Annotated in this window: 54 protein-coding genes and 1 pseudogene (2 of these 55 running past the window's edge); 8 read left to right on the top strand and 47 right to left on the bottom strand. The window is 40.8% G+C overall.

Annotated elements, in window-relative coordinates; all coding sequences use genetic code 11:
- From CXM95_RS02775 to CXM95_RS02735, 9 genes and pseudogenes are all read right to left on the bottom strand, one after another.
- Positions 1-1,476, bottom strand: the 5' portion of a protein-coding gene (locus CXM95_RS02775) for an ATP-binding cassette domain-containing protein (protein ID WP_101698834.1). It extends 762 nt beyond the left edge of the window; only the first 1,476 of its 2,238 coding nucleotides appear in the window; its start codon is at positions 1,474-1,476; its stop codon lies off the left edge, out of view.
- A 344-nt stretch (positions 1,477-1,820) separates the two neighbouring features.
- Positions 1,821-2,402 (bottom strand): GNAT family N-acetyltransferase, encoded by a 582-nt coding sequence (locus tag CXM95_RS02770; protein WP_101698833.1) that lies wholly within the window; start codon positions 2,400-2,402, stop codon positions 1,821-1,823.
- A 166-nt stretch (positions 2,403-2,568) separates the two neighbouring features.
- Positions 2,569-3,045 carry an SAM-dependent methyltransferase gene (locus tag CXM95_RS02765; protein WP_101698832.1) on the bottom strand — a complete coding sequence of 159 codons (477 nt, stop codon included), beginning with the start codon at positions 3,043-3,045 and terminating at the stop codon, positions 2,569-2,571.
- 86 nt (positions 3,046-3,131) lie between these two features.
- A complete protein-coding gene (locus CXM95_RS02760; protein ID WP_101698831.1) occupies positions 3,132-3,950 on the bottom strand; it encodes a MerR family transcriptional regulator in 819 nt (272 codons plus the stop codon).
- A 177-nt stretch (positions 3,951-4,127) separates the two neighbouring features.
- A pseudogene (locus CXM95_RS02755) lies at positions 4,128-5,026 on the bottom strand (DUF7916 family protein).
- Position 5,027: 1 nt separating this feature from the next.
- Entirely contained in the window at positions 5,028-6,308 is a 1,281-nt protein-coding gene (celB, locus tag CXM95_RS02750) for a PTS cellobiose transporter subunit IIC (RefSeq protein ID WP_077453683.1), read from the bottom strand.
- Positions 6,309-7,015: 707 nt separating this feature from the next.
- Entirely contained in the window at positions 7,016-7,759 is a 744-nt protein-coding gene (locus CXM95_RS02745; protein WP_008377866.1) for a hypothetical protein, read from the bottom strand.
- A gap of 482 nt (positions 7,760-8,241) precedes the next feature.
- Complete coding sequence (locus CXM95_RS02740; RefSeq protein WP_034857870.1) at positions 8,242-8,577, bottom strand: nucleotide pyrophosphohydrolase; 336 nt, start codon at positions 8,575-8,577, stop codon at positions 8,242-8,244.
- Positions 8,540-10,234, bottom strand: a complete 1,695-nt coding sequence (locus CXM95_RS02735) for a DUF2075 domain-containing protein (protein WP_101698830.1) — start codon at positions 10,232-10,234, stop codon at positions 8,540-8,542. The genes CXM95_RS02740 and CXM95_RS02735 overlap by 38 nt, the downstream gene beginning before the upstream one ends.
- 893 nt (positions 10,235-11,127) lie before the next feature.
- On the opposite strand from CXM95_RS02735, the gene CXM95_RS02725 reads away from it, so the two are divergent.
- Entirely contained in the window at positions 11,128-11,436 is a 309-nt protein-coding gene (locus CXM95_RS02725) for a hypothetical protein (RefSeq protein ID WP_086299077.1), read from the top strand.
- A 1,148-nt stretch (positions 11,437-12,584) separates the two neighbouring features.
- On the opposite strand, the gene CXM95_RS02715 is transcribed toward CXM95_RS02725, so the two are convergent.
- From CXM95_RS02715 to CXM95_RS02680, 8 genes are all read right to left on the bottom strand, one after another.
- On the bottom strand, positions 12,585-14,060 hold the full coding sequence (locus CXM95_RS02715) for a hypothetical protein (RefSeq protein ID WP_101698828.1): 1,476 nt from the start codon (positions 14,058-14,060) through the stop codon (positions 12,585-12,587).
- Between the two features lie 201 nt (positions 14,061-14,261).
- A complete protein-coding gene (locus CXM95_RS02710) occupies positions 14,262-14,942 on the bottom strand; it encodes a hypothetical protein (protein WP_101698827.1) in 681 nt (226 codons plus the stop codon).
- Positions 14,943-14,944: 2 nt separating this feature from the next.
- Positions 14,945-15,274 (bottom strand): nucleotide pyrophosphohydrolase, encoded by a 330-nt coding sequence (locus tag CXM95_RS02705; RefSeq protein WP_070702946.1) that lies wholly within the window; start codon positions 15,272-15,274, stop codon positions 14,945-14,947.
- A gap of 12 nt (positions 15,275-15,286) precedes the next feature.
- Positions 15,287-16,951: a DUF2075 domain-containing protein gene (locus tag CXM95_RS02700; protein ID WP_233499079.1), complete on the bottom strand. Its 1,665-nt coding sequence runs from the start codon at positions 16,949-16,951 to the stop codon at positions 15,287-15,289.
- Positions 16,952-17,475: 524 nt separating this feature from the next.
- On the bottom strand, positions 17,476-18,423 hold the full coding sequence (locus tag CXM95_RS02695; RefSeq protein WP_101698825.1) for a DUF4767 domain-containing protein: 948 nt from the start codon (positions 18,421-18,423) through the stop codon (positions 17,476-17,478).
- 4 nt (positions 18,424-18,427) lie between these two features.
- Positions 18,428-18,928: a hypothetical protein gene (locus CXM95_RS02690; RefSeq protein ID WP_101698824.1), complete on the bottom strand. Its 501-nt coding sequence runs from the start codon at positions 18,926-18,928 to the stop codon at positions 18,428-18,430.
- Between the two features lie 12 nt (positions 18,929-18,940).
- Positions 18,941-19,303, bottom strand: coding sequence for a zinc-ribbon domain-containing protein (locus tag CXM95_RS02685; protein WP_101698823.1), 363 nt, complete (start codon positions 19,301-19,303; stop codon positions 18,941-18,943).
- Positions 19,293-19,526, bottom strand: a complete 234-nt coding sequence (locus CXM95_RS02680) for a helix-turn-helix transcriptional regulator (RefSeq protein ID WP_101698822.1) — start codon at positions 19,524-19,526, stop codon at positions 19,293-19,295. The genes CXM95_RS02685 and CXM95_RS02680 overlap by 11 nt, the downstream gene beginning before the upstream one ends.
- Positions 19,527-19,660: 134 nt before the next feature.
- Here CXM95_RS02680 and CXM95_RS02675 point away from each other — a divergent pair, with 134 nt between their 5' ends.
- Positions 19,661-19,984, top strand: a complete 324-nt coding sequence (locus CXM95_RS02675; protein WP_101698821.1) for a helix-turn-helix domain-containing protein — start codon at positions 19,661-19,663, stop codon at positions 19,982-19,984.
- A gap of 14 nt (positions 19,985-19,998) precedes the next feature.
- On the opposite strand, the gene CXM95_RS02670 is transcribed toward CXM95_RS02675, so the two are convergent.
- Both CXM95_RS02670 and CXM95_RS02665 read right to left on the bottom strand, forming a co-directional pair.
- On the bottom strand, positions 19,999-21,471 hold the full coding sequence (locus CXM95_RS02670; protein ID WP_101698820.1) for a TOTE conflict system archaeo-eukaryotic primase domain-containing protein: 1,473 nt from the start codon (positions 21,469-21,471) through the stop codon (positions 19,999-20,001).
- A 79-nt stretch (positions 21,472-21,550) separates the two neighbouring features.
- Entirely contained in the window at positions 21,551-21,841 is a 291-nt protein-coding gene (locus tag CXM95_RS02665; RefSeq protein WP_101698819.1) for a helix-turn-helix domain-containing protein, read from the bottom strand.
- A gap of 174 nt (positions 21,842-22,015) precedes the next feature.
- Between CXM95_RS02665 and CXM95_RS02660 the strand changes: the two genes are divergently transcribed.
- Positions 22,016-22,618 carry a helix-turn-helix domain-containing protein gene (locus CXM95_RS02660; protein ID WP_158297423.1) on the top strand — a complete coding sequence of 201 codons (603 nt, stop codon included), beginning with the start codon at positions 22,016-22,018 and terminating at the stop codon, positions 22,616-22,618.
- Positions 22,619-22,734: 116 nt separating this feature from the next.
- Positions 22,735-23,877, top strand: a complete 1,143-nt coding sequence (locus CXM95_RS02655; RefSeq protein WP_101698817.1) for a tyrosine-type recombinase/integrase — start codon at positions 22,735-22,737, stop codon at positions 23,875-23,877.
- 94 nt (positions 23,878-23,971) lie between these two features.
- Here CXM95_RS02655 and sufB read toward each other — a convergent pair whose 3' ends face one another.
- From sufB to CXM95_RS02580, 15 genes are all read right to left on the bottom strand, one after another.
- Positions 23,972-25,363: a Fe-S cluster assembly protein SufB gene (gene sufB, locus CXM95_RS02650; RefSeq protein WP_005232103.1), complete on the bottom strand. Its 1,392-nt coding sequence runs from the start codon at positions 25,361-25,363 to the stop codon at positions 23,972-23,974.
- A gap of 29 nt (positions 25,364-25,392) precedes the next feature.
- Positions 25,393-25,887 carry a Fe-S cluster assembly sulfur transfer protein SufU gene (gene sufU, locus CXM95_RS02645; protein ID WP_005232105.1) on the bottom strand — a complete coding sequence of 165 codons (495 nt, stop codon included), beginning with the start codon at positions 25,885-25,887 and terminating at the stop codon, positions 25,393-25,395.
- Positions 25,865-27,109, bottom strand: coding sequence for a cysteine desulfurase (locus CXM95_RS02640; RefSeq protein ID WP_005232108.1), 1,245 nt, complete (start codon positions 27,107-27,109; stop codon positions 25,865-25,867). Before CXM95_RS02640 ends, sufU begins: the two co-directional genes overlap by 23 nt.
- Positions 27,106-28,410, bottom strand: coding sequence for a Fe-S cluster assembly protein SufD (gene sufD, locus CXM95_RS02635; protein WP_005232110.1), 1,305 nt, complete (start codon positions 28,408-28,410; stop codon positions 27,106-27,108). The genes CXM95_RS02640 and sufD overlap by 4 nt, the downstream gene beginning before the upstream one ends.
- Before the next feature lie 13 nt (positions 28,411-28,423).
- Positions 28,424-29,197 carry a Fe-S cluster assembly ATPase SufC gene (sufC, locus tag CXM95_RS02630; protein ID WP_005232112.1) on the bottom strand — a complete coding sequence of 258 codons (774 nt, stop codon included), beginning with the start codon at positions 29,195-29,197 and terminating at the stop codon, positions 28,424-28,426.
- A 304-nt stretch (positions 29,198-29,501) separates the two neighbouring features.
- Entirely contained in the window at positions 29,502-29,852 is a 351-nt protein-coding gene (locus tag CXM95_RS02625; RefSeq protein ID WP_005232114.1) for a type II toxin-antitoxin system PemK/MazF family toxin, read from the bottom strand.
- Positions 29,845-30,069, bottom strand: coding sequence for a type II toxin-antitoxin system PemI/MazE family antitoxin (gene mazE / locus CXM95_RS02620; RefSeq protein WP_233499125.1), 225 nt, complete (start codon positions 30,067-30,069; stop codon positions 29,845-29,847). The genes CXM95_RS02625 and mazE overlap by 8 nt, the downstream gene beginning before the upstream one ends.
- Before the next feature lie 186 nt (positions 30,070-30,255).
- Entirely contained in the window at positions 30,256-30,798 is a 543-nt protein-coding gene (locus tag CXM95_RS02615) for a GNAT family N-acetyltransferase (protein WP_101698816.1), read from the bottom strand.
- A 61-nt stretch (positions 30,799-30,859) separates the two neighbouring features.
- Positions 30,860-31,516, bottom strand: coding sequence for a DUF624 domain-containing protein (locus CXM95_RS02610; RefSeq protein WP_101698815.1), 657 nt, complete (start codon positions 31,514-31,516; stop codon positions 30,860-30,862).
- Positions 31,517-31,527: 11 nt separating this feature from the next.
- Positions 31,528-32,400, bottom strand: coding sequence for a carbohydrate ABC transporter permease (locus CXM95_RS02605; protein WP_101698814.1), 873 nt, complete (start codon positions 32,398-32,400; stop codon positions 31,528-31,530).
- Between the two features lie 13 nt (positions 32,401-32,413).
- Entirely contained in the window at positions 32,414-33,316 is a 903-nt protein-coding gene (locus CXM95_RS02600; protein ID WP_005232126.1) for a carbohydrate ABC transporter permease, read from the bottom strand.
- A gap of 86 nt (positions 33,317-33,402) precedes the next feature.
- Entirely contained in the window at positions 33,403-34,674 is a 1,272-nt protein-coding gene (locus CXM95_RS02595; protein WP_101698813.1) for an ABC transporter substrate-binding protein, read from the bottom strand.
- A 45-nt stretch (positions 34,675-34,719) separates the two neighbouring features.
- Positions 34,720-35,871 (bottom strand): glycoside hydrolase family 88 protein, encoded by a 1,152-nt coding sequence (locus CXM95_RS02590; RefSeq protein WP_074535300.1) that lies wholly within the window; start codon positions 35,869-35,871, stop codon positions 34,720-34,722.
- Positions 35,855-37,696 carry a DUF2264 domain-containing protein gene (locus CXM95_RS02585; RefSeq protein WP_101698812.1) on the bottom strand — a complete coding sequence of 614 codons (1,842 nt, stop codon included), beginning with the start codon at positions 37,694-37,696 and terminating at the stop codon, positions 35,855-35,857. The genes CXM95_RS02590 and CXM95_RS02585 overlap by 17 nt, the downstream gene beginning before the upstream one ends.
- A complete protein-coding gene (locus CXM95_RS02580) occupies positions 37,659-38,081 on the bottom strand; it encodes a hypothetical protein (RefSeq protein WP_074535302.1) in 423 nt (140 codons plus the stop codon). The genes CXM95_RS02585 and CXM95_RS02580 overlap by 38 nt, the downstream gene beginning before the upstream one ends.
- A 177-nt stretch (positions 38,082-38,258) precedes the next feature.
- On the opposite strand from CXM95_RS02580, the gene CXM95_RS02575 reads away from it, so the two are divergent.
- On the top strand, positions 38,259-39,302 hold the full coding sequence (locus tag CXM95_RS02575) for a LacI family DNA-binding transcriptional regulator (protein WP_005232137.1): 1,044 nt from the start codon (positions 38,259-38,261) through the stop codon (positions 39,300-39,302).
- Positions 39,303-39,361: 59 nt separating this feature from the next.
- Here the strand turns inward: CXM95_RS02575 and CXM95_RS02570 are convergent, their stop codons facing one another.
- Together CXM95_RS02570 and CXM95_RS02565 are read right to left on the bottom strand one after the other, a co-directional pair.
- Entirely contained in the window at positions 39,362-41,029 is a 1,668-nt protein-coding gene (locus tag CXM95_RS02570) for a heparinase II/III family protein (protein WP_101698811.1), read from the bottom strand.
- Positions 41,026-41,874, bottom strand: coding sequence for a hypothetical protein (locus CXM95_RS02565; RefSeq protein ID WP_101698810.1), 849 nt, complete (start codon positions 41,872-41,874; stop codon positions 41,026-41,028). The genes CXM95_RS02570 and CXM95_RS02565 overlap by 4 nt, the downstream gene beginning before the upstream one ends.
- Before the next feature lie 169 nt (positions 41,875-42,043).
- Between CXM95_RS02565 and CXM95_RS02560 the strand changes: the two genes are divergently transcribed.
- On the top strand, positions 42,044-43,879 hold the full coding sequence (locus tag CXM95_RS02560) for a DUF2264 domain-containing protein (RefSeq protein WP_101698809.1): 1,836 nt from the start codon (positions 42,044-42,046) through the stop codon (positions 43,877-43,879).
- A gap of 245 nt (positions 43,880-44,124) precedes the next feature.
- Here the strand turns inward: CXM95_RS02560 and CXM95_RS02555 are convergent, their stop codons facing one another.
- Positions 44,125-44,610: a hypothetical protein gene (locus CXM95_RS02555; RefSeq protein WP_101698808.1), complete on the bottom strand. Its 486-nt coding sequence runs from the start codon at positions 44,608-44,610 to the stop codon at positions 44,125-44,127.
- Between the two features lie 91 nt (positions 44,611-44,701).
- Positions 44,702-45,469, bottom strand: a complete 768-nt coding sequence (locus tag CXM95_RS02550; RefSeq protein ID WP_087664853.1) for a helix-turn-helix domain-containing protein — start codon at positions 45,467-45,469, stop codon at positions 44,702-44,704.
- 101 nt (positions 45,470-45,570) lie between these two features.
- Here CXM95_RS02550 and arfA point away from each other — a divergent pair, with 101 nt between their 5' ends.
- Positions 45,571-47,103: an arabinosylfuranosidase ArfA gene (gene arfA, locus CXM95_RS02545; protein ID WP_101698807.1), complete on the top strand. Its 1,533-nt coding sequence runs from the start codon at positions 45,571-45,573 to the stop codon at positions 47,101-47,103.
- 245 nt (positions 47,104-47,348) lie between these two features.
- Here the strand turns inward: arfA and adhE are convergent, their stop codons facing one another.
- From adhE to CXM95_RS02500, 9 genes are all read right to left on the bottom strand, one after another.
- Entirely contained in the window at positions 47,349-49,940 is a 2,592-nt protein-coding gene (gene adhE / locus CXM95_RS02540; protein ID WP_008376050.1) for a bifunctional acetaldehyde-CoA/alcohol dehydrogenase, read from the bottom strand.
- A 309-nt stretch (positions 49,941-50,249) separates the two neighbouring features.
- Positions 50,250-50,741: an NUDIX hydrolase gene (locus CXM95_RS02535; protein ID WP_005232154.1), complete on the bottom strand. Its 492-nt coding sequence runs from the start codon at positions 50,739-50,741 to the stop codon at positions 50,250-50,252.
- A 139-nt stretch (positions 50,742-50,880) separates the two neighbouring features.
- The gene (locus tag CXM95_RS02530) at positions 50,881-51,399 is read right to left on the bottom strand and encodes a GrdB-related putative oxidoreductase (RefSeq protein ID WP_005232156.1); all 519 of its coding nucleotides are present in this window, start codon (positions 51,397-51,399) and stop codon (positions 50,881-50,883) included.
- A gap of 17 nt (positions 51,400-51,416) precedes the next feature.
- Positions 51,417-52,772, bottom strand: a complete 1,356-nt coding sequence (celB, locus tag CXM95_RS02525) for a PTS cellobiose transporter subunit IIC (protein ID WP_034872054.1) — start codon at positions 52,770-52,772, stop codon at positions 51,417-51,419.
- Between the two features lie 68 nt (positions 52,773-52,840).
- The gene (locus CXM95_RS02520; RefSeq protein WP_005227348.1) at positions 52,841-53,173 is read right to left on the bottom strand and encodes a PTS sugar transporter subunit IIB; all 333 of its coding nucleotides are present in this window, start codon (positions 53,171-53,173) and stop codon (positions 52,841-52,843) included.
- Between the two features lie 39 nt (positions 53,174-53,212).
- The gene (locus CXM95_RS02515) at positions 53,213-54,160 is read right to left on the bottom strand and encodes a N(4)-(beta-N-acetylglucosaminyl)-L-asparaginase (RefSeq protein ID WP_086299062.1); all 948 of its coding nucleotides are present in this window, start codon (positions 54,158-54,160) and stop codon (positions 53,213-53,215) included.
- Positions 54,161-54,284: 124 nt separating this feature from the next.
- Positions 54,285-55,586: a Sapep family Mn(2+)-dependent dipeptidase gene (locus tag CXM95_RS02510; protein WP_016619682.1), complete on the bottom strand. Its 1,302-nt coding sequence runs from the start codon at positions 55,584-55,586 to the stop codon at positions 54,285-54,287.
- A gap of 25 nt (positions 55,587-55,611) precedes the next feature.
- The gene (locus CXM95_RS02505) at positions 55,612-56,340 is read right to left on the bottom strand and encodes a GntR family transcriptional regulator, LSA1692 subfamily (protein ID WP_016611378.1); all 729 of its coding nucleotides are present in this window, start codon (positions 56,338-56,340) and stop codon (positions 55,612-55,614) included.
- Positions 56,341-56,366: 26 nt separating this feature from the next.
- Positions 56,367-57,209, bottom strand: a complete 843-nt coding sequence (locus CXM95_RS02500; RefSeq protein ID WP_005227341.1) for a YitT family protein — start codon at positions 57,207-57,209, stop codon at positions 56,367-56,369.
- A 247-nt stretch (positions 57,210-57,456) separates the two neighbouring features.
- Between CXM95_RS02500 and CXM95_RS02495 the strand changes: the two genes are divergently transcribed.
- Positions 57,457-57,671, top strand: partial view of an Hsp20/alpha crystallin family protein gene (locus tag CXM95_RS02495; RefSeq protein ID WP_005227339.1) — the start only. Its footprint extends 217 nt past the window's final position; 215 of the gene's 432 nt are visible here — the first part of the coding sequence; the start codon lies at positions 57,457-57,459; its stop codon lies off the right edge, out of view.

The following is a 57,671-nucleotide window of genomic DNA, read 5'->3' as shown; positions in this document are numbered from 1 at the left end:
TACCAAACTGCTCTTTCCAGAACCAGCGACACCGGTCACCACCGTAAATACCCCTAATGGCACCCGCAGTGCTGTATTTTTCAAGTTATGCAGCGTCGATTTTTTCGTTTCGATAAACTGTTGGCTTCTGCGAGGGGCTTCTTTGAAATCCACCATCTGTCCAAAGGCTTTGCCAGTCAGTGTATCTGATCGCAGCAAACCTTCAAAGGTTCCTTCGTAAGTAATATAGCCGCCATTTTTTCCAGCTTTAGGACCAACATCGATAATGTGATCGGCTGCTTTAATGACATCTGGGTCATGCTCCACTACGATGACGGTGTTCCCTTTGTCCCGTAGTTTGACTAACAATTCATTCAATCGATGGACATCCCTTGGATGCAGCCCAATACTCGGTTCATCAAAAATGTAGATCACATCGTTCAAGCTAGAAGACAAGTGTTTGACCATTTTTACCCGCTGACTTTCCCCACCAGAAAGCGTCGTTGTTTCACGGTCTAAGGAAACATAATCCAACCCAATATTGATCAGATCAGTGATTCTCGCTTGGATGTTTTGAAGCAGGGGTTGGACACTCTCCTCCGAGATTTCTTGAAGAACCGTCAATAGTTCATCCACTTGCATCGCCAAAACGTCCGCAATCGAATAGCCCGCGATTTTACACGCGAGTACTTGTGGATTGAATCGCTTTCCCTGACAGTCAGGACATTTCTGCTCATTCATGAAAGAAGCGATTTTCTTCTGCGTAGCAGCGGAGCTTTCATTGCCACCTTTGATATTGGAGCGATTAAAACGAGCGACTAAGCCTTCATAGGTGGAACTCATGCCTTCCATATACAAGGAATCGATTTTTTCTCCTTGGGCATACAAAAAGCGGTTCATTTCCTCTTCGCTATATTCTTCCAACGGCTTGTCATTGTCAAAAAAGCCCGTATTGGTGAAGGACTTCAGTAGCCAAGAGCCGACTTTGTAGCCAGGAAGCAGGATCGCCCCTTCGTTCAAGGACTTTTCAAGATCCAGTGCCTTTTCTAAATCTAACCCGACGATCCGCCCAATCCCTTCGCAAGTGGGACACATCCCATGAGGGTCATTGAAGGAAAAATTCCATGCAGGACCTAAATACGGTTGACCAAGACGAGAAAAAAGCAAGCGGATCAAGGGGTTGATATCCGTGATCGTCCCTAATGTAGAGCGGGAATTGCCGCCTAAACGGCTTTGATCAACTACTACCGCCATCGAAAGATTGTCGATGGCATCCGCATAGGGCTGGCTGTATTTTGGCAAAAAGTTGCGGACAAATTTCGAAAAGTTCTCATTCAGCTGTCGACCAGCTTCTTGTGCGATCGTGTCAAAGACGATCGATGACTTGCCAGAACCAGAGACACCCGTGAAAATCGTGATTTTTCTTTTGGGAATCTTCAAGTCAAAGCCCTTCAAATTGTTCTGCCTGGCGTTGTGGATCGTAATGTATTCCTGCATGCTATACCCTCCCAGATTCTATTGAATTTTTACAGTGAGCGACCATTATAGCACAAACATTCTCGCTGTTTCTCGGAATTTTGCAAAAAAACTATGTTTATTTTATGTTTTGTTCTCAATGTTGGAATAGCAAGGATAGAGGGCTTATGCAATTTTTCGATAACTGTTGCATAGGAAGGAATTTAGCGTGCGAACGAAGTTAGAAGCCAGAGCGAAGAACGAGTATTTTGAATGACCTTAAATTGCTAAAAGGTAAAAAAACAGTCCATTTCCCCTTGCTTGCAAAGTGAAATGGACTGTTTTCATGAAATAACCTTTAACCGTTTAAAGCCGACTATTATAGATCAACTCAATGCAGTTGACGGAAACGTTTTGATTAATGTCACCGTTTCTTCTGCCCCGTAATCCCCTTCGGCATATAAAGTAAGATACTCTTCCAACAAATAGTCAGCAAGGTCTTGGGAAGATTGCGTAAAACCAGCCTTTTCGTAAGATTTGACTGCAGCAATATTTTTTCTCGATGGCCGCATCATCAATTTTTGAATGCCGAATGTTTCATGTAAATGATCACCGAGGGTGACGATCGCATCGGTGCCAAATCCTTTGCCGCAATGAATTTCCCGGTTCAACCAGATATCCAGTTCTGCTATGCCGTCTTTTAGATGAAACGAGGAGTAGCTAATAAAGCCAATCGGTTCACCTGCATGTAGAATCAAAAAGCCTCTGCCATTTTGCGGTTGAGCACCAGTAAAGTAATACTCTTGATAGTCCTCAAAAAACTCTGCTTCAATGGCGATCGGTGCATTAGGATAAGAAGGTGGTCCGGAATGATATTTTGTGGTTTCAGAGTGAAAACACCATTGATAGACCGCTTCTTTATCTTTGATTTCCGCAGGGATTAAAGTGACTTTGTTGCCTGTTAGCATGTGGTGTACTCCTTTCGCTCTTCCTAATGTTCCCCCCAATTATAGCGGAGGATGTCCCTTAAAAACAAACCGCGTTTTTTCTTTACTTGAATCGAACATCGACATTGCTTAAATTTTCATTGTTGCGCCAACAATCTTCCGATTGATTCCTCTATTTTTTCATCCTCTAAAAATTAAATTCATTTTCCCAATTAAAATCAGCAGATTCTTCTAAACTGTTCGGCCAATGATGGCACCAGGAAGGAACTCTGGGCACTTCTACTCGATCCAAACTTGGTGTGTACGGTTTGATATCTATTAGTGGCGTTTGGTCGTTTGCATCAATATAAGGAATAGAAAGAATTCCTTTCTCAACATCGACTGATAATACTTGAACAACACTTAATGCAATTGGATTTGGTCGGATGGGTGATCTCGTAGCAAAAATCCCCATTTTTTCAGGCGCATGTTTATAGGGTTGCTCAGCATCCAAAATCATTCGATACTTTGCATCCGCAAAATCACTGAACCACCATACTAATTGAAGGTGACTAAATCCTTCAATCCCTGCTAAAGCTGGAATATATTCTTTCTTAAGCTTGAGCAAGCATCCGTCCTCATTGTTTTGAATGATCCCGATCGGTTGTAGTTTATATTCTGTCATTTTCTTTCCTCCATTTCCTCTTTGTGCTCTCAGAATAGTGCCTGACACAGTGTGAGAGTCAAGAAAAAACAGAAAAAATCTGCTACTCAACGTTTTATGAGCGGTATTTGTATTTCAGTCAAATAATTACGTTCTTCCTGCTCATTCCAAGGACCGCGATGCACGATTTGCCTGTCTGGTCCGTCCATTTGGTAATAAGGATGTTCTTGTAGCCACTCAGCCAAGGACAAATAGACGTTGGCTATGTTGGAGAATGCACCGTACACCATCGTGCACGCCATAATTGGCACTGCCTCCGTTTCGTAGCTGGAAAATACTTTGGAATCTACCTGCAGGCCTGCTTTCACTTGCACACACAATTCAACATCGACATTTTTTTCTTTAAACTCTTGGTCGTGATAAATCGAAAATGATTGTCCAAAATTCTTTATTTTCTGATTTTCCATAAAAGTGGCTAGTTCTCTCCACAGTTCCGCTTCAGCAAAATAATTTGGTATGACTTTGCGAAGGGAGAGCACATGATAACTCGGGACTGCTTTCATTGTAACCTGATAATGGCGCTCTATTCGTTTCTTCGTCAATTCTAATTTAGCCACTTCTAGTTTGATTAATTTTTGTTTTTCCGCTTCAATAGTCGTCTTAATCTCATCTCCTTTTCTTTCTAATTGTTCTGCAAGGAAGTCCTGCTCTTTGTTTTTCAGCAACACCGCAATTTCTGCTACACTAAAGCCGCTATCACGCAAATAGAGTATTTTATTGAGTTCAGGCAATTGAGCAGCCGAATATAGTCGATAACCAGTAAACGTATCAATCCTATTGGGCTTTAATAGGCCCATCTCATCATAGTAACGTAACATTCTGATACTCACTTGAGAGAGCTTTGAAAATTCACCTATCTTAAACATATGCACCTCCGATAGATGTATTATAAAACACTTTATCCACACTTCAATGCTACTCACTATAAAAAACCGAAACAAAGAACTCACTCTCTGTTTCGGTCTTGCTTCATTATTCAACATTCAACGAAAAATTCTTCTAACAATTCTTGCCTTTCATAGGCATGTGCCCATTTGTTCCACCTATCGATTCACTGAGACGGCCATCCGGTGATAGGTATGGCGCTTGCCTCTGACGGCGATGGATAGTTGCAAGATGTTCTCGGGATCAGCGGTCCCAGAAAAACCTGCATCTCCGATATGATGAAGGTCGCAGCCGGCACGTTTGCTAGTCAATGCCAAGGCACGGATCGTACCTGTATCTGCACCTTCCTGTGTAGTGCCAATGGTGCCCATGACCAACTTCCCTTTTTGGTGGATAAAGGCCACTAGATCACTCATGTGTTGTTCACTCAGCCCAGGAATCGTGCCCGCAATGGGTACAAGAATAACATCGGCTCCAGCTTGAATGAATGCAGACGCAATTTCTTCATCCAACACAGGTTCATTGACACCAGCTCCGTGCATTTTTCCAGCAATAATGATCCCAGAGAAAACGGCTCTTGCTTGTTTGATTGCCGCTGTGATCTCTTTATTTGAAACGCCAGTGGAAGGATTTCCTGTCAGACAGATAAAATCAAATCCAAGTGCTTCTGCACGAGCCATGTTTTTCTTTGTTGCCAAACGCCCTGTAGCGATAGTTGTCAACTGTTCCATCTGCTCCGCACAATCGTCGACAGGCTCAAGATTGACCCCAACAGGCCGCCCGTCAAGCATTGCAAAAAGCGAATGGGGTCATCAGTTGTCGGTAATCCTTTGATAGTGCCGTTTTCGCAATCAAATAGGTTCAGCAAAATCAAATCCGCCCCAAATGCAGCGACGAATTCAGCATTGGTGATTCCTCTAGACATCGGATCGATTTGGACATCATTTTCTGCTACGATCGTCCGTCCCGCACTTCCTCGGATACTTTCCAATAGCTGGTCTTTATCAAATGATTTAAAATCAGCTGCCGTGCAATTCAATAATCGTTTTGTCTTCATTTTACGCCCCACTTTCTGAACCGAGTTCACTGGCTAATGTCCGATTATCCAGCATTTTGAAGAATGGATAATAGATGGCGATAGAAACCGTCAGATTCACCAGCTGTAAGATTGCTCCCGAAATATGTCCGCCTGTAGCTAGATAACCGCCGATGATTGGCGGCATCGACCAGGGCACCAAAACGACGGCAGGTCGGACGATCCCCATGGCAACTGTCGTATAAGAGATAATATAGCAAACGACCGGCGTCAGAATATATGGGAACAAAATCAATGGATTCATGACAACGGGCAACCCAAACATGATGGGTTCATTGACATTAAAAACCGTTGATGGAAATCCGAGTTTCCCCAACTCTTTTAAATACTTGCTTTTACTTCTGACTAAGAGTAAGATCGCCAAGCCCAAAATCACGCCACTCCCACCAATCCAGACAAAGGTATTCATAAAGGTATAATTGATGATATGCGGAATCGTTTCGCCGTTTTGAAAAGCGATCCGATTTTCATCGATCATTTGAATCCATGTCGGCTGCAGGACGCTCAAGACCAAGTCCCAACCGTGGATGCCCACTGACCAAAACAATGACGTAAACATAATGGCAAATAGACCACCTATAAAGCCTCCGCCAATGATCGATAAAGGTTGTCCCACAAGGCTGTACAGCAGATCATGAACATTCGTGTTGCCGAATGATTCCACTAATAAACGAATCACCCAGAAAAGCGAGAGGCAAAAGAATGAGGGGATCAATGCAATAAAGGAGCGACTGACCGCCGGGGGAACGTTTTCTGGCATGCGAATCACGATATTCTTTTGTACGAATAATCGGAAAATCTCCGCCGTGATCAAACTGGTGATGATTGCTACGATCAGCCCGCGGCTACCAAGATAAGACATTTGAATGCCGCCGTCTTCAATCGGAGTGACTAAAAGAAAAACCGACGCTGCCAATACACCGGCAGATAAACCGCTGACGCGGTATGTGGTTGCTAAACTATACGCAATAGCAAAGGAATTGAACAGCGCCATCACACCAAAGGTCACTTGGACGACAAAGTCTAATTTGCTGCGCCATTCCCCGCCAAAAATACTAGTAACAAATAGGTTAAAGCCTTCCCATGGAACGTTGGATAAAATAACAAAAATAGAACCGATAATAATCAAAGGCATCGTGGTGACAAGTCCATCACGGATAGCAACTAGATGCTTTTCACCGCCAATTTTCATTCCCCATGGTAGCATCTTTTCTTCCATAAATTTCTTTAACGAATCCTTCATAAGCTTCCTCCTTAAACTTAAAAGATCGCTGAAAGAGTGCGTTCAGGTATCTTTTCGAAGTGTGAATAGAAACCAAGGCTTGCCACCTTCAAGAACCTAGGATTGAAGTCCTGATCGCCAAAACGCTATTGCTATGAATACAGTAAGAAAGCAAGGCATTGGATTTCTCAACTATGACTGCCTATTTTCCCTGCAACTGTCCTCAACTGATCTTCACACCTTTTATTTGCCGCAAACGATCCTGCGCATGAACCGTTTCAAACGACAAAAAAGGCATTGGACAAGATTGTCCAATGCCTTTGGCATAGCAAAATAAGCGTCCAGCATCCCACGGTTTTTGCCCAAAAACCTGCCTGAATCTACTAGAAATCGACAAGGAAATCGGGTACAATAAACACGTTGATGCCTTTGGCGATCAACTATGGCAACTTGATTGGTCAACTGTCTTAAGGGTGTGACTGATCAGGGCCTCGTAAATCTGCGCCAACAGAATTACGAGGTGCCTATTTTTTTGGTTTCTATTCGCTTACATTCTATAGAATGTCTTTGGGAAAAGCAAGCGAACATTGCAACAAAATTGTAAATAATGGTCAAAAAAATAAAAAACTATTGTGATTTGTTCGATTGAAATAGAAAATAGTAATTGCTTTGCGTATTTATCAAAAAAGGAGGACCGAATCATCCATGATTCAGTCCTCCTTTTCGCGCTAGACAAATACAAATAAAATTCCAGAGCAGATCGTGCCTACCAATAGCCCACGAATACTGCCTTCGCCTTCATTAGGTAACTCAAATTTGATGATATTCACCAGCAAAGCGCCGGTGATCAAGGCTTCAATGATGACCACCAAATAGTAGGGCAATGAAACAAAGAGGGAGAACGCCGCTCCCGCGAAAATACTAAAGGAAAGCACAAAGCGGCCATATTTGTTATAAAGGGCACCATGATGGTGATAGAGCAGCCAATCGTTCATGAGAAAATGCAAACCAAAAGCAATAAAGTAGGTCAAAATGTAAAAACGCTCTGATAGCGTATTGGCAATCACGATATAGCCGATCATGATATTGTAGATCACATGAAAAGCGATATCCGACCAAAAAAAGGCGTTTTTGGCACTGGTGATGTCTTTCTTTTCTAACACCATAAACGTCCGCTCATCGATTTTGTAGATCACGTAACTGAAGACTAAGCCAAACAAAACGATGCCATAGACCCCATGACTATAAAAAATCCCCGAGTCCCAGCCAAATTCATCAATCAACACCGTTTGAAAATACGCCAAATGGGGCAATAGATGAACGATCGCATAGGAGATTCCTACCCCAGCGGCAAAGGAGCTCATGTATTGCACGTTTAGTTTTCTGGATGAGATAACATTTGAAAATAGATGGATGAAGATAAACCCTAAAGTGATCATGCAATTCACAAAATTGTTTGTTAAATACGTCATTGTTTTCTCCTTCTTACATTCCGTTTACAGCATCGTTTAATCGCAATTTTCAATAACAAAGTCTTTTTAATTAGTTATTTTTGGTTATTTTCATGAAATATTCTTGTTTACTATACAGTAAGTGGGCTTGGGGGGCAATAGGTTTTTTAGGTTTTTGGGGAGAAATATTTTTGATAGAAAACGACCTTCATTATTGCCGATTTTTTACCGATGACCTTGCCTTCATTTTTAGGAAAGGATAATCTTGTTTTTGTTCTTGCAGACAGTAGGTCTAACTTCGTTTTTTATAAAAATTGGGCTTATTTGAAGTTAACTTCAAATTTCCGAAAAATTGTAACCAATTTGAAGTTATCTTCAACTTTCTCAATTATGTCAGATTTTTGACGTTCGTAACCAATCACTGATGAATTCAGAAAGCCATTGTTGCTCCTATCCCATCAAAAAAAGAAGCAAGAACTTGCAGCGTCCTTGCTTCTTTTTTGTTACAATTCATTATACTTCTTTTTCGAATCTTTACTTTCTTTCACCGGATACTTCATGTTGTTTTTTTCCAGCTTTTCTTTGATGATCTCATCAATATCAAGACCCAAATTGTCTGCCAGCATATAAGAATAAATCAGAACATCGGCAATTTCTTCTTTTAGATGTTCGAAATCTTGAGTGGCTTCTTTAGGTGTTTTCCATTGAAAAATCTCCAACAATTCGGCGGCTTCGATGGAGATAGAAATAGCTAGATCTTTTTCATTATGAAATTGTCGCCAATTGCGATCATCTCGGAATTTATTGATCCGTTCCATTGAAGAGGGTTGGTTTTGCATGGTAGGCCTGGCTCCTTTCGTTTTGTAGGGTTAAGAGTTTTTGGCGCAGATTGGGATTGATTGCATAGATGTAAAGCCCTTTGATTGCTCGTTTCATTAATACATTCAATGAATTAAGGATGATCGTTTCTTTGGCTTTCTTCGTCAATTCTTGGTTCATATCGTCACGTCCCGTAAACGCCCCTTTGTCCTCATATTTATCGATATCGATGACAAGCTGGTCGGTCTCTGGATCGTAATCAATGGAAGGGCCAATGACGACTCCTACATTGTTTAAATCAAACCCTTGGACGGTGTAGATTGAACCGACTTCACTGATTGTATCTGGTCGCTCCGCCCATGTTCGCTTCGTATCGGTCGTATTCCAAGGCAGGTTGATCCCACCAGGATCTACAAGATAAGAAGCTCCGTCTTTCTTATGAACATAATCGAATGTTGAGATGATCCGTGACAGACCTTCCTTTTTATCGAGAGAAAAGATTTTATTCTTCAACGCATCATGGGTTTCCATAATCTGAAGCTCAAAAGATGCTGTTGATTCTGGAATCGATGTTACACGTTTTTCTACGATATCATCGATCCATTGAATTATTTGTGGACTACTTTTCATTCTTAATTGATCTTTTAGCTTAAAGAGAGAAGCATTGTACCTTTTCTGAAACTGATCCAATTTGTCCTGATCCCAATAACTTTTGATTTTCAATACTTGCTTCGGATCAAAGATACAAATCGTGATTTTTGCTCGCTTAATAATCTCTTCTAGTTGGTTTTCATAGTGAAAACTGTTATAGCTGTCTTTCTTCGTTAAAAGCAAATGGGCCTCATCCACAATAACGATGTCTGGGTGCAACTTCTGATTATCTGTTTTATTAATAAAGGAAGTTGGCTTTAACATATGATTCTTTTTTAAATTTGGCAAACTTTCTGCCATTGTATGATAGGTTTTTAACATTTCTGAATGGTTGACCAACAAATAGTTATCGGTGCCTTTTAATACAGGCTCTGACTTTGTATAGTCTTGAAGGGTGTTATAGAGAGATGCCAAAAGGACGCTCTTTCCCGTTCCAGCTTCTCCTTCGATCATCAAGACTTTTTGTGTCTCATCCTGCTGAATCGCTTGTTTACAGTACTCAATGATTTCAAGTTTTATATCTAACTGTTCTGGCGTCAGTTCTTTAAAAGGGGATAATTTATATACATCTTTGTTGCGAATCGTATCGATTGAGTGCTTCGCCAATTGACGCCTTTGCAATTCTTCCCATAACTCTTGGAAGACCACTTCATCATAATACTCTTTTTCATAATACTGATGCATCTGCACCTGTCTTGTTTGACTGACATTTTGTAACTGAAACTGCTCATCCCCAATGAAGTGATTGATCAAATTGGTTTCGATATTGTAGGTCGCTGATTGATTGAATTTTTCATGTCCAATCAGCAAGACTTCTTTAATTTCTCTGCGCTTAGAGTTATTCAAGTGCTGCTTCAATCGTTTGTTCACTTGAACCGTTTGACCAATGTACGCAACAGGCCTTTTCTTTTCATTTCGGTTGTAGAGTATGTAAACGACTGGGTACTGATCGATATATGCCGTCGTTATGCTAGATAGCTCACCTTTCTTGAAATGATGATCTTCTATGATTAGTTGGTTGGTCATTTTTTAAAGTCTCCGTTTAGTGTCTATTCCATTAAGTTTATTTATTTTAGTATATCACTGCATATTTTGCTCTTAAAGCATTAAAGACAAAATTGGTAATTTTTTGTTTTAGCAAAATAACCATTATCTAAAAAAATCGCTATTGATTAATCTACTAATTTCGTCCAACGTGCATACTTTGCTACTGATTTAATAGACTAACTTATTATCCTGAAACTCTTTTCAAACGAAAACTCTCTAAGACGTTCTAAAATAAATAGCTGAAAATCCCCTTTGACAATTCACCAAATATCCTCTGTTTAGGATATTTATAAATTGTTTATTAAATCAAAAGAATTTATTTTGCAATCTGAAAATAAATAAATATTTTATAATTTTAATTTGACCAAATCATTCAATATGAGATAATCATTTACGAAAGGATGATTTGATGGACCATACAGTTACCAGCCTAAGATATCTGCGGATCGCTCAAATTTCTTTGTTAACATACTATATTTATTTAGCCGTCCATGACAATATTTTCGAAGCAATTCCATTACTGTTTATCAGTGGTATTTTAGATCTCGTGTACCCGCCAGACTACGCAAACCAGTCATTTTGGTTTCCTTATAAAAAGAAAACAATATTTTTAAAAAGCAACAATTTGTTTCTGGAAAGAGCATTAGAAATCTTAATCATAATTGTTCTTGGTATTTTTTTATCTCTTGTTTTTTAAAGTAAAGGAACAATTTGTGATTGCTAGTTCCCTTTTACCCAACAACTGAATCATTTTTCTATTACTCACTACTTTTTTATCCATTTGTCTATTAAAATGGATTTACCAGATGAATAACGAACCCTTCGCTGTTGAAATAATGCTAGTATCTAATCGAAAAGAAAGGTGATTTTTTATGAAAAGAATTTGTTTTGTCTTAGTGTTGAGCAACGGGTTATCTTACACACCATTAACTCCAGGTGTTCTTTATCAAAGAGACACAAGCCTCAAAGACTATTTTTCACCGTATTACGACGTTTCAATCAATTATCTGAGAGATAAAGATACTGTTGATTACTTAGTCCTTCCTGAGCCATTCGCTCCTTTTGATAATGAAAATAACCTCCCTATCATAAAAGTTCCTTCAAAATTTTTTCTGACTAAAGACTTTGAAAAAATTAAGGCGTACATTGATGACTACTTTAAAGAAAACGATGCTAAGTAATACTATCCTCGATCGTTTTTCGCCCTTACTGATTGATACCGTTATCAATCAGTTTTTTCGTCGGATTGTCAACTTATTTTGGGACGAGAAAACAGTCCGAATATTCTAAATTTATTCTTTTGCGATAAAATTATTCCAATATAGATAATAAGGTAATATTTATTTGGTAGCTCTCAATTATTCTTATACTTAGCTGAGGGCATCACTTGCTTGACCAAAAAATTCAATGATCGAATACGGGCTAACGGTTTTAATTTAACTTAAAGGGGTTTTAGTTTTGACAGACGAAAGATGGTTCCAAATAAGAAAAAGACGAAAAATAGAATTATATGTTTGTCTTTTAGTCGTTTTCCCAATGGTCTATGGGCTATGGTTCAACATAGTTTTTCTTGTACAATATACTGCACTACTTTTTTGTATCGCAGTTTTAACAGCAATATATGAACTCGGAAAACTATTAATTGATAAAACTCTAAGAAAAAGGTAGTAATGTTCAATCTATATTTTGTAGGTTGGACATTACTACCTTTTTCTTGAAGGAATTTAATAACAATAAGCCTAAAGAAGATACAAAAAGGAGCACTCCTTAGAGTACTCCTTTTTCATTATTTAATGGAAAACAGTAAGATACTAGTCAAGTCAACAGAGCTCTGAAAGTAGTGGTATACACCTATTACCCCACAGACCCTTCCATATTGGAATCGACTTCTCAATCAGTGTCATGCATTGTCAAATTAAACAATTAAGATGATTCATAGTAGTTCAATGAGTCAATAATTATAATTGATTGTCAAATTAAGATGGTCAAAATCTGGTCAATTTTGTATATGTTATTGGGAGCAATACTTAATGTAAAGTCAGTCTGCTAAGATTGACTTTTTTTATTAACTTGAAAATCTTTTCCCATGTAAATTTTTGGCGTAAAATTATTTTTCAATACAGTCAAAGTATTCTGTTAATATATCTGTCTGATAATCCAATACGCCCTTTATTTTCTTTTTCTTGTAGTCTTCATACATTTCTTGTGGGCTACTAAAAATAACTTCATCTTCATCTTCAAAAACAAAACCTTGGCATAAGACAACTCTTAACTTTTTATCAACATTTCTGTAATTAAACTATTTAATATTCTTAAATCAACTTATTCACTAGGATAAAATTATATTCTTAGTTAATAAATTTAACATTTTTTCTTGAGGTAAATTAGTATCTCTATCAAATTCTTCTTTCAAAGAATTTAGAACATTGATAAAATCTTTGTCTTGCAAAGGAACAATCAAATTTTTATTATCATCATAATAATCTGAACATCTTTTAAATAAAGCCTTTTCATTATTACAATCTCTAAATACCATGAATCCCATTTTTCCACGATTAGGTGAGAAACGTCCATTTAATTGATCAAGCTCTGGATTAGCAATGTCTTTCGTATAATTTTTACATTCTACAAATATATATCCTGAAGGAATATCTTTCACAGTAGAAAGGTTAAAGAAATAGCCATTTTCAGCAGCATTATCATAAACTAAATCTATGCGTTTTCTTCCATCATGAATTTCTAGCTCTTTTACTGGATTTATGAGGTTGGGGTAAAAAAGAAAAGTCATTGTAGCAATTATATGTTCATGAAATCTGTTAGCATCTTTAGCTCCTTTTCCTATTTTACTAAAACCATCAATTAAATTATCGATTATCCGCAAGTAAAAATCGTCACTATAATTATTTATAATTTCTTCATTTGTTAATGAAGCTATTTTCATTTTTGTATTATTCTTAAAGTCATCATAAAACTCTGGATGATCACTGGTAAAATTTCTTAAAAATTCTTTTCTGTAAGCACCATATTTAGAGGCTACATCTTCTTTGTTTATTGTCCTTTTTATATTACCATCTTTCAATTTCTTCTCATTTACTAAACTTGTATTCATCCGAAGTTCTTCACTAACTAAAAAATTCAAAACAAAATGCCTTGCATATTGAGCAGAATCATATACATAGCCTTTTTTTCTGCATACCACAGATTTTGGAACTAACAAAATAGGTTTATCATTAATTACAAGCATATCTTCGTAACTGTTAACCCAATCTCTTTTTTGTATATCCCAGTATTCCCTAGTGGCTATTGACTTGGTGAGCTCTATTCCATGAAGAGTGCATTGATCTTGAGTGTACTGAATTAAATGCTTTCTAATAATATTGGTGGTTAAATCAGAAATTTTATCATGAGATATGTTGTCAACAAATATTTTTATGTCATTAACATGTGAGATAAGCCCGTTATCCATTGCTCCACTTTCAACAATATATTCAAACAGTTTTGTTGCATCATTGTCTCCAAGACTTTTTCCTAGTGTTCCAGATTTTGATAATCCTAAACATGTTTCATTTGGCTCTGAAAATCTAAAATTTCTCCTTGCTTCTTCTATTTTTTTATCTCTAAATAGATTCAACATATATTGGAAAAAGTTTTCAAGAGTTCTATGTGCTGATATAGACCATCTGTCTGTTTTGATTGAAAGGAAGTACGGATCTAAAAATAAAGGCATATCATTTTCAGTATCGATATCTACAAAATCAAGTTCATTTTGCGTTCTCCCTAGTCCATATATTTCACTTATCTTCATAAAACTACCTCTTCTCTAATTATTCTCTATCTAGGTTGATTGCAAAACATATGTTCATATATCAAACACATCCGTAAACTAATCTAGATAGCCCAACTTCTTACTCAATATTAAAATGAAGCCTTCATTCTTGTGATTTCAAAATAAAAAAACTATAACTGTTTTATGAAATAAAAACATTATTTTTTATATAACCGTTAATTAGTTTTGATTAATCATTGCTATTATCGGCTGAACCGCTGGAGCTATCGTAACTATAGCAGCTAGCAATTCTATAGCACTAATCCCTTTTTCTTTTATCACTTTTCCAAATCCTTTCTTCATTATTTTTTTATCTACCGAGCTTAATTCACTAATTTGAGCTTTCATATTTTCTACTAATTTGTCTTGACTTATGTTTTCATCTAATGAAATAACCAATTCAATAAAGTATTCCACTCTAATTTGTAGTAATTTAGAATTGAGTTGCCTCTCTATAAATAGTCCTCTTTGTTCAATATGATTTTCAATTTCAATTTGTAAATTAGGGTCTGGTATATTCATTATTATTTTTTTAGTTTGCTCATCATATTGAGCAAAACTTATTAAATTTAAAAATTGTTCTTTCCAATTATAATTCTGTTCAGGATACACAAGTTCTTTTTTTATTTTGAGATTTCTTACTCTGCTTTGCGTTATACCCAACTCTTTACTTAAAAGATAATCTGAATCCGCATTGAAATCACCACTTTTTTTTCTTTTAAGTTTATTTTGATAGAAAAATTTGAACATTAGTAAATCCATCTCAGATTTTGATGTTAAACCAAAATTTTTTCGATAGTACTTTTCGCATATCTCGTCAAAATACTTTATTTTTTCTTCTTCTGAAAATTCACTATTCATAATTATTCAACACTCCTCTTTTTATTAGTACCTTTACTCTTTTCTATAGTATACTTCTCACCATTCTTCTTAATCTTATTCTTTATAATCTCTTCAACACTCAGACCTAAATCATCAGCTAACATCAAGCAATAAATCATCACGTCAGCAATCTCATCTTTAATATTTTCTAAATCATCAGCTATTGCTTCTTCACTCGACTTCCATTGAAAGTTTTCCAGTAATTCTGAAGCTTCAAGAGAAACTGATAATGCTAGGTCTTTAGCATTATGAAATTGTCTCCAATCTCTGTCATCTCTAAATTGGTTAATTTCTTTTATTAAGTCTTCCATAATGCATTCCTCCTATAAGCCCACTCGTTCTTTAAATAGTTTTTCTACGTTCTTATCTTCAAAATAAACAGCACAACCATCAATCCCCCTTGAAAGTAGTACATAGTAAATATTTAATATATACTCTGTTAATTCAGATAAGTTAAACCCCTCTTTTAGAGGTGTACCGCCAATATCTTTGTAGTTTTCTGGCACCGCCACAATTTTTCCATCTTTGACTGTTAAATCATTACCAACAATAACTCCGGAATAGTTTAGATCATATCCTTGAATAGCATGAATAGAGCCGATTTCTTTATTTGAGTTTGTTTTTTTTACCCAATCTTCATATGTTGAGTTCCATCTTTTTCTAATGCTATCTATGTTCCAATCGTATGGCAATTCTTCAAATTTTTTACCTTTATTTTCTTTTTTCCCAGTATTTGATACCCACTCTCTGCAGTAACCAGCAATCAGTCTATTGGTTGTTTCTGGATAAGCGTGAGAATAATCATCAACATAGTCAATAACTTCTTTAAAAGTGGCTACAATTTTAAAATAGTCATCTTTAAAAACTTTAGAATTAAAACTTTTGTCATTACTTAATTGAAAACCGTATAATATGCCTTTTAAAAAATCTTCTCCTGAGAAATCTCTATCTCCTCCGATTCTAAACTGTTGCATTAAACGAACTTTTTTATAATCACTCGTAAGGCTTCTTATTTCTGCAGGTCTAATATTCTGAGGTTTAATACCTTGATATGGATCATATAACAGAACTAATCCATCTGTTAATTTTTCAAGAAGAGTGATCTCATCATCACCTTCATCAAGATGTCTTCTTGCATTCGGATGTCCTTTTCTATAGTATTTTTTCAATTTATGAGCTTCATCTACAATAATAATATCGTATTTTTGCTCATTTTTCTTTGCATCCATTATTAGTTGAGAACCTGTTTTTACTATTAATCTATTGTTCAGACCGATCGACTTAAATATCAAATTAAATTGTTTAGTTAAATTTCCTGTTGTTATCAAACCTATTCTTAAATCAGGATACACTTCAGCTAAGGAAAAAGCTAAGTTTGTAAATAGAACTGACTTACCAGAACCTGCTGGTGCTTCAATTAAATATTTTTTTGTTATGTTTTTTTCAATTTCATTAACTATTTCTTTTTGCTTAAATGATAGCTGTTTAAAAGGAGAGTACTTAAACAGAAGTCTTTCTCTTAACTCTTCAAGATTAGGATTATCTACTAACCCCAGTGTATACAATTCATTATTCCATAATTTATTAAAAACTTCTGTTAATATTTCTTCCTTATTTTTATATACCAACTCAGTTTGTCCATTATTTCCATTAGCTAATACAAATTTTGTCATATCAGATTCAGCAATCATATAGTTCAATATTAATGATTCCAAATCCAGAATGGACGATTTATCAAATAGACTGGAGTATATGACTAAGCAATTTTTATAATCTCTATAATCCACTTTTGGATTGCTTTCAATCAGATGCTCATAGTGTCTTCTAATGAAGCCATTAGTCTCTCCAACATAAATTTTTTTAGTTTTAAGATTATAGTAAACATAGGTGACTGGATTATTCTCTAATACATTAACATGAATTTTTTCCAATTTATTCGATATTTCCCCATTTTTTAATATTAAATTCATGACTCTGTAACTTGACATTTTATTCACTCCAATTGTTAATTTCCTATCTATAATAAATAGTATCATACTAAGCATAAGATATATAATTAATTATTTAAGTGTATTAAATAAAAAAATAGAAGTGACCTATCTCTATATTAAAATATCTCCTAAAGCCCCAATTCATGAGTAGCTTATTCTGCATCTACTCAATCAATTAACAATAAAAACTTATAGATATTAAACATTGTACAAATATTACATATGAGTATTACAACCTGAAATAATTGTAGGTCTATTTCATCTGCAATAACTCCCACAACTATGTAGTACTTTTTAAGGATTTTTAACCAAAAAATATTTTTTGTTTCATTTACATATGAAACACAGAAACCCTAGTATATCAATGTCTATAAAGCCGTGTTTCATTTCGTTTCATTTATCAAAACTTATTAACCTTTTGCAAAAGCCAAAAAAAGAGTACCCCCAGTGAGCCATGTAGCTCATTTAAAGGGTACCCTTAGTACGGTCAAATAATAACGAGGTGGGGTTCTCTATCCTATTCATTCAATTCCTTGTATCATTCTACCAAAGGTATGATTAGCTTGAGTTGGTTGTCCATCAATTAGAGTAAGAGTGTACTCCGTTTCCAGTGGCTCTTTTAAACTTACTGTTATCCCTTCTTCCACCTTCTGCTGAACAGATAGGCTAATTGTTTTCAGATGTTCAATTGCTTCTGATATAGCTTGCTTATCATTTGGAATAGACTCATCAACATAATAAGTAATCCTTGTGCCAGTACCATCATTTTCAGTCGTTAGATAACCTTTATAAGGCAATTGACCATAGTTACTGATAAAGTAGCTGAGTTGCTCATCTTTGGTAAAATTTGATTTAACAGCATCAAAAGTTACACTACTATTCACAATATTATTAAAACCATCTCTAAGCTCTTTGTTCTCTGTTTCTTTAAAGTATAAGTAATTATTCGGATTTCCTTGATTCTGACTAGTTATTAACACTTTGGGTACTCCTGAATTAATGGTAAAAAAGTAAACATGCTTCGATAAATAATCTTGTGCCTCTGCATCCGAATAAACAGCTACTAAAGAATAACCTGATTCTTCTTCACCACTTTCTGACCAGTTTAAAACTATTGGCGTGTTACCAATAACCGCCTGCCACTTATTGCTATTCAGAACCGAGTCAGGGAGTTGCAAACCGTATAAATCAACATTATTATTCGGACTGTATTGTTTATACGCCTGATTCATGGTTTGTCCCCAAGTATTCATGAAGTCATTAAGCTTTTTATCCTTATCAGCACTCCATAACATTTCATCAACTAGCTTATCTTCTGTCGAAGAATTACTGACAGAGCTCTCTTTTACAAAACTAAGTCTGTCAGTAGTTTCACTATAGGTAGATGAGTTAGGTTGTTCTTTTTTATTTTGACAGGATGCCATCAAAATAGTGGGTAGTAGAGCTAATAACACCAATGATTTTTTCATTCTGTTACTCCTTATTAAACTTATCTGGATTTTTATCTATATAATCATTGTAAAGCACAGTTGTCATAGAAACAATCGTTTGCCCTGCTTGAATTTTTTCGATATCCTGCTCCAATATCCCTGTTCTTATTTTATCTACGCCCTCATAAAGAGTTTCATGAGAATCCTTAATCTCTTTAGGTAAAGCACTTGGAGGTTTGATGTCCTTCAATTTTTTCATTTGTTTACCTAAATAGTCTGCTGTATCCTGCATATCTTCATCAGAATAGACATCTGTCTGCTTGATTTTCACATCACTATCAACGACTATGTTCACAACTTCTTTTACGTATTCTTTTTCTGATAGACCATCCGAACTAAATAGCATTGAAAAACAACTCAATAATAGCAAGCCCCCCACTATCAGTATTATTCTTCTATCTTTGGGATGATGATGCGTTTTGAGAAGCTTTCTTATTGCAATTGCGAAAAAAATAAGACCTATTCCACCTAATATTTTTGTCATCTCTTGACCTCCTCAGTATCCAGATGATAAGCCCAGAAGTGTTCCGAGAATACCACCTGCTACTCCTGCAATCATTAAAATAGTCCCATGCTTTTCATCATGCTCTCTATACAAATATCCCATAATAACTCCAATAGCACCAAATAACACAGGAATAAATAGGAGTGAGATGGCAACTGAAACCCACCCAGCAATCTTATAAAGATTTCCACTTTGCTTTCCCTTACTAATCTGGGTTTTAACTTCACTGAGCGATTTTTCTATCTTAGGGCTTATTTGTTCTGTGTATAACTCCTTATTTTCCTGAGATGCGCCACAAGATGGGCAAAACTTTGTTGATTCCTCCATTTGACTTCCACAATTTCTACAATACATTTGTTTTTTCCTCCCTATTTACATTAAAAATATCATAAAAGAGCTCATCCATATCAACTTCTAACACTTGCGATAATAGCTTCATTTGGTGAGGTTTAGGTACTGTCCTACCAGTTTCCCATGAACTAATTGACTGCTGAGTGACAGACATTTTCTCAGCTATTTCAATTTGAGAATACCCTTTTGCTTCTCTGTACAAACTAAGTCTTCTTTTCTCTTTCATAATCTTCCTCCTCCTCACAAACATTATATACATCATTTTGTAGTATTTCAACAATTTTATGTAATTAAACACCATTTTTAACAGGAATAAACAACAGTTCGTTGTATAGTATAAGTATCGGAGGGATAGACCAAATGAAACAATATTCTAAAACCATACGAGAAAGCAGAAAAAAACTAGGTTGGACTCAAAAACAACTTGCTAAGAAAATCCATGCCTCTCAGCAAGCTATTGCTCGTTGGGAAAACGAAGTTACTGAACCTAGAACTGAAAATTTACAAGCACTCTCAGAGGCTCTAGGAGTCCCCCTAAGCCATTTTATTGACAGGCAAACAGAGATAGCAGATGACGATTTCAACGCTTTGTATCGCTCCTTATCATCCGAAGATAAGGTTAAAACCTTAGAATATATGATGTTATTAAAGAGGCAAGAAATGGAACGTAATGAGTTCAAATAGAAACACCCCTCCGATTAGGAAGGGTGTTTTTTGTTCTCTATATTAAACTGGTAAATAAACCTATCACCAGTAGTTTCAATTTTAGTTAACTCTTCTTTACTATATAGATCATTCATTACCTTCACTAGATTAAGAGGCTCATCAGAATTGTATGTAATCCCCTTACCCTCAACAATATCCAGTTCTCCTAAAGTCATCTTATAGTAATTAGGAAGCCAATTTCCTCCCTTAAATACTCTGGAAGATATCACTTTAACAAAGCCCATTTTCTCTAGTGATCTGATGTTCTTAGCACTTCTTCCAGTATTACTATCATTGCCCATGTCAGCTAAAGTTGCGTGAGTACAATAAAATACTCCATCACTGCCACTATATTTTTTAGAATGACACAGTAAACTAAAGAGAAGATATCTTAGATTTTTTCTTTGAATAGATAAGATAATATCTAACTCTTGTCTATAGAAAGTAACGTCACTAGACTTCATGCTAAACGAATAATCACCATCATAAACCGTCTCAATTACACGCTGTGTTTCATCTTTCAATTCTCTCAAGTTCCATCTCTGATCTAAGAATCTTCTTGTCTCAGAGTTTTCAAACGTATTTTGGATTACATTGAAGACCATTTGGTATGTAGCCTCTATGTCATTTCCCTGATACTTTAGGATGCGAGATGCGTGGAACGTAAAATAGTTCCTACTACTTGGTTCTGACAAGCATCCATCTTCAAGAATTTTTTTTACGTAAGTATAAACACTTTGGTTATTATGCTCCTTAGCACTGATATTTTTATGATGTACGTTCTTTTTCTTGTCAGTTGTTAACCGATGTTTAGTCATAGCTGAACAATCTTTCAGGACATTTTCTTTGAACTCATTCAAAGACTGGGGTTCTATAGACAAAAAATAATCAATAGGCAATGGTTCTAGCGTCCGATTGTCAACATAGTAACAAAATTCTTCTGTTTTCAAATGAATACCCAAAGGTAATTTGACTCCAAGTCCAGTAGTGGGTCTTCTTTCAATGCGATTAATTGTTTCTCCAATCTGGGAAAGGACTTCATAATAGAAGTTTTCAAGTTCCTGTTCTCGAATAAATCCATCAAAATAAAGATCAACATGATAGCCCTTTAATCCTGAATACCAAACATGAATGTATTTCATAGGAATACCATAATAAGAATGGAGTGTGTCTACCAATTCTATAGTTGTCCACCTTCTATCTCCCTCATCTATAATATCGACATCAAAACACAAGAATTTAGTTAAGCCACCAGAACCTAATTTTATTCCTAATGTGTATTCTCCATTTAAATGCTTTCTAACTTTCCACTCGTTTAACTGAACCTTTTTATCAGTAGTTGTCCGAAATTCAACATCTTCTCCTTCTCTCACTTGGAAAAGATATTCCTTTCTATAACTAATTAACAGTCTATCCATTTGCTTTACTACTTTATCCTCTATCTGCTTTCTATATTTAGTTTCCATACTTATCCTCCTATAATTTTTAATAGTTTTGTTTTAATTTATCTTACTAGTAATAAATAAAGATACTTGTAAGACATAGTCAACACTGCCTACTAAGCATAAATTCATCTAAATCTGATTTTTTTATACGCTTAGTGCCTTCTATTATTGTTATAGGTAAATCATACTCGTTGATGTATTTAGCTAGAGTATTTCTGGATACTGACAGGTAGTCACAAGCATTTTTCATAGTTAAATAACCTGAGAAATGATTGTTAGGATTAGATAAAGTAGCTAACAGACTTTTTAATTCTATGAGCTCTCTATTTAAAACTTCTTGGATTGTTCTCTCAAGCAGACTATCCAGAGTAATTTCTTCTATACTATTCATGGAATGTCCTCCCTTCTATCGTTTGATCATAGTTATCACCACCTCTATTAGTTGATATACATAGTATAGCATGTATCCACAAAATAAACAACACCTAATTGTGATTTTTAATGAAAAATGTATTTACAAAATCACAATTAAGTGATAATATGTTCTTAGAAAGAGGTGATGGCTATGGAAGAAAATAGTAACTTGAAGGTTGGATTTGCTCTTAAGCGTATTAGACAAATGAAATCTATTGAAGGAAAAAAATATACTCAAGCGATGATGGCTAAAGACTTAGGAGTTGGACAGTCATATATTGGAGGTCTTGAAAACAACACACGAACTCCATCATTCAAGACTTTGATAAAGATTGCAGATGCTTTGGGTATCAGTCTCCGTAACTTAATTGATCTATGTGAATACCAACGTCTTACAGAACTATATTGCCAACCAAGTAAAGATGGAACACACAACCTATTATCTCCAGAAGAATTATCAAATATAGGTACACCTGAAGCATTTGCCTTTAGAGATGTTAGTACATCTTTCGATTACGAAAATCTTAATTTTAAATTAGGAGAATTTTTAGATAATGTTGATGTTAAGAAGAAGATATATGAAGGAGAAAACGTTCCTTATATAGACTCAACTAATTTATCAGATATCATATCTAAGGGAATTAATAAACAAAAGAACATTTTCTTTAATAACCAAAAATTGACCGATGGACAGATATTAGGTCTTAATCAATATTTAGAAGCAATTACAAATCAAAATAATGGAGGTGTTTAAGATGGAGCGATACTAAGCGTAACATCTTAAAATAAACAGAAACTAAAATTTAGATTTACTCCTACTATTGCTCCCAATAGACTATATCTATTGACCGATATCTAGGAGGAAAGAAAATGGCAAAAATATCAAAGTACAAGAAGAATAACGGTCAAGTAGCATGGATGTTCAAAGGACATATAGCCACTGATCCACGAACTGGAGAAAAAGTAAATACCACACGTAGAGGCTTTAAAACTAAGCAAGAAGCCCAAAAATTACTTGACGAACTAGCATATGAGATAAAGTATGGTACAAAGAAAAAAATTACTGACATGACCTTTGCGGACTTGTACGAGGAATGGATTGATTTCCAACGTTCAAGTGTAAAAAAATCTACTATCGGTATCTACGTTAGATATGCAAAAAATCAAATACTACCAGAATTTGGAAACTTAAAAATTACTGACATCACAGTTTCATATTGCCAAAAAGTGGTAAACAAATGGCACAAAAAATATAAAACCTACGATACTATGAGAAAACAAACAGCACAAATCTTAAGCTATGGAATTTCTCAAGAGTATATTGAACGTAACGTTATGAGAAATACCCGTCTTCCTCGTAGAAAGGAACAAGATGAACAACGAAAATTCTATACTAAAGAAGAATTAAATACCTTATTAGATGCTTTCAAAGACTTTGGAAACACTAAACAGTATGCCTACTTTAGATTAGTAGCTTACACAGGTATGAGAAAAAGTGAAGCTCTAGCCTTACAATGGAAAGATATCGATGTTTTTAACAAGGAGCTACACGTAAACAAGACAGTAGCTGTAGATGAATATAAGAACATCATACTTCAAACACCTAAGACAAAAGCATCAAGGAGAACTATCTCTCTTGATACCGAAACATTGGCAATCTTGAACGATTGGAGAATACAACAGAGAGCCGACTATCTCAAACTAGGTTATAATACTAACTCAGATAATCAATATGTTTTTACAAGCCTTAAAAACACCTTATATGTTCCAAATACGGTGAATGATTGGTTAAGATATATTTTGAAAAAGTATACCTTACCTCGTATTACTCCTCATGGGTTCAGACATACTCATGCTAGCTTACTATTAGAAGCAGGAGAATCTGTTAAAGTTGTTCAACATCGATTAGGTCATGAGAATAGTAAAGTGACATTAGACATCTATGCACACATTACAAACAACGCACCTAAGAAAACTGGTCAAGAGTTTGCTGATATGATGGCTCATCAGTAAAAAAGCTGGTCAAAAGCTGGTCATTTCTACTATCAAGACAAAATAAAAAAGCTAGAATCCTTATATATCAAGGGTTCTAGCTCCTATAACAGGTTTATCCAACACTGCCTTCCATCTCATAACTAATCAACCGGTTCAATTCGACGGCGTATTCCATCGGTAATTCTTTGGTGAATGGTTCGACGAATCCCATGACGATCATTTCGGTTGCTTCGCTTTCGGAAAGGCCGCGGCTCATTAGGTAGTACAGTTGTTCTTCTGAGATTTTGGAGACTTTGGCTTCGTGTTCTAAGGACACTTGGCTGTTGTGGATCTCATTGAATGGAATGGTATCGGATTTCGATAGGTCATCCATGATGATAGTGTCACACTCGATATGGGAGATAGAGCCTGCGCTCTTCTTGCCGAAGGTGACTTGTCCACGGTAGTTTACTGCACCGCCGTCTTTAGAAATTGATTTTGAGACGATGGAGCTGGAGGTGTTTGGTGCATTGTGAATCATTTTTGCACCAGTATCTTGGATTTGGTTGGCACCTGCAAAGGCAATGGAAAGCATCGTGCCTCGTGCGCCTTTGCCATCAAGATACACACTTGGGTATTTCATGGTTGTTTTGGCACCTAGGTTGCCATCGATCCATTCAACGGTAGCACCTTCTAAGGCTTTGGCCCGTTTGGTTACTAGGTTGTAGACGTTGTCTGACCAGTTTTGAATGGTGGTGTAGCGGCAGTAAGCGTCTTTTAGGGTAAAAATTTCAACGATGGCTGCGTGCAAACTATTGCTTGAATAGGTTGGGGCGGTACAGCCTTCGACGTAATGAACGCTGGCGCCTTCGTCAACGATGATCAATGTTCGTTCGAACTGACCGGTATTTTCGGCATTGATCCGGAAATAGGTTTGCAATGGCACATCGACACGAACGCCTTTTGGTACATAGATAAAGGTACCACCTGACCAAACGGCTGAGTTCAAAGCAGCAAGCTTGTTATCGGTTGGTGGGACTAATTTTGAGAAGTATTGTTTGAACAGCTCAGGGTATTCCTTCAAGGCTGAATCGGTATCGGTAAAGACGATGCCAAGTTTTTCAAACTCTTCTTTCATGTTGTGGTAAACGACTTCTGATTCGTATTGGGCAGAAGCGCCGGCCAGGTATGCCCGCTCGGCTTCTGGAATACCAATGCGCTCAAAGGTCTCTTTGATTTTTTCTGGTACGTCATCCCAATCACGGGCAGGACGATCACTTGGTTTTTGGTAATATTTGATGGCATCAAAATCGATGTCAGACAGGTCTGGGCCCCAGTTTTGCATGGGCATCTTGTTGAAGGCTTCAAGAGACTTCAAGCGGAACTCAAGCATCCATTCTGGCTCTTGCTTGACCCGTGAGATTTCACGGACGATGTCTTCGGTCAATCCTTCGCCGGTACTAAAAACAGGCTGCACGTCATCGTGGAAGCCAAATTTATATTCTTCTAATTCGGGTACACCCATGGTTCTCACTCCTTTTGTAGTGCGGTTGTCTATTCGCTGGTTTCTTCAGTGTCAGATTCATTGGCGTGGCTGTGACTGACAGATGCTTGTGTACTGTCGGCAGCAATGGCTTTTTCTAATGCTTTCCAAGCTAAGGTCGCACACTTGATGCGTGCAGGAAACTTCGCCACACCCCCAAGCATGGAAGCATCTCCTAAGCGATCGCTTTGGGGAATGTCGTTTCCTTGAACGAGCTCAGAAAATAAGCCTGATAGTTCACCAGCTTCTGCTAGTGTCTTACCGATAATCGCATCTCCCATCATGGATGCACTGGCGGTACTGATGGAACAGCCTTCGCCAGTAAAGGCGATGTCTTTGATAGTGTCTCCTTCGACAGCGAGCTCCAAGTGGATCACGTCGCCGCAGGTAGGGTTATTCAATTCGACTTTGTACGTTGAATCATCCAAGGTGCCCCGATGATGTGGGTGGCTAGAATGATCTAGAATGACTTGTCGATACAAATTATCTAATTTCGTTAGTGCCATGTTGGAAAAACTCCTTCGTCAGCTTGATGGCGTCAACCAGTCGATCGGCGTCCTCTCTTGTATTATACAGGTAAAAGCTGGCCCGTGCAGTCGCTGGGACTTGCAAATAGGTCAAGAGGGGTTGGGCACAATGATGACCTGCCCGTACCGCGATGCCTTCCATGTCTAAAGCGGTGGCAACATCATGAGGATGGATGCCTGCTAGATTAAAGGCGATCACTCCCGTGCGTTTTGCTGCTTCTTGGGGACCATAGATGGTCAAACCTTCAATGGCTTGCAGTTTGGGCAAAACGTAGGCAGCTAAGTCTGCTTCATGGGCGTGGATGTTTTCTAAGCCGATTTCTGTTAAGTAATCGACCGCTGCACCTAAGCCGATCGCGCCGGCAATATTTGGTGTGCCCGCTTCAAATTTCCACGGCAGTTCTTTCCACGTGCTTTCTTGCAGATGGACAAAATCGATCATTTCACCGCCAAATTCGACGGGCTCCATTTGATCCAGCCATTGCCGTTTGCCGTATAAGACACCGATGCCAGTTGGTCCGCACATTTTATGGCCAGAAAAGGCATAGAAATCACAATCCAGTGCTTGGACATCAACTGCCATATGTGGAACAGCCTGAGCACCATCCACCACCATGACGGCTTGGTGCTGATGCGCCAATTTGGTTAGCTCTGCAATCGGATTGATCACGCCTAAAACATTGGAAACGTGCGCGATCGAAACGATGGCGGTTTTGTCTGTGATCTGTTTCTTGGCATCTTCCATGTCCAAGGTGCCTTCTGGTGTCAACTGGATATATTTCAAGGTAGCTTTTTTCCGAGCAGCTAATTGCTGCCAAGGGATGATATTGGAGTGATGTTCCATATAAGAAATCACGATTTCATCGCCTTTATTGACAAAACGGTCGCCGTAGCTGCGGGAGACCCAATTTAAACCAGTGGTCGTCCCTCGAGTAAACAGCACTTCCGCCGTTTCATTCGCATGGATAAAACGGCGAACTTTTTCTCGTGCGCCTTCATAGGAATGGGTCGCCCGTTCTGCGAGGGTATGGACCCCACGATGAACGTTGGCATTGTCTTGATGGTAATAATCGGTGATCGCCTGCAGCACCGCCTCTGGCTTTTGCGTAGTGGCGGCATTGTCGAGGTAGATCAATGGTTCGTCATTTACGAGCTGATCCAAGATGGGAAACGCTTGTTTCACTTTTTGGGCATCGATCATGCGAGCAACTTCCCTTCGATAACGGCAACCAATTCTTGTTGCACTTCTTTGACTGGGATCGCGGTCAAGACGGATCCTAAGAAACCACGAATCACCAAACGTTCCGCTTCTGCTTTGCGCAACCCACGACTCATCAAGTAGTACATTTCTTCTGGATCGACCCGTCCCACACTGGCTGCGTGTCCGGCTGTTACTTCGTGCTCATCGATCAAAAGGATTGGGTTAGCATCGCCACGAGCCTGGTCAGAAAGCATTAAGACTCGGCTTTCTTGTTGCGCGTCCGCCCCTTTGGCTCCTTTTAAAATGTGTCCGATACCGTTAAAGGTTAAGACGCCGCGTTCTCTGATAACGCCGTGTTGCAGGATATGACCAATGGAATGCGGTGCTTTGTTGGTTACGCGGGTATCGATCCCTTGTGTTTGGCGTCCAGCACTGATTGCGACCGCTTTGACTTCCGAATGCGCGCCTTCGCCTACAAGATCAGAATCAAAGTCTGCCACGACGTCGCCTTCATTCATGACTCCGATCGCCCAATCTACCATCGCATCTCGTAATACGTAGCCGCGACGATTCATGTACGTAGTAATGTTGACACCTAACTGATCAATCGCAGAGAATTTGACCTTCGCGCCTGCTTTGGCAATTACTTCCACTACGATATTGCCTGACAGTTTTTTCGCTTGTTCGCCTTTGGTTTGGAAACGTTCCAAGTAGCTGAACTCACTGTGCTCATCAGCAACGATCAAAATGTGTTTGAAGAAATGCGCTTGGCTATTGCCATTGTGGTAGAAAATCGCTTCAAGGGGTTCTTCGATCACCACGTTTTTTGGTACATACAAGAACATGCCGCTATTCATAAACGCCGCATGTGCTGCGGTCATTTTGTCTTCGTCCATTGGCACTGCTTTGGTCATGTAGTATTGATTGACCAACTCTGGTACTTCTTTCATTGCTGTAAACAAGTCGGTAAAGATCACGCCTTTGTCGATCAACTCTTGCGGTAATTGCTCAAAGATCGTGGTGTCATCGAACTGAACGAGGGTCGGATGGTTATCCATCGCGTCAAAGGCGGGAACTGCGCCTGCCACTTCTTCTTCTGACAAAGCGTACTCACCAGCAAGTGCTTGTTCGTCGATATTGAACAATGGCCAACGCTCGTAACGCACCCGCTCGATTTTTGGAAACGCAAGTTCATCCACTTTCGCAAGGGCTGCTTGGCGTAATTCCAACATCCATTCAGGCTCTTCTTTTAACGCTGAAAAAACGTTGACTTGTTCAAGATAATCCTGTAATTTTGCCATTTACCTTGCCTCCTTACGCTTCTTCTTCTTTGTAGTCGATCCCTAACTCTTTACTGATCCCAGCATAGCCTTCTGCTTCTAGGCGTTTGGCTAAGTCTGCCGAACCGGTCATCACGACACGGCCTTCCATCATGATATGAACCACGTCTGGTGTGATGTAGTTTAACAGACGTTGGTAATGGGTGATGATCAAAGCGCCAAAGCCTTCGCCCCGCATTTCATTGACGCCTTTTGCTACGACTTTCAAGGCATCGATATCTAGACCAGAGTCGATCTCATCCAAAATCGCAAAGGTTGGATCTAGCATCAACAATTGCAAGATTTCATTTCGTTTCTTTTCTCCACCAGAGAAGCCTTCATTCAGATAGCGTTCCGCCATTTCTTCGGGCATATTCAATAAATCCATTTTTTCATCTAATTTTTTCAAGAAATCCATGACAGAGATTTTGTCGTCTTCGTCACGTTTGGCATTGATCGCTGCCCGCATGAATTCTGCATTGGTGATGCCTGGAATTTCACTTGGGTATTGCATCGCCAAGAACAAACCTAAGCGAGCTCGCTCATCCACTTCCATTTCCAAGACGTTTTCGCCGTCGAACAAAATTTCTCCTTCTGTCACTTCATAATTCGGGTTGCCCATGATGGCAGCGGACAAGGTTGATTTCCCTGTACCGTTTGGTCCCATGATGGCATGGATCTCTCCAGTTTTTAACACTAAGTCAACGCCTTTTAAGATCTTTTTATCTTCGATTTGGACGTGTAGATTTTTGATTTCTAAAACTGACATTTCTTTCCCTCCAGTATCTTTTCTTTCTCACTATTTTAGACTAATTGAGAATGAACTTCAAACGCTATTCCCGACTTTTTTAAAATATTTCTAATCTGTACATTGGAATTATTATAAAGTATTACATAGAGATAGTACATGGTTATTGTTCAGAAAGTCGACTATTTTTGAAATTTTACTTTTATCTTTCAACTATCTTCTTTTCTCTATTGTTGAAACCTTGTATTCTTAGGAAATCAAAGTGAAGGACCCTCACTCGTTTTTTGTGAGGGTCCTTCACTTTTTCCATCCTGCTGTTTTTTAACTATAATGGAAAATTAAAGTTCATCATAAAATGCTGTGCAACGTTAATCAGTTCTTTTTTTGATAGTTTCCCTAAAATTTCAATCTTTCTACCGCCACGCTCGGAATAATCTAGCGTATAAACTTGCTTTGTATTTACTTTACTCCCAGGTTTCAATTTGTCGTGTTGAATATCGACAAAGTAAGGACGCTTCCGATCTGTACTCGTTATTGGACAAACAATGATCAAATTTGAGGTGTAACTGTACTCATCCCTGCTGATGACTAAAGCAGGCCTGCGCTTTTTGATTTCACTCCCTTTCGAGGGATCAAAATCAATAAATACAAGAGTCCCTTGTTCGAGCCTATTCATCAAGCAGCCTGCCTTCAACAATAAAATCAGCAGCTAGCATATCTTCTTCATCAACAAATTCTTTCTCTTTCGCAGCTAAAAAATAATCATCGATCTTAGGAATCAAGGAAATCGTACCATCGTCTTCTTTGCTGATAAAGTAGGTCTTACCAGCAGGAATCTCAAACTTACTTGCTAGCGTGACCATTACCGCATTTCCTTGCTTTCTTGTTTTCACTGTATCCAAAACAATCACCTTTCCTTCATAACATATATAGTCTATTTTACCACGTAATTACTGTAATTACAAAATACAGCTAGGAGAGCAGCCCTTTTTTTACTAGGTACTTTACTATACGCAAAATGCATCTGATCAATCATCAACAACGAAAGAGGACACGAAAAAATTTCGTATCCCCTACCTTCACTTCTGCTGTGCCCATTCTTCTCGCAAGATGCCATACTTGATGGAATCATAATAGGTGCCTTCCCAGAAACGGACTTTGCGGATTTGGGCTTCTTTGGTCATCCCTAGCTTTTCTCCTAGTTTCATCATGCGGTGATTACCGGACCACGTGGTGTACCCGACTCGCTGGATATGAAGCTGTGATTCAAACAACTCATTGATCCACTGGCGAATTGCTTGGCTGCCAATGCCTTGATTCCAAAGGGAAGCATCATAGATGGCTATCCCGAATTCCAACCACTGCTGCAAGGTATTGTCTTCCCAATAAGCGGTCGCGATTCCTACGATTCTACCTTGATAGCTGATCGTTTTACGTAACGGATTATCGATACAGCTAGCGCCAAACCCCGTTCGAAATTCTTCCCACGTCAACACGGGGTCTTGGAAATACGGTCCGTCCCATTTTTTCCATTCTAAATCTGCCTTAGGCCCATAGCTGATCGACCAAAGTTCAGCAATCATTTCTTCCGTAATCGGTTGAAGTGTGACTGTTTCTGCCATCTTCATCCCCCCCCTTTCTCCTAAAAAAAGTCGTCTCCTTTATTCGTAGACGACTTTCTTTCTATTTTATCTGAAATTTCCGTAAATTTAAATAAAGGAGTCCGAAAAAAAGGACTGGAAAAAGAGTAAAGCCAAATTGCGGCTTCAAAATCAAGGCGACAAAAACGGCAACAAACAAACAGGTTGCTAACAAACTAACAGGCCATTTTTTCAAAGTGAAAAAAAGTGCGGTACGCAGGACATCTTTCTTAGCGGCTTTTGGATTACGCACTTGGAAGTACCACGCGTTGATACTAAGAGCTATGGAAAGCATCCCTAACAAAAGAAAGAAAGGAACGAGCCATTTACCACTTTCAAATTGAACCGCAAACAGAATATCCACGATCGCAATGACACTTCCCAGCCAGCCGATGAGCCAATAGAGAAACCCGCGCACGGCAAAGGTTCGTAAAAAGTAGCAGAAATCTTTTACTGGATCGATGTCTTTGTGTTCTGCAAAGCGATCGATCGCAGCCAGGAGGCTGATCATGCTTGGACCAATCAGCAAGAGTGCCAATGCAAACCAAAGGAGGTTTCTAGGATCGACTGCCAAGAACATTGCCGTGAGGGTGTAGGGTGTATTCACGACCCAAAAACTGATATTCAGGGCAAAGCCAATATATAGCCAGCGGAAGATCCGCATGTAAAGATTGTTTTCAAAGGTAGGTTTGGTAAACATGATTGATCACCTCAATTTTTCATTCCCGAAGTAGCGATTCCTTCTACGAAGTATTTTTGCATTGCTAAAAAGACGATCGCCACTGGCAAAATGGAGACCACAGATGCTGCCATGATCAGGGCATACTCGGCATCATATAAGCCGACAAACATTTTCAACCCTAACTGAATGGTTTTGTTTTCGGTTGAGGAAAGGTAGATAAATGGTCCCATATAATCATTCCATGTATTGACGAAGGTGATGATGGTCAGACTCGCTAAAGCGGGCTTCGTCAGTGGTAGAATGATTTTTCGATAGATCCCCCACTCACTCAAGCCGTCGATCCGCGCACTTTCACACAATGAGTCAGGAATACTACTATAGTATTGTTTCAACAAAAAGACCCCAAAGGCACTGAAGGCTTGTAAGAGGACCAAAGACCAAAGCGTGTCTGTCAGCCCGAACTGGCGCATCATGATGAACTGAGGAATCATATAGGATTGCCAAGGAATCGCAATCGTACCGATGTATGTCAAAAACAACAGGTCGCGTCCTTTGAAATGCATCTTCGAAAACCCATAAGCCGCAAAGCTAGAGGTAAACAGTTGGATCAAGGTAATGATGACGCTCAAAAATGCTGTGTTCTTGAAAAAAGTCAGCAAAGGTATGCGATCCCAGATCACCGTATAGTTTTCTGGGTGCCAACTTTTTGGAATCCATTGGATCGGTACGCTAAAAACATCGTTATTGGTCTTAAAAGAAGCAGAGATCATCCAAAGAAACGGGATCAGTGTCACTAACGCGAGAAATGTTAATAAGAGAATCAAGGAGACACTGCCGATCGACAGCTTGGCTTTTTGTTTTGGTTTGGCTTGAACATTCTTTTTACTCAGTGTATTTTCCATCTGTACTCCCTCCTTACACCCGTTCTTGTCTTTGGTTCCACTTAAACTGGATCACCGTGATGCCCAAAACGATCACAAACAAGACCATGGCGATCGCAGACGCGTAACCAAAATTAAATTTCACAAACGCTTCGTTGTAAATTTGATACACCAAGACATTGGTGGCTCGACCGGGTCCGCCGGCAGTCATGACTTGGACCAAATCGAAGATCTTGAAACAGTTTATGACCAGCATGATCGAAACAAAGAAGGTCGTTGGTCGTAAGGACGGCAACGTCACGTTGCGAAACTGCTGCCACTTGTTGGCCCCATCGATCGAAGCCGCTTCATACAATTCCTTTGGCACACTTTGTAGCCCTGCCAAGTATAAGATCATGTAATACCCCATGCCACGCCAGACGCTGACTATGATGATCGCCGTCAAAGCCCAATCAGAGCTGGAGGTCCAACCAGGAGGATTTTCAATAAAAAATTTCAAAAACTGATTGATTGGTCCCATCGTTGGGTGAAACAACATGTTCCACACGACAGCGATCGCAACTAACGAGGTGACATAAGGAAAGAAGAAGGCAGTACGGAAAAACTTCATTCCACGTACTTTTTTATTCAATAAAATCGCTAAGCCTAAGGAACATACTAACGTTAATGGAACGACGCCAATCGTATAGAGAAAGGTGTTCTTTAACGAGATCCAAAAGGTGTCGTCCCCTAGCATTTTGCTGAAATTTTTCATTCCCACAAATTCAGGCGAACTAAAGGAATCCCATTCCATGAAAGCCAGAATCAATGAGAACACAACTGGCACTAAGGTAAATAAGAAAAAGCCGATAAAGTTCGGTGCAATAAAAGACAGCGCGGTTAGCGTATTTTTGCGTTTCAACTTATTGGCTGCTTTTGATTTTGAGGTTATTTCCATATTTGTCTCCTGCTGCTTGCCAGCAGGCCCCCTTTCATTAATAAAGAGAAGGAACTTTTTTGCCCAAGTCCCTTCTCTCGTTAGGACTATTCGGTTTCAGATTTCACCCTTTTTTCCATATTCGCAATGCCTTCTTTTGGTGTTTCATCCCCTACAAGGATCAAGTCATGTTCTTCTTGCAAGATTTTGTCGATCGCTGGTCCATTTTCATCGACAGGAAACTCGATCGCGACGGTTTCTGGATTGAAGGCTTTTTTCGATACTTCATCGGCGGGCATGCCTTCACGGGAGAAGTAAAGTTCATCAATGGCATCAGTCTTATACGAAGGAACGACACCGACTTCTGCTAATACTTTGGCGCCTTCTTCACCGGAACAAAAGTCTAAGAATTTTTGCGCAGCTTCTTGATGTTTTGAATTTTTATTGATGGCAAAAGCAGTCGGAGAACCAAATGTCGTTACTTCCCCTTTTTCATTTTGCGGCATTTCCGCAATGCCCCACTCGACATCTGTCTTGCCATCGTCGATATTGGTCATCAATGCACCCATATACCAAGTTCCCATGTACATCATGGCTGCTTTTTCATTTTCAAATTGTGATTGATACGTAACTTTCGTTGATTTTGCTGTCCCAAAGTCCATTTGTGCTTTATCGTCTTGCATCCGCAATGCACGATCATAATATTCTTCTAAGTAGTCGTATTGAGGATCGATCAAATTGACACCATTTTGAGCAGCTGCAATCGCTTGAGTAGTAGAACGCCATGTGTGTTGATACGCACCATAAATTTGTTCGTCTGGTTTTGTTAGCTGCTTGGCAAGCTCCTCATATTCGTCCCAGGTGATGTTCGATGGGTAGTCTAAGCCTGCTTCATCGAACATTTTTTTGTTATAATATAAGACCCAAAAATCCGTCCGATACGGTTGTGCATAGGTTTTGCCTTCTACGTCATACATGTCATAGCTTTCTTGCGCTGGGGCAATATCCAATGATCCGATATGGTCGGTGAGATCCACCAATTGGTCCCGCAACGCATAATTAGAGTAAGAAAGTAAATTTTTCATGGTCAAAATATCTGTCGTATCTCCGGAAGAGAGCATGGTCGTCAGTTTGGTATCATAATCATCTGAAGCAATATCGACAGGCTCAACGGTAATGCCCGGATTCGCTTCTTCAAAGGCACGGAATAGTTTTTCGAATTCAGGTGTCGTATCGTAATTCCAAGTGGTTACGGTCAATTTGATATCGCCATCTTCAGAAGCAGCGGAATCATCTGTCGCTCCGCCTCCACAGGCTGCCAAAGCTGCGATCGTCCCAAACATCGTTGCTGCTAATAAACCTTTTTTCAAAAAGTGCATGTTCATTCCTCCATTAAACATTTTTTTAAAGGGTCGCCCCTAAAACTACCAATAGGAATACCAACTTTGTGACACCCGCATCAGCGCTTCCATGTAATAATAATCGCCCCAGATCATGCATTCATCGACCCCTTTGAGGGAATTCTTGTCATAAACCCCATGCATCAAAAGTCCGTTTGATTCGGGATGGTCGATCGTTGTATAGTTTTGGGCTAACGACGCCAAGATCGCCAAGGCGTTTTCCTGATAGGCGGCTTGGTTTGGCTGCGTGATCGGTAAATGTTTCGCCAGTTCTAGCAAGCCACAGACTGCGATGGCGGCGGCCGAACTATCCCTTTCTTCTTGACTACCATCGTTAAACACTAAATCCCAATAACTGACCTTGTCCGCCGGTAATTCAGCAATAAAGTAATCCGCAAGGTCTTGAGCAGTCTTCAAGAAACTGGTATCACCGGTGTAAAGGTAACTCAGCGTAAATCCGTAGATTCCCCACGCTTGCCCTCTCGCCCAGCAGGAATCATCGGCATAGCCTTGTTGGGTATTGCCGCCGATCGCCGCTCCAGTTTCAACGTCGAAGTAATAGGTGTGATACGTCGTGGCGTTGTCTCGCACGATGTATTTCTGGGTCTGCTTGGCATGAGCATAGGCTGCTTGTTTGTAGGATTCATCCCCCGTCATTTGGGAAGCAAAATACAATAGCGGCAAATTCATCAAGCAATCAATAATGATGCGCCCCCGTTGTTGCGGATCATCGAGATTGCCCCACGCTTGAATGATCTGGGCTTTGGGTGAGTAACGGACCATCAATAGATCGGCGGCGGCAATCGCGAGTTTTTTCGAAGATTCCCGTCCGTTCACTCGATAGTCGGCAATCGCAGTCAAACTATACAAAAACCCGATATCATGGGTTTCTAGTCCAATTCTTTGGTCCAATCGTTCTTGGAAAGAGTGCAGTTGTTTTTCGATGGTTTCATCAAATTCTGTTGATCCCGTCAGTTCTTTACTCAAAAACAACATGCCAGTCCAAAAACTCGCCGTCCAATCATGGTTGGCTTCTGGTCGATAGACAAGCTGTTCACTTGCTGCAGGTGGGACCAACGTGTCAAAGGTCTTAGTATTCTTTCTTACTTGATTAACGGTGAAGTCGATTTGCTCGGCTACCCATTGTGATAGCTGTACGTCATAGCTGGTTTCCATTTTTTCCTCCTATTCGCTCAACCTGGATCATATGTCCGGATTGATTGATCGTAATGTTGTTTGTTGTCACTTCGACGGTCACTGCTTGTTCTTGTTCTTGTGGAAGCAAGCCGGTGACGAGGGAAACGAACAGGTGCTTTCCTGCTTGTCGTTGAGCAGTTAGATACGGCAGCCACGTTGCAGGATACAAGAGGTTCGTATTTGGCTCCGTTCGTAAGACATCGCTCGTTTCATAGCCAGCGATTGCCTCGATTTTCGAATAGCCGATCGATGTTCGTACCGCAGCGCTGCTTGTGGTTTTTTCAGTGATGGCAGTTGCCTCTTTCGGTGATGAAAACCCACCCTCATAGAAAGAAAGGGCGCGCTGAGAATTGATCTCATGAATGCGAAGGTGACTGCCTATCAGTGGAATGATTGTTGTTTTTATCTGGACGTCTTCCCATGGATTCCATTCATGAATGATCCGATCAGGTAAAAGCTGATACTGGCGATCCAATCCTTTGGTGCGAAAGTAATGGTCATCTTCTGATAAAGCCAATGTGTTGTCATAATTTCCTTCATAAAACCAATAATTGCTCTTGGGCACGCTATTGCCAAACGTCGTTGAGTAGACAAATTTGCTATATTTGCTGCTGGCATGACTTTGATAGTTGATACATTGTCCTGCAGGAAACATCAAGGCATGCGTCAAGTCTTGATTGTGTTGATAAAAGTTCTTACTGATGGGATGAGCCAGTGTTCTTTCAGTGATCACTAATGGCGTTGGGGTGGCTTGCCAATAGGGATGCTCCTTTGGTACCGCTAACAAAAGAAAGGTTTTTAACGCCCAATAAGGTGAACCTGGTGCATTGTAGCCTTCGGCAAAGATCAGATTCTGGTACGAATAGCCGACCGTCAGTATCCCTTCGGAAGTAAAAATGTCTTGCTGCATCCACTGATGCAGGTGACGACTGATCAACCCTTTGATCTCTCCCCATGGCAATGCTTCAACATCCGCAAAAACCAATGCGCTGAAGAAAGAAACTTGCGCAAAGCGATACGTCAAACTTCGACCAAAAGGAACGGCAGCTCCACCTGCTGCAAACCAATGCTTGAAGGTTTGAGCAAACTCGGTGGCTCGTTGTTTGAACTTCCTTCCCCTTTCAAGATCCTCAGGGACAAATCGACAGTACAGAAGACTATAGTAGTGGATCGCAAAAGATACATAGTAATCGATTTGAGTGGCTACTCCGTCACAGTACCATCCTTCCCCTAAATAAAAGGTCTCGATCAATGCCAAGTCAGCATCGATCTTTTCTTGGGAAAAGCTGCTGCCACAACGCTTCATGGCTACATTGACGAGAACCCGAAAGAAATGCCAATTGTTTGCGGGAATTTCTCGTTGATTGACTTGGATCAACCACGCATGGAGATTATCTTTTTGGCGTTGGGATAAAACATCCCACGTTTTTTCCTTGTTTAATAGTAAAAAGGTACTTAGCGAAGCCATTTCCACGATTCGTTGGTCGAAGTCTTCCACAACACCCCAATAATCGGGACTCTCTGGATCGGTACCCGCAATAATTCCTGAGAGATAGGTTTCCATGAATGAATCTTCTTGCTGGGTTAGATAAGGCGCGAGTCCCCAAAGCGGTCGCAAGAACGCTTCAAGTTCCTGTACCTCTTTCTCATAGACAGTCCCATGGCTGCCTAAAGCCAAATGACCAGGACGACTGCTTGCAAAAGCGGGTTTGAGTTGATCCATGATCGTTTTGAAGCCGGCTGCTACATCTTCATAACTTTCAAATTTATTCTTTTTCAATTGCTGCAGCTTCTGTGATTGCATCCGCATCCTTCCTTTCAATCAATGTCGCTTTAATAAAACCATAATATTCTCCGTAGACCGTCACCACATCTTGCAGTTTCAGTTGTTGACTTTGTTCATTGAATACTTGGTACTGTCCAGCCGCTGTTTCTAGAATAAATCGATCCCCTTTCTCAATGTCTGCTGTTTTCGCATCACTCTTTACGATGGTGCCAGATAGCTTCACGAATTCATGCAACGGGACGACACCTTGCGAAAAATCTTCGTCAGAATAACAAAGCGCTCGTTCTTTTAATTGCTTTTCGCTGCTTTGGGAAAATGCTTGCGTCTGCGTTGCTTCATTTGGAGAACAAGCAGTCAACCCCATAAGTAGACCCAGGATAAATAACGAATTAATCCACTTCATTCATGCCACCCTCATTTTTAAAACGCTTTCTTCATTTCAAATCATACTTTTTTTTAGGAAAATAATCAATAGTTTTTCCTAAAAAAAGTAAAATTTTTACTTGAGGGCAATTTCTCTCTTGGTTTTTTTACTAAAAAGAAATATACTGAAGAGGAGAAGCATTGGAGGAGGGATTCTATGGCTACGATTACCGACATAGCGACCATAGCTGAGGTATCAATATCAACCGTATCACGGGTTCTGAACTACGATCCTAGTCTTTCAGTGACCGAAGAAACCAAACGAAAGATTTTCGAGGCAGCTGAAAAACTAAATTATACGAAATACAAAAACAAGCAAAAGCAGCGTGAACTACCAGTGGATGTACCAAAAAAACACAACAAATCGATCGGGATCGTTCAGTGGCGGATGGATGATGAAGAATTGGAAGACATTTACTATATGTCGATTCGTTTGGGTGTGGAAAAACGCGCCGCCGAACTGGGTTGCGATCTGTTAAAAATCTCCAACCTTGACGAGTCAGTGATCCAGTCCGTCGACGGCTTACTGGCAATCGGCAAGTTTACAGAAGAGCGGGTCAAGAAGCTCCATGAGCTACACCCCAACCTCTGTGTGATTGGCAGTAACTTTCCGCTGGATGACTACGATTCTGTCAATACCGATTTTACGCAAGCAACGGAGTTGGCTCTTTCTCACTTGATGGGACTTGGTCATCAAAAAATCGCCTTTATCGGCGCCGAGGAAAGTCAAAATATGTATGGGTATCGGCGGTACAAAACGCCAACGGTCAACACCTATGTCGATATGATGCAGCATTATCAGCTGTTTGATGAGGATTATTTCATCGTGAAAGAAAATAGTCGGTTGGATGTCCAAACGGGGGAAGAATTAACGGAGCAGGCTTTGGCTTTGTGGCAAGACCGCTTGCCGACTGCGATTTTGGCAGCCAATGATGCCTTTGCAATCGGGGTCATTCATACGCTAACGGCTCATGGAATCAAGATTCCTGAAGACATCAGTGTTATGGGCATCAACGATATTTCGGTGTCCCGCTATGTCTCTCCACCCCTTTCTTCAGTCCAAGCATTTACTGAAGAGATGGGTGAAACGGGGTTAGAGCTACTCTATAACCGCATCGAAAATCCTGGGATCGCCAGACGCATCTTTTTAAGTACACAGCTGGTGATTCGTCAATCTACCGCAAAACCAAAAGAAGGCTGAGAAGCTGCGGTGTCTTCTTGCATTGATCAACGTCATTGCAAGGAAGCACCGCATCCTTCTCACCCTTTTTTTATTTTAATGGTCGTTTTGATTTCCCCTGTCTGCTCAAGCGCGTATTCGGCTTGGATCAAATACGCTTGTGCCTGTACACCATGGTGGTCTTGATAAGTGACTGACTGTATTTGGATCTTATCACTGGTAAAACGAAGAACACAGCGTGCTTTTTTTGTCATTAGTTGAACGGTCTTATCTTGCACCATTGGTGGTATGTTCGTAATAAAGTTTTCCACCACCAGATTCTTTGGTTGGTGCTCGTCAAAGACAAAATGGTCTTCGATCGTTACTTGTTGCTGCGAGACAACGAAGCGCCGCTGGTATTCAGTGACCGCTGCTTTCGGATAGAACGCACTGAGGTCTAAGTCAAATTGCTGGTCATTGACCTGCAGCACCGTTGCTTCCTCGGCTGTTGGGCGTTGGGTGTGCTGGTTGATGATTGGCAGCGAATGACTGATTGCGGCTGCGGGAAAGTAGTGATAGCGCGTGTTCTCGTCAAAATACTCTTTGGTGTACTCCCCTGCACCAAGGTCCGTCAGAAACAACTCCTCCGTCGTTCCTAAGACAAAATGACCGACATCAAGATGATTGTGGCTTTCTTGATTGCTCCCCCCTTTGGCAGCAAAAAAAAGATCCTGTTGCACATCTTTTGCCATGAACCACTGCGCTTGTTCAAAATAGTGATGAAACGAGGCATTCGTTTCACGTGTGATCGCTTCGTTATGCCAATACAAATTTCGATAGCTGTGGGCAAACCGGTAGCAAGGATCAAAACCTAACGGACTGACCCCCGATAATTGGGGAACCGCCACGCCCAAATGCTCGTAGCAATAACTGACCAAGCCACTAGGCAGTTCGATCGCCGAATAATCAGAAAAAGGAATGTAATGCCCTAGAGAAATCATCGTGTAGTAAGGAAAAGCAGCAATTTTTCTGGTTTTAGGCTGCTTTAGGTAGGTATCTTCTTGCAATACTTCTGCCAACAATTGTGCATAATACAGAAAATAACCAAACCCATACGCCCAGTATCCGACGCCTTCTACACAAGCACCATCTTCGCCAAAGCTGTTGAGATAGCTTTGCATTGCAGTATCCAATCGTTTGATCATCCGCAATTGTCGCTCGCTTTTTTTCGGCAATACATAGAGCGCCGTCATTCCAAGACAGCCACCAATAACTGCGGACCAATTGTTCTCTTTTGTCTCCCATTCCCAGGTTTGCTCCTCGAAGGGTAAAAAAAGCCGTTGATCGATCTCATACAACACTCGTTCTGTGATGACTGGTGAAAGGTCTCCCCCAACCAACATAAACAACTCTGCTAAGGATTGCCCAGTTTCAGCTGCAAAAAGATCGACTGTGTGGCGCGCTTGCGAAGAAAACTGGCCATCGACAATCGGCAGATGCGCTGGCAGACACCATGTATATTCATTGCAGATTTCCCAAATCACTTGCTCCAACAGCACTTTGATCGCTGCCTTACGCTCCATTTCATAAGCAAGTCCTAAAACCACCAACATCCGTCGGCGGGCAAAATAATGGGATTCGAAGGCAACACGATTCCCCGATTCGAGATACTCTTGATAGCCTTGATAAGGCAAATAGGGAATCTCACCAGTGTCAAGGTACGCCTGTGCCGCCTGTAAAATTTCTTCTTTTACATCTGCTGGATTCACGCGTTTTCCTCCTGAATGGAGCGTCCGAAGACTTCGATTTGGGTCAACGCTGGAAATGGTGAGGGATCGTCATTTTGGATCAGCTCATGCAATTTCACCCAAGTGACCGTTCGCGGCTGGAAAGAAAACCGTTGAGGCTGGCTGTTTTTGACCGTCTGCAAGATTTCTTGACTCCCGTCGGAAAACGCCAACGTGACTTGTTGCCAATAGCTATCATGGGGAAAATCCGCCCGTAACGTAAGCGCACATTGGTCGATGCGGACCTCATGACCAAAGTCGATCGTCAAAGCGGCATCTGCTTGTTGATTGATCCCCCATGAGCCATAGGGATAATTGCCATGAGACGTATTGGCAAAAATGCCATCAATAGCGTTACAAGCGAAAAACGTCGCATCATCTCTTGTTTCAACATTGGCATGGGCATGCGGATAGGCACCCAAGAATTCTTTTTGATCATGAGGGTTTAAGGCGACATTGCGGTAAGCCGCTAGTTCTTCTTTTGTTGCTACCCGCACACTCAAATAATGGCTTTTCCCAGCAAAACGGCCTTCTGGCGCGGCTTCTTTGGCATTTTCACTAAGATGTACGGGGTAGATCCACTCGTTGCCTTTGATGTACACCAAAGTAGTCGCCAGCGTTTCATCTAGTGTGACCCACACAAATTGTCCACTGCGTGAGAGCGAGACAACGATTTTATCTCCGTCCTCGTAACAATACGCTTGGGATGCCAACGTGACAAAGTCTTCCGCCGTCGCTTGCAGAAGGGTAGGTTCACTTTCAGGTGTTCGTTTGCCTTTTTTTACTTGATGCTTTTGGTCATAAATCGTTAAGGAAATCTGGGTCATTGCATGTAGCTCCTCTCGTATTTTCTCCATTATAGCGATGTCGACAAAAAAATGTAACTGGTTCCAGCGATTTTTTACTATTTTTTTACTTAAAATCGAGAAATGTAACAGTTCCCATTTCTTTATTTTACTAAATAAAGTAAAATAACAAATAAAAGGAGCTGTTTACATGAGAAACTTCCAAGAAGCATTAAGTAAGAACCCTCTTCGAACCAAAACCGATCTAGAAGAGGCCCTTGTTGATCTGGTCACTCCCGTATACGAATGTATGGCACGACAAGGAACTCCCGGGAGGGTCCACCTAGGAAATTCAGGAGCAGTGTACACCCAGGAAAAGAGTGACGTCGAAGGCTTTTTACGGACACTCTGGGGATTGGGCCCATTGTTCAGCCAAGAAGAAGCGTGCCTTCGTTACCCAAAACTTTTTCAACAAGCCAATGCCGGGATCGTTGCAGGCACCACCCCGACCTCTCAGGAGTACTGGGGAAAACTGCATGACTACGACCAATTGTTTGTGGAAATGGGTGCCCTTGCTAGCTATTTGATTTTTACCAAACCCGTCTTTTGGGATCTCCTCACACCAAGAGAGCAAACAAATCTCTTTAATTGGCTCAATCAGATCAATCAGCACACGATCCCTAAAACCAATTGGCTCTTCTTTCGGATTTTAGTTAATACCTTCTTTGAAATGGCAGCATTGCCTTTTGTAGAAACAACCCTTTTGGCTGATCAAGAAGAGATCGAGAGGTATTACTTAGCAGACGGCTGGTATTTTGATGGCTATGAAAACCAAATCGACTATTATATTCCTTTTGGGATGCAATATTACGGACTCCTTTACAGTGTTCTTACTTGTCGTTCCCAATGCCCTTATCAGTTTAGCTACTGTCAAAGAGCCGCTACGTTTGCGCAATCCTTTAAGCAGTGGTTCACGAAAACCGGTGCGGCATTGCCTTTTGGTCGTAGTCTAACGTATCGGTTTGCACAATCAAGTTTCTTTGCTGTCGGTGCTTTCGCCGATATAGAATATGAAGGCTTCACAAAAAATGAAGGAAAATATTTACTGTTACAAAACATGCGTTACTGGTTTCGCCAACCAATCTTTACGCAAGAAGGCTTTTTAAGTATTGGCTATGCCTACCCCAACCTAAATATGGCTGAAGGCTATAACGCACCCGGATCGCCTTATTGGGCTTTCAAAAATTTCTGTGTATTGGCCATCCCAGCGGATGCTGAATTTTGGACGCTTGAGGAGCAGGTGCCAACCTTTGCCACAACGGTGCGCAATCCGCATAGTCGGATGCTTTTGGTGCATAACCAAGAAGGCACAGAATTGCAAGCTTTCACTGCGGGGCAACATTCCCACGAACATGCTCACGGCAATGCCAAATACGAAAAGTTTGTCTATTCGACAACGTTTGGGTTTAGCGTACCGAAAGCAACCGTTTTATTGAAACAAGGTGCCTATGATAATACATTGGCGATCTCAGAGGGGCAGACGGATTTTAAAACAGCTTTTGGTTACGAAGCCTTTGCGATTGAAGATGACTACGTCTATAGTCGCTGGCGCCCCTACGAGCAGATCGTCATCGAAACCTTTGTGATTCCGATGTATCCTTGGCATCTGCGTTACCATCGGATTCAAACGGATCGAAGGTTGCAACTGGTCAATGGCAGCTTTGCAGCACCAGCTGATGGTGCTGCGCTTTCTAGCAAAGAAGGCACCTTTTATCAAAGCTCGGTTGGCTGTGTCGGTATCAAAAGCTTCCCGACGCATCAAGAAGGTACCCTCTTGATGCCAGAACCCAACACGAATCTACTTTATAGTCGAACAGTCATCCCTCAAATAAGCAAAACCGTTCTCGCCGGACAACAGGAATGGCTCGTTGCGTGTTTAGGCAATGCCTTTTCTGATCAGATTCCATCTTTTGATGTCACTATCACAGCGGACAAAGTAGCAATGAGCCAAGGGGATCAGAGAAAAACCATTCAGCTTAGCTACTAGCAAAAAAATTACTGGCAAATGCTAGTAGAAAAGCTACCGAAAACACCTTTCTGATTTACGGGATTGAAGAATGTCCCCCCAGAAGTTCGATTTCAGTCTAAGGTTTCAGCGTCAGTACCTTCTGATCTCTCCGTTTCTATTGGCAAAAAGCAAAAAAATACTTGTACCACAAAACGGTGCTTCACGTATTGTGAAGTGCCGTTTTTTTGGTACAAGTGATTCATGTTTTGATCGACGATCAGTGCTTATTTCCCGAAAAGCTTTTGGAGAAATCCTTTTTTCTCAGAGACTTCCTTTGTTTCAGTCACCTGAAGCGGTCCAGTTTCCTTCACAACTTGCTGAAAGCCACGATTGTCTTGCAGCAACAGACCGTTTAGTTCCAGGATCCCGGACAGACTGCCAATCATCCGCCGCACTTCTCCCGCACTTTTGCCAAAAAAGCGCTGGTCGTCGTTTGCTTCGGCTTCTTCCAAAATAACCAACAGCTGCTGGATGCTTTGATTTTGTTCACCTAAGACGTACGACAACTGGTCAGCTTCCGCTGCTGTAGTGGCCGCTGACGGTACTAAATCCGTTACGAGCTTTAAGCTATCTAAATAATCCTTTAAGTCAAAAATGAACGTTTGTGCCGCTTCATTGTTCGTTAATTGACTTTGACTCAATTTTCTTTGTAGCGCTTCCAATTCGCTTGAACGTTTAGAAAGTTCGCTTACGATCGTTTCTGTATCCATACGCCACCTCCTAATGACATTGTCCCGTTTTCTCTTTCATCCGTCAAGAATTCGTCGGACTTTTTTCAGCGTTTTTACCGATCAGACCTGCCTATTGCTCCTGTTGGTACTTTGTCGGTGCACAGCCATAGCGCTTCGCAAAGAGCCGATTAAAATGGTTGATGTTTTGGAACCCAGATTGAAACGCCGCCTCTCGAATCGTCAGTGTTTCGTTGCTGCGTAGATAAAAAAACTTTTGAAACCGAGCTTGCAATAAATCTTCTTTGGGCGTGGTATGAAAAAACTGTTGATAGAGCTTGTAGAATTGGCTTTTACCGATGGAAAGCTCTCGGCTAAACTGGTAAAAATCCCATTGCTGTTCGCAATTGACTAACATTTTCAACCGCATCGCTTGAAACAGTTGATAGTGTTCATTTTGTGGTTGCGGGATGCTTTCTTCAAAATTGCGTTCAAGTAAGACCAATAGATTTGTCATATACGCCGCAATCAATTCTTCCGTGTGCCGTTGTGGCAACAAGGATTCATGATTGATCTTTTGGATCAATTTGTTGATTTGTTGAATATTTTTCGGCTGGAACAATTGGTTGCAAGGGATCGCATAGGTTTCTTCGATCACCTGATCCGTTTGAAACTCAACAAAGCTATTAAAAAAATCTTCTTTGCCACGATAATTTTGATAGACGGTTGGAGGAAAAAGAATGCAGCTACCTTTTTCACTAGTTTCTTGATGACCATCTTCAAAAGTGAAAACCATTGGAGACAAAGTCAACACGAAAAGATAATGCTTTAAGCCAGAGGGTCGATAAATATGATCGGAAACAGCATTGTGCATTTGAAATCCTGAATAGGTTACGTTCAACTTCTCACTCCTTCCTACTTGCCTTTAGTATAAAGAAAACGGACAAAACGTCAATAGAATAAGACAGAATGTAGTGTTTATTTTCATGGACTATCGCTACAATGAAAGAAAAGAAAGGGGTTGCAAAATTGAAGGAAACTACGATGTATTTAGACAAACACTTTATTTTGGCACCAGTCGACGAACGGATCTACGGCTCTTTTGTGGAGCACTTAGGGCGCTGTGTGTACGAAGGGATCTATCAACCAGAAAGTCCTTTTGCCGATGATCAAGGCTTTCGTCAAGATGTCGCTGCCTTGATCAAGCAGTTGAATGTGCCGATCGTCCGTTACCCAGGAGGCAATTTCGTCTCTGGGTATAAATGGGAAGATAGCGTCGGCCCTAAAGAGCAACGGCCAGCAAAAATCGATTTGGCCTGGCGGGTGATCGAAAGCAATCAGTTCGGCTTAAACGAATTTATGGATTGGACCAAAGAAGTCAATACGGCACCGATGATGGCGATCAATCTTGGGACACGAGGAATCGAAGCAGCGAAAAACTTGATTGAATACACCAATTTAAAAGGCGGCAGCTATTATAGTGATCTCCGTCGTACCCATGGGGTGGCCGATCCTCATGACATCAAGCTTTGGTGTCTAGGCAATGAAATGGACGGCCCTTGGCAAGAAGGACATAAGACAGCCGATGAATACGGCCGTCTCGCAGAAGAAGCTGGCAAAGCGATGCGTCTGGTGGACCCAACGATCGAAACCGTCGCTTGTGGTAGTTCTTCTCTCACGATGCCGACCTTTGGCATGTGGGAAGATACAGTATTAAGTCATTGTTACGATCAAGTCGACTACATTTCCATGCACCAATATTATGGCAATCGTAACGGCGATAGCCAAGACTATCTAGCAAGCAATGTCGCAATGGATCAGTTCATCAGTCAAGTCGCAGCGATCTGTGATGCGGTGAAAGCCAAACGCCGAAGCAAGAAGACCATCAATATTTCCTTCGACGAATGGAACGTCTGGTATCACTCAAATGAACAGGATCAAAAAATCGAACCTTGGAGTCAACACCCACCACAATTAGAAGACGTCTATCACTTCGAAGATGCGTTACTCGTCGCAAGCATGATGATCACGATGCTTCAGCACGCAGATCGCGTTAAAATTGCCTGCATGGCACAGCTGGTCAACGTGATCGCACCGATCATGACTTCCGATACTGCCGCTTGGAAACAAACGATTTTTTATCCCTATGAAATGATCAGCAACTATGGTCGCGGTCACGTGTTGCATAGCATCCTTCGAGGGGCCGATTTCGATAGCAGCCATGGAAAAGCTTCATATGTGGATGCCATTGCGATCGAAAACGAAGATGACTATTTGACCTTTTTCTTGGTGAATAAGGATTTGCAGGATACCAACGAATTCACTTGCGACTTGCGTCAATATGATTCATTGCAAATCGCTACCCATCAAGTCTTGCACCACCCAGACTTGCATGCTGTCAATACCGAAGCAACCCCGAACAACGTTGTGCCCGTCAATGGAAAAACAGCGGAATTGAATGACGGCATTTTGCGTGTCGTCTTGGAAAAACAAAGCTTCCAGATGCTACGCTTGAAGAAAAACGGCAGCAAGTAACGAGCCTATCTGTTTGAGCAAAAAAGCAGCCGCCTTGGCGATACCCTGAAAAAATGAGACTTTTACGGAGTGGAGACATCCACTCCTTTTTTATGATCCCCCCCTGTTCGATTGCTGTTTTTCGCATTCTTAACTGATCTGGGCAAGGAAGCGGCAACTGCCAGCTTGCTTTCTCAAAAAAAATGAAACGACAAAAGAACACCCTGCGGCAGCTAAGATACCGCAGGGTGTTCTTGATTCATTGTTTAGCCGTTATAGGCATCAACGATGATTTGTTTCAATTCAGAGATTAGTGGTTCTTTTGGATTTGCTGTTGTACATTGGTCTTCGTAAGCCAATTCAGCCATGCGATCAACTGTTGTATCTAGTGTTTGTTGAGTGACGCCTTGCGCTTTCAAGCTCATGTCGATACCAACAGATTGTCCTAATTCGTAAACAGCTGTTGCCAATGCTTCAACCAATTCAGCCGTTGTTTTGCCTTTAAGGCCTAAGAATTTCGCAATGTCTGCGTAATCTGTATCGGCACGGAAGAAGTCATATTTAGGGAACATTGCATGTTTTTGTGGGTCTTTGGCATTGTAACGGATGATGTGCGGTAAAAGAATCGCATTTGTACGTCCGTGAGGAATACCATATTCACCACCGATTTTGTGAGCTACAGAGTGACAAATACCTAGGAATGCATTGGCGAAGGCCATACCTGCCATTGTTGAGGCATTATGCATTTTTTCGCGAGATTCCATATCAGGTGTTTTCACTGATTTTTCTAAGTAGTCAAAGACTAGCTTGATTGCTTGTAAGCTCAATCCACGAGTGTAATCAGAGGCCATTACGGACACATAAGATTCGATCGCATGAGTCAAGACGTCCATTCCAGTGTCTGCTGTAACAGAAGCAGGTACTGACATTACGAATTGAGGGTCAACGATTGCAACATCTGGTGTCAATGCGTAATCAGCTAATGGGTACTTCACGTGTGTTTCACTATCAGTGATAACCGCAAATGGGGTTACTTCAGAACCAGTACCAGACGTTGTTGGGATACAAACGAATTGGGTTTTTTCTGGTTTGTCGATCTTGTATGTCCGTTTACGGATATCTAAGAATTTTTGTTTCGCGCCGAAGAATGAAGTATCTGGGTGCTCATAGAACATCCACATGCCTTTGGCAGCATCCATTGCTGATCCACCACCAAGGGCGATCACTGTATCTGGTTTGAAATCAACCATCATTTTTGTTCCAGCGTAAACGGTGTTTGTTGATGGGTTTGGTTCTACGTCAGAGAAGACTTCGATTTTCACGTCATTTTTACGACGAGCAAGTACTTCACGAACCGTATCGCAATAGCCGAATTGAACCATACCAGGGTCACAAACGATCATGACACGTTCAACGTTTTCCATTTTCTCCAAGTACATTAGAGAGTTCTTTTCAAAGAAGATTTTTGGTGGCAATTTAAACCATTGCATATTATTTCTCCGTTTCGCTACAGTTTTCACATTGATCAAGTTCACGGCAGAAACATTTCGTGATACAGAGTTTTTCCCGTATGAACCACAACCAAGTGTCAATGATGGAATCATTTCGTTGTAGATATTTCCGATACCACCTTCTGCAGATGGTGTGTTAACTAAGATACGGCAAGCTTTCATGCGTAGGCCGAATGCTAATTGCAAGTCTTCGTTTTCAGTGTGGATCACCGCTGTATGGCCTAATCCGCCTAAATCAAGCATTGCTTCACATTTTTCGAACGCGTCTTCTGTGTTGTTTGCTTTGATCATTGCTAAAACTGGAGAAAGTTTTTCTCTTGATAGTGGGTAATCAGCACCGACACCGTCAAGTTCAGCGATCAATAATTTTGTTCCTTCTGGTACGTTGATGCCTGCTAATTTCGCGATATCCATTGCTGAATGACCAACGATTGCTGGATTTACGGCATATTTCCCTTCGTTCATCACGGCATCTTCAAGTTTTTGTAATTCTTTTGCTTTTACAACATATACTTGATGTGCTTCAAATTCTGCTTTCACAGAGGCATAGACTTCTTTATCAACGATCACTGCTTGTTCAGAGGCACAGATCATTCCGTTATCAAAAGTTTTTGACACGATCAAGTCATTGACTGCTCGTTTCACTTTCGCTGTTTTTTCGATATAAGCAGGTACGTTCCCTGGTCCAACACCTAATGCAGGTTTACCAGTTGAGTATGCTGCTTTGACCATGCCAGCGCCACCAGTTGCTAATACGATCGCAATTCCTGGGTGGTTCATCAATAAGCCAGTCGCTTCGATTGATGGATGCTCGATCCATTGCACACAGTTTTCAGGTGCCCCAGCAGCGATGGCTGCATCACGAACGATACGTGCAGCTTCTGCTGAACATTTTTGTGCAGATGGGTGGAAAGCAAAAACGATCGGATTACGTGTTTTCAAAGCGATCATTGCTTTAAAGATCGTTGTAGATGTTGGGTTGGTTGTTGGTGTTACCCCACAAACGACACCAACTGGTTCAGCGATTTCGATCAAGCCTTTTTGTTTGTCTTCATTGATCACGCCGACTGTTTTGTCATGTTTGATACTGTTCCAAATATATTCTGAAGCGTACATGTTTTTGATTGCTTTATCTTCATAGATACCACGGCCAGTTTCTTCTACTGCCATTTTAGCTAAAGGCATGTGTTTGTCTAATGCTGCCATTGCCATTTCATGAACAATGTGGTCCACTTTTTCTTGATCAAAGCTTTCCATTTCTTTTAACGCCACATTTGCCTTCGTTGCTAAATCGTCGATCATTGCTTGTACGTCGATTGTCACTTCTTTTTCCAATGTCTTAGCCATTGTTTGTCCTCCTAGTTTTTAAACATGTTTTGTTTGTTAACTACTTCACATACAAATCATACAACATCTTTTTTTGTTTGTAAATAGTTTTTTGTGATTTTTTTCACAGTTTTATTAAACTCCCTTTAAATTAAGCGTTTTCAAGAGCTTTTAAGGAAAAGAAGTGGACAAAAGTTTCGGTTTTTATTAAGAAAAATGTCATGTGCTAAGTTGAACAATGGAGGGATTTACGAAAACACCTTATCCCTACTAAATATGATCATCTGCTCTTTTCACTTTTTCTGTCAAACGTCATATGATCTGAAAGGATTATTCATAAGAAGGGTCCTCTAATACATCCCATTTCATTAGGCGTTGGCTTCTTGCCGTAAATGCCTTCTGTTTAAACACCTCACAAGCTTTTATTACAAGAGGTGATGCATTTTGTTCATTTAGCTGCTCGATGGGGAAAAAAACTGCTCCCAATGAATCTTGGCCTGTAAATTGAGGAACATTCTTCTCAAGACTTCCAACGGTTGTTTGAATCTCATAAAAGACACAGATGTGATTATTCATAGATGTTCCTTGATAGTGCCAGGGGTAAAGAAAATTAATTGCCCCTAATTGATGATAGCTAGTGACGGTCATGCCGGTTTCTTCTTTAAATTCTCGGCACAGCGTGTCTTCCAGCAATTCACCTGCCTCCATGCTGCCGCCTGGCAAATCATAGCGGTTTTGATAAGGTCCCGCCTTCTTTTTGATGACGGCCAAGCAGTTGCCTTGAAACAAAATTCCATATACTCCAAATGCGGTATGGTACAACCGAATCCCTCCTAACTTGTATCTATTCTACGTAAATCAAAACAAATCATCAACAGGCTTAGTCGATTTATGTCTTACATCGAACATGCTTGGCTTGATTCATAAAAAAACGACCAGCCAGCGCTGATCGTCTTTCTCTTTAAAACAAATCTTCTTGGTCTGCTTCTGTTAGAGGCTTCCCGTGGGCAAGCTGGGAAACAACATGCGCCATCTTTTTGTAGGAATCATTCAATCCGATTCCGCCTTTTTTCGGCATCTTCAAGATATAGATATCTTTGGCATAGATTGCCACTGCTGGGTTTTCCTCTGACATCGCTGCAGCCCCTGGAATTCCTTGTGCATTGAATACTTTCGTCAATCCTGCTGCCATTTCGCCAAAATTAGGATAATGCATCGCAGGTCCGCAAAGAACGGCATCGGCGTCAAATTTTTTAGCAAACCCCACAAATTTTTTATTCACTTCTTCTTGATGCTCGTGATAATATTGGTCACCACAATAAAGCGTTGCAACGATTTGTGCGTCTTGCTCTTGAAAAAGTGGATTCAAGGTTCGACCTGGACCAAGGGCAGCTTTTTTGCCGCTTGGCGGCAACTGAGCATTTTCATCACTTCCCATCCCTGCAGTGACATGATTGAGAATCAAAATTATTTTTTTCATGAGCGGTGCCTCTTTTCTTACAGATCATCAAAATCGAAATCATCAAAATTGATTTCCTCTTCTTCTTGTTCAACGGCATCCGCTTCTTCTTTTAGATATTGATTATCTAAGACTTTGATAAACGGGTAATAAATAGCCATTCCTAAGAGGATCAACAAGACTTGTAACACGGCCGCTTGCCAACCACTGACTAAGAAACCAGAAATAATCGGTGGCGTGGTCCATGGCAGCTGAATTCCATTGGTATAGTTGACTAACCCAAGATCCATACAGAAGTAAGAGATAATAATATTGATCGTTGGCACTAAAGCAAAAGGAATCAGCAGAACTGGATTCAAGACGATTGGTAACCCAAAGATGATTGGTTCATTGATCCCGAAAATACCTGGGATTAACGATAACTGTGATAGTTTTTTGACCCTTTGGCTTTTACAGACTAAGATCATGACTAAAATCAAAGATAATGTCGAACCGCCCCCGCCAAAGGTCGCGAACATGTCTTGAAATTGACCGGTGATGATGTTAGGAATTTCTGCGCCATTCTTGAAAGCATCTAAGTTTTCAATAGATAATGCCCGTAAGATAGGGTTGAAGACGGCACCGACCACACTGGAACCATTGATCCCAAAGAACCAGAAAAAATGCAAAAATAGGTAAGCTATGATCATGGCACCTAAAGTATTTCCTAAACTTAACAACGGTGTCTGTAAGAACTTAAAGAGGATCTCTTGGAGATTGCCATAAGACGTCAAGTTGGCTAACCAGTTGGCGATCATAAAAACCGTCACGATCACAAAACTAGGAATCAATGCCTCAAAGGATTTCACCACGGTTGGGGGAACACCGTCAGGCATTTTGATCGTCCACCCTTTGCGTAATAACGCAACGAACATTCTGGTGGAAATCAAGGCAACGACCATCCCTAAGAACAAACCGCTGGAACCCATCCACCGTAATGGCAGGCTGCCAACTTCATACACTTCCGTAGAGCCTTCTGGTGTGAAAACGGTCGTAAATGGTGTCACGATAAAAAAAGAAACGAGTGAAATAATGGCTGCTTGCATGGCATCAACTTTAAACTGTTTTGCCAAACTATACCCGATCCCACCAACGGCTAAAATCGTCATAATGTCAAAGCTGGCTGTTGCTGGCATATTCAACATCGTTGCCCAGTTGTCTCCCAGCAAACTGCTCATCATCTCGTTCCAATTTGGAATCGGAAAATTGGTCAAGACTAAAAAGAGTGAACCCACGATCAACAACGGTGTGGATAATAAGAAACCATCACGAATCGCAATCAAATATTTGTTTTCACCAATCGTCTTTGCCATCGGTGTTAACACTTTTTCTAACCAGTTTAAAAATTTCTGCATTTTTCTTCCTCCCATCTGCGTGCTATCTGGCAGATAACACGTAGTCCCCTGTTACTCCAACACTTTTATTACTTTGCTTTGGCTTTTTTGATCAAGCTTAAGGCATCTTTCAATGCTCGTTCGCCATCCATCATGCCGTATGCTTCTGTTGCGATCGTGCCGACTGGAATCCCCATTGGCTCGAAAGTTGCTTTCATTTTGCTATCTAAGTGTCGTACTTGTGGACCTAACAAAATAGCAACTGGTTTTTCTTGTTCGACTTTTTCTTCTGCATGGATTGCAGGGAATGCTTCGATCGTCAAAGGCATGTTGTGCTTTTTGACGACTTCCATCATTTTATTGACCATGATACTCGTTGACATTCCAGCTTCACAAAACAAATAGATTTTTTTCGTTGCCATATCCATTCCTCCAATGTTTGTTTTTCTCAATCGCGGTTGTTAGACCGGCGCTTTGATTCGTTCTTCATACGCTTCCAACCATTCTTTCGTAATAGGCTCGATCATGGTTGTCTGCTCAGGTCCTGGCGTTGCCATAAAAATAGCTGGCGCTTGATTGGTGGTTGCGACACTAAAGGTAAATTCTACATTGGTTGCCACGCCCCAGCGCCCCTGTTTATCTAAGGCGATCAGCGAGAAGGCGCCGGCTTTGCCATAGCGCTTCTTCAATCGCGCTTCAAAGTCGTAAACGGCTTGATCACATGCTTCTTGCGGTGCTAGCCCTTCTCCCATCAAACGGACGATTTCGTAGGAAAGGCAGCCTTTCATCAAGTCTTCCCCTAACCCTGTGGCAGCGGCACCGCCGATTTCACTATCCACATAAAAACCAGAACCAGATAAAGGTGAATCGCCGACACGACCGCTTTTTTTCATAAATAAACCAGAACTAGAGGTTCCTGCTGCCATACTTTGGTGTTCATCTAGCGCAACTACTCCCACTGTATCGTGGCCGTCATAGGGATCGAGGTTGTTGGCAGCGATCTCTGCTTTGCGCTTTTCCCAAATGGTTTTGGCTCGCGGTGTCAGCATCGCTTTGGGCTGGAATCCTTCGGCAAGCGCATAAGCGACCGCTCCTTGGCCGATCCGAAAACTATTGAATTTTTCCTCACTTAGGCGGCGTGCCACGGAAATAGGATTTTCCACATCGACGATCCCAGCGACGGCACCAATTTTGAAGGTATCACCATCCATGAAGGCAGCGTCCATTTCCAACACGCCTTCTTCGTTGGGCAGCCCGCCATACCCCACCGATTTATAAAATGGATAATCTTCCACTGCTTTAATGGCTGTTTCTACTGCATCTTGGCAGGAGCCTTGTTGTTCTAATAGTGATTTAGCAGCGAGCACGCCATCGTGTGCCATCCGCCATGTAGCAATCATTCCCCACATAAATATCCCTCCATTTTTCATAGCGCTTTCAAGTATATTCTATACGGTATATACTACTATGTCTATACTAAAAAAAGAGTTTCTCAAAAAAATTGGAAAAACTCTTCTTCGTTCGCGTCTTCGCTTATTTTGTCAGTGCTTGTAAGCTGCGCAGATAAATTTCAAGATTCATCCGTAGATCGGCAACCGCCATGTACTCATCTTGGTTATGAGCGATCCCTTTTTGCCCTGGAAAAGACGGACCGAAAGCAAGGATATTTGGCATCTTGCGGGCATAGGTTGCTCCTGTAGTGGTCACGGGGGTTGGATCATTGCCCGTTACTTGGTGATAGATCGTCGATAGCGTTTGGATTTCGGGGGCATCTTTTGATCGGCAGAACCCCGGAATGCTGCGAAGGATCGTAAGGCTTGCCCCTTCTGGCAATGCCTTTTGCACCCCAGCGAGTACTTGTTCCTCCGTTACCGATACAGGATAGCGAAAGGCCACTTCTAACGCTAGTCCACTGGCGGATTTTTGGAGAACCACAGGGGTCAAGATCAACTTTCCTGAATCAGCATCTTCTAGTACCAAATCAACGCCTTCGCCATAGTGCTGCTGGTGAAAACTTTGGGCGATCCACTGCAAAGCTGCTTGCAAGGACGGTGTCGCCGCTAGTTGCGGTGCTGCTTGCTGGGCAAGCTTTGTAATGGCATTGTCCCCTAGCTCAGGGGCATTGCTAGGGGAGCGTTTGCCTAGTGCTTCAAAGGACTGGCTGCCTATGGTTACCGATAGGTGGTCTGGCACATGATCGCGGAATTGATCGCCAGAAAACGCCGCTAACAGCTGCTGTTCTTGGGCGGGCAACGGAAAATCAAGTTGCACATTGACGACACCTCGTTCGCCGTAAACCACTGGGTACTTGCAGTCTGGCGTAAAACCAAAACGCGGTGGCTGCTCAGCCGCTAGATAATGCGGGATATCCGACATACCGCTTTCTTCATCTGTACCGAAAATGATCCGCAGCGGTAATTGCGGTTGATGACCAAGGTCTTTCAACAATTTCATGGCAAACAAACAGCTGATGATTGGGCCTTTGTTGTCTAAAATCCCTCGGCCATAAAAGTTGCCGTCCTTTTCAGTTAGTGCAAACGGTGGATAGCTCCAGCCAGAACCTGCCGGCACGACATCCAAGTGTCCTAACACACCGATATAGTCGGTATCCGTTGGTCCCCAATGGGCATAGCCGATTGCATCATCAATGACCGTTGTTTGAAACCCGTATGCTGCGCTTTTTTCCATGACGTATGCTAACACTTCTCGTGGTCCCTTGCCATAAGGCGCATGGGGCGCCGGCTCACCTTTGACGCTTGCAATCTGCATCACTTCGCTCAAAAGCGTGAGAAATTCTGACCAATTGGCTTCAATACTTGCTGTGAGTGGATCCACTGTCTTCACCTCTAAAGGATTGATTTTATTTTTGACGAACTAATGTATTTTTGAAGGTATATTTGTCTGCTCGGTAATAGGATGTATCGTATAAGATCGGTTTGGCTGATGCGGAATAGGTCATCGAATGGACCAAAAGCATCGGTTCCTCTTGAGGCACCTGTAAAAGTTTCGCAATATCGGCAGGACTTTTCACAGCTTCCACCTCTTGATGGGAATAACCAATCTCGATGTTGGCTTCAATGACTTGATATAAAGACGACTCTAATTGAGCTTTCGTGAGTTCTGCGGTGCCTTCTTGCAGATAGCGTTTCAGTACGTAAAGATTTTCCACCGTCATCGGCTCATCATCAAAGTAACGCAAGCGCACCAAATAAACGATCGGTTCCTTGGCGTAATCACCAAACAACTGACCAATCTCTATCGGGAGCTCTTTGACGGTTTCGATATGCAGAACTTCCGTACGGGTCTTTTTCCCTTGGACCTTTGCAGTTTCAGTAAAACTTTGAAGGCCGCCGGAGCCACTTTGGATCTTGGGCTGTTTCATGACATAGGTTCCTTTGCCTTTTTCTTTCACCAACAAATTCTGGCCAATCAATAGATCGATGGCTTTGCGCACCGTTAAACGGCTGCACTGAAATTCCTCTGCTAAATCATAATCGGAAGGAAGTTTTTGGCTCGTCACGTACGTACCTTCATGAACCCGTTGCGCAATCTGCTGGGCAACTTCTTGAAATACTGCTTGTTTTTTCAACGTCTCTCCTACTTTCTTTCACTTTGCTACCATTCATAAAACGATCGATTGGCACTGACGCCAGAAGAAACACTGACAAACGCTTGTTCATCGATTCCTTGGATCATGCCTTCGACGGTCTTGAGTTCTCTATGGGAAATGACAAGTAATAATAGTTTTTTCTGTTGATGATCAAATCCACCTTCGACATCGTTGATGACCGTGATGCCTCGCTGCAAGGCACATTGCAGCGTCGTAATGACGGGTTCTGCTTTTTCTGTAACGACCAGCAGCTGCACACGCCGCTGCTTCAGGTTGACGTAGTCGACCATCCGCCCACTGATGAAGAAGGAAATGGCACTATAAAAAGCATAGGGCCAGCCAAAGATCAGCCCGGCTGCTAGCTGCAAACTGACATTGAAGCCGATAAAGAAACTGCCGATACTTCTACCAGTGGCTTTTTTCACTAAAATCCCTAAAATATCAAGCCCACCCGTTGAAAAATCGTCGTTCAATGTCAAGCCCACCGACACCCCGTGCAGCAATCCGCCGAACACGGCACAGATCACCGGATCGGTCGTTAAAGCAATGACCGGTACCACCTTCATCATAACAGAAGACAGGACGACGGTACAAACCGTCATGATGGTAAATTCTCGATCGATTTTGACCCAAGCAACCGCTAACAATGGCGCATTAAAAAAAAGCACCAAAAGCGGGATCGAAAGCTGCAGATTCAACTGCTCGTCTAAAAGCTGCGACAACAATTGCGACAAACCAGTGATCCCACTCGCATAAATATTTCCCGGCAGCCAAAAGAGATTTAAAGCAATCGACGACAACAATGCATAGATCAAAGCAACAAGCATTCGTTTTCTATAACGTGCCATGTTTTTCCTCCTCCACTTCGCTTTTAGTATATATCATTAAGTATATACTGTCACGCGAAAAAAGCAGGAGAAATGAAGGCAGAAATGGAAACAAAGCAATGTAAAAAAACGCCAAAATCAAGGAGTAAAACGTTGGTATAAAAGGTTTTTTAAGATTTTTTTAAAGCGAGTAAATCACTTGAAATTCGCTAAAAAATGAATAAAATAAAAAGTGTAAAAACAAAAGAATAAAGAAAGGATGATTCTTATGACACATGAGATTGTGCCACGCCGCTCAGATTCATACAGTATGACACCTTTTGATTTCTTTGAAGATTTTGGCCGCAGTTTTTTTGATGGGTTTCCATCGAACCTGATCAAAACCGATATTCACGAGAATGACAAGGAATTTCTCGTTGAAGCAGAACTGCCTGGCATCCCTAAGGAAAATATTCAAGTAACCTATGAGAATGGGGTTTTAAC

It is taken from the genome of Enterococcus sp. CR-Ec1, assembly GCF_002850555.1.
In the GTDB taxonomy this organism is placed as follows: Bacteria; Bacillota; Bacilli; order Lactobacillales; family Enterococcaceae; genus Enterococcus_D; species Enterococcus_D entomosocium.
The sequence above is the reverse complement of the archived record's forward strand: the minus strand, read 5'-3'. Positions and strand labels throughout refer to the sequence as shown.

Excerpts from the sequence above, each read along its gene's own strand:
- CXM95_RS02770 (WP_101698833.1), bottom strand. The coding sequence starts at position 2,402 with ATGCTAACAGGCAACAAAGTCACTTTAATCCCTGCGGAAATCAAAGAT.
- CXM95_RS02765 (WP_101698832.1), bottom strand. The coding sequence starts at position 3,045 with ATGACAGAATATAAACTACAACCGATCGGGATCATTCAAAACAATGAG.
- CXM95_RS02760 (WP_101698831.1), bottom strand. The coding sequence starts at position 3,950 with ATGTTTAAGATAGGTGAATTTTCAAAGCTCTCTCAAGTGAGTATCAGA.
- celB (WP_077453683.1), bottom strand. The coding sequence starts at position 6,308 with ATGAAGGATTCGTTAAAGAAATTTATGGAAGAAAAGATGCTACCATGG.
- CXM95_RS02745 (WP_008377866.1), bottom strand. The coding sequence starts at position 7,759 with ATGACGTATTTAACAAACAATTTTGTGAATTGCATGATCACTTTAGGG.
- CXM95_RS02740 (WP_034857870.1), bottom strand. The coding sequence starts at position 8,577 with ATGCAAAACCAACCCTCTTCAATGGAACGGATCAATAAATTCCGAGAT.
- CXM95_RS02735 (WP_101698830.1), bottom strand. The coding sequence starts at position 10,234 with ATGACCAACCAACTAATCATAGAAGATCATCATTTCAAGAAAGGTGAG.
- CXM95_RS02725 (WP_086299077.1), top strand. The coding sequence starts at position 11,128 with ATGAAAAGAATTTGTTTTGTCTTAGTGTTGAGCAACGGGTTATCTTAC.
- CXM95_RS02715 (WP_101698828.1), bottom strand. The coding sequence starts at position 14,060 with ATGAAGATAAGTGAAATATATGGACTAGGGAGAACGCAAAATGAACTT.
- CXM95_RS02710 (WP_101698827.1), bottom strand. The coding sequence starts at position 14,942 with ATGAATAGTGAATTTTCAGAAGAAGAAAAAATAAAGTATTTTGACGAG.
- CXM95_RS02705 (WP_070702946.1), bottom strand. The coding sequence starts at position 15,274 with ATGGAAGACTTAATAAAAGAAATTAACCAATTTAGAGATGACAGAGAT.
- CXM95_RS02700 (WP_233499079.1), bottom strand. The coding sequence starts at position 16,951 with ATGTCAAGTTACAGAGTCATGAATTTAATATTAAAAAATGGGGAAATA.
- CXM95_RS02695 (WP_101698825.1), bottom strand. The coding sequence starts at position 18,423 with ATGAAAAAATCATTGGTGTTATTAGCTCTACTACCCACTATTTTGATG.
- CXM95_RS02690 (WP_101698824.1), bottom strand. The coding sequence starts at position 18,928 with ATGACAAAAATATTAGGTGGAATAGGTCTTATTTTTTTCGCAATTGCA.
- CXM95_RS02685 (WP_101698823.1), bottom strand. The coding sequence starts at position 19,303 with ATGTATTGTAGAAATTGTGGAAGTCAAATGGAGGAATCAACAAAGTTT.
- CXM95_RS02680 (WP_101698822.1), bottom strand. The coding sequence starts at position 19,526 with ATGAAAGAGAAAAGAAGACTTAGTTTGTACAGAGAAGCAAAAGGGTAT.
- CXM95_RS02675 (WP_101698821.1), top strand. The coding sequence starts at position 19,661 with ATGAAACAATATTCTAAAACCATACGAGAAAGCAGAAAAAAACTAGGT.
- CXM95_RS02670 (WP_101698820.1), bottom strand. The coding sequence starts at position 21,471 with ATGGAAACTAAATATAGAAAGCAGATAGAGGATAAAGTAGTAAAGCAA.
- CXM95_RS02665 (WP_101698819.1), bottom strand. The coding sequence starts at position 21,841 with ATGAATAGTATAGAAGAAATTACTCTGGATAGTCTGCTTGAGAGAACA.
- CXM95_RS02660 (WP_158297423.1), top strand. The coding sequence starts at position 22,016 with ATGGAAGAAAATAGTAACTTGAAGGTTGGATTTGCTCTTAAGCGTATT.
- CXM95_RS02655 (WP_101698817.1), top strand. The coding sequence starts at position 22,735 with ATGGCAAAAATATCAAAGTACAAGAAGAATAACGGTCAAGTAGCATGG.
- sufB (WP_005232103.1), bottom strand. The coding sequence starts at position 25,363 with ATGGGTGTACCCGAATTAGAAGAATATAAATTTGGCTTCCACGATGAC.
- sufU (WP_005232105.1), bottom strand. The coding sequence starts at position 25,887 with ATGGCACTAACGAAATTAGATAATTTGTATCGACAAGTCATTCTAGAT.
- CXM95_RS02640 (WP_005232108.1), bottom strand. The coding sequence starts at position 27,109 with ATGATCGATGCCCAAAAAGTGAAACAAGCGTTTCCCATCTTGGATCAG.
- sufD (WP_005232110.1), bottom strand. The coding sequence starts at position 28,410 with ATGGCAAAATTACAGGATTATCTTGAACAAGTCAACGTTTTTTCAGCG.
- sufC (WP_005232112.1), bottom strand. The coding sequence starts at position 29,197 with ATGTCAGTTTTAGAAATCAAAAATCTACACGTCCAAATCGAAGATAAA.
- CXM95_RS02625 (WP_005232114.1), bottom strand. The coding sequence starts at position 29,852 with ATGAATAGGCTCGAACAAGGGACTCTTGTATTTATTGATTTTGATCCC.
- CXM95_RS02615 (WP_101698816.1), bottom strand. The coding sequence starts at position 30,798 with ATGGCAGAAACAGTCACACTTCAACCGATTACGGAAGAAATGATTGCT.
- CXM95_RS02610 (WP_101698815.1), bottom strand. The coding sequence starts at position 31,516 with ATGTTTACCAAACCTACCTTTGAAAACAATCTTTACATGCGGATCTTC.
- CXM95_RS02605 (WP_101698814.1), bottom strand. The coding sequence starts at position 32,400 with ATGGAAAATACACTGAGTAAAAAGAATGTTCAAGCCAAACCAAAACAA.
- CXM95_RS02600 (WP_005232126.1), bottom strand. The coding sequence starts at position 33,316 with ATGGAAATAACCTCAAAATCAAAAGCAGCCAATAAGTTGAAACGCAAA.
- CXM95_RS02595 (WP_101698813.1), bottom strand. The coding sequence starts at position 34,674 with ATGCACTTTTTGAAAAAAGGTTTATTAGCAGCAACGATGTTTGGGACG.
- CXM95_RS02590 (WP_074535300.1), bottom strand. The coding sequence starts at position 35,871 with ATGGAAACCAGCTATGACGTACAGCTATCACAATGGGTAGCCGAGCAA.
- CXM95_RS02585 (WP_101698812.1), bottom strand. The coding sequence starts at position 37,696 with ATGCAATCACAGAAGCTGCAGCAATTGAAAAAGAATAAATTTGAAAGT.
- CXM95_RS02580 (WP_074535302.1), bottom strand. The coding sequence starts at position 38,081 with ATGAAGTGGATTAATTCGTTATTTATCCTGGGTCTACTTATGGGGTTG.
- CXM95_RS02575 (WP_005232137.1), top strand. The coding sequence starts at position 38,259 with ATGGCTACGATTACCGACATAGCGACCATAGCTGAGGTATCAATATCA.
- CXM95_RS02565 (WP_101698810.1), bottom strand. The coding sequence starts at position 41,874 with ATGACCCAGATTTCCTTAACGATTTATGACCAAAAGCATCAAGTAAAA.
- CXM95_RS02560 (WP_101698809.1), top strand. The coding sequence starts at position 42,044 with ATGAGAAACTTCCAAGAAGCATTAAGTAAGAACCCTCTTCGAACCAAA.
- CXM95_RS02555 (WP_101698808.1), bottom strand. The coding sequence starts at position 44,610 with ATGGATACAGAAACGATCGTAAGCGAACTTTCTAAACGTTCAAGCGAA.
- arfA (WP_101698807.1), top strand. The coding sequence starts at position 45,571 with ATGAAAGAAAAGAAAGGGGTTGCAAAATTGAAGGAAACTACGATGTAT.
- adhE (WP_008376050.1), bottom strand. The coding sequence starts at position 49,940 with ATGGCTAAGACATTGGAAAAAGAAGTGACAATCGACGTACAAGCAATG.
- CXM95_RS02530 (WP_005232156.1), bottom strand. The coding sequence starts at position 51,399 with ATGAAAAAAATAATTTTGATTCTCAATCATGTCACTGCAGGGATGGGA.
- celB (WP_034872054.1), bottom strand. The coding sequence starts at position 52,772 with ATGCAGAAATTTTTAAACTGGTTAGAAAAAGTGTTAACACCGATGGCA.
- CXM95_RS02520 (WP_005227348.1), bottom strand. The coding sequence starts at position 53,173 with ATGGCAACGAAAAAAATCTATTTGTTTTGTGAAGCTGGAATGTCAACG.
- CXM95_RS02515 (WP_086299062.1), bottom strand. The coding sequence starts at position 54,160 with ATGTGGGGAATGATTGCTACATGGCGGATGGCACACGATGGCGTGCTC.
- CXM95_RS02500 (WP_005227341.1), bottom strand. The coding sequence starts at position 57,209 with ATGGCACGTTATAGAAAACGAATGCTTGTTGCTTTGATCTATGCATTG.